This is a genomic window from Pseudomonas sp. R15(2017), assembly GCF_002112685.1.
In the GTDB taxonomy this organism is placed as follows: Bacteria; Pseudomonadota; Gammaproteobacteria; order Pseudomonadales; family Pseudomonadaceae; genus Aquipseudomonas; species Aquipseudomonas glycinae.
In genome coordinates, this window is record NZ_NEII01000005.1 from 173,015 (window position 1) to 227,015 (window position 54,001).

The following is a 54,001-nucleotide window of genomic DNA, read 5'->3' on the forward strand; positions in this document are numbered from 1 at the left end:
GTGTTGTGTGAACCGTGCAGCAGCTGTCAGGGCCGGGGCAAACTGAAAACTCCGGAAACCATTTGCTACGAGATTTTCCGCGAGATCCTGCGCGAAGCCCGGGCCTATCAGGCCGAGGGTTATCGGGTGCTGGCGAACCAGAAAGTGGTGGATCGCCTGCTCGATGAAGAGTCCGGTAACGTGGCCGAACTTGAAGGTTTCATCGGGCGCACCATACGCTTCCAGGTCGAAACCATGTATTCCCAGGAACAATATGACGTGGTGCTGCTCTGAACCCCTGCATCACCTTTTTCCTGAAACGGCTGGCCTCAGCTTTTTGCAGTATTTTTGCCATGGGAGCCAACTGACATGGAACGTCTGACACGCATTTTGGCTGCGCTGACCCGCTGGGGTCTGAGCCTGTGCGCGTTGGTTCTGGTATTGATGGCGTTGTACGTCAGTCTCGGCCGGGAACTCACGCCACTGGTGGCCGAATACCGCGCCGATATCGAAGACAAGGCCAGTGCTGCCTTGGGCATGCCGTTGCAGATCGGCGAGCTGGAAGGCAACTGGAGCGGATTTGCCCCGATCCTGCTGGCCCACGACGTGATGGTCGGCAGCGGCGCCAACGCCTTGCGCCTGGATCGGGTGCGCGCGGTGCCGGATCTTTGGGCCAGTTTGCTGGCCCGGGAAGTGCGCATCGCCCATCTTGAACTCAACGGTCTGAAGATCAGCCTCAAGGAAGGCGAAGACGGAAAGTGGGCGCTGGAAGGCTTGCCGGTGCAGCAGGATCAGCCCATGGATCCCGAACAACTGTTCAACCGCATGCAAATGATTCAGCAACTGTCGGTGCTCGACAGTCAGGTGACGTTGCAGCCGCTGGAGCAGGCGCCGCTGACCCTCACTTATGTCGGCCTCAATCTAAAGACCGGTTCCAGCCGCCAACGCCTCGATGCGCGCCTGACCCTGCCCGACGGTCAGCCTGTGGCGCTGAGCCTGCGCACACGCCTTCGTCCGAATCAGTGGCAGAACAGCGAAGTGGACGGTTATGCCAGCCTGCCGCAGAGCGACTGGTCGAAATGGCTGCCCGAGCGCCTGACTCAACAGTGGAATTTCTCCGCGATCAAGGCCGGTGGCGAGTTGTGGGTCAACTGGCGCGAGGGGGCGCTGCAAAGTGCCGCGATCCGTCTCAATGCGCCGCAACTGACCGGCGCCTACGCTGAACGCAAGCCGATCCAGATCAACAATCTGGCGCTCAATGGCTATTTCCAGCGCGGTTCCGAGGGAGCCATTGTCACGCTGGATTCGCTGGCGATGAATGTCGGCGAAACCCGTTGGGAATCCCATGTCCAGATCAAACAGACTGTCGCCAACGACAACACCGAAGAACTCTGGCATCTGCAGGCTGACCGGCTCGACCTGACGCCGATCACACCTTTGCTCAATGCCCTCGGCCCATTGCCCCAAGGCTTCGCCACAGTGGTCGAGCGCCTGAAAGTGACCGGCAGTCTGCGTAACGTGTTGCTGGATTTCCGGCCGAATGCCACCGACGACAGCAAATTCAGCTTCGCCGCCAATCTCGATCAAGTCGGCTTCGACGCCTACCACGGCGCGCCGGCGGCACGGAATGTCAGCGGCAGCCTTACTGGCAATCTCGGCGGCGGCGAGCTGCGCATGGACAGCAAGGACTTCGTCCTGCACCTCGATCCGATTTTCGCCAAGCCGTGGCAATACATTCAGGCCAACGCCCGGTTGACCTGGAAGCTCGATAAAGAAGGGTTCACCCTGATCGCGCCGTACCTGAAGGTGCTCGGCGAGGAAGGCAAGATCGCCGGCGACTTCCTGATCCGCCTGCACTTCGATCACAGCCAGGAAGACTACATGGATCTGCGGGTCGGTCTGGTGGATGGCGACGGTCGCTACACCGCCAAGTACCTGCCGCAAGTCCTGAGCCCGGCCCTCGACGAATGGCTGCGTACGGCGATTCTCAAGGGCGCGGTGGATCAGGGCTTCTTCCAGTATCAGGGTTCGCTGAACAAGAACGCCGGAGAAGCGGATCGCAGCATCAGCCTGTTCTTCAAGGTGCACGACGCCGAGCTGGCGTTCCAGCCGGGCTGGCCGCACGTGAGTAAGGTCAACGGTGATGTGTTCATCGAAGACAGCGGCGTGCGGATTCTGGCCAGCAAGGGTCAGTTGCTCGACACCCAGGTCAGCGATGTCTTCGTCAATATTCCCCATGTGCCGAGCGGCGAGCACAGTCATATGTTCCTCGACGGCAGCTTTGCCGGTGGGTTGGGCGATGGCTTGAAGATTCTTCAGGAAGCGCCGATCGGCACCGCTGACACTTTTGCCGGCTGGGAAGGCGAGGGTGACCTGCAAGGCAAGCTCAAACTCGATGTGCCGTTGGCCAAGGGCGATCAGCCGAAAATCCTCGTCGACTTCAAAACCGCCAATGCGCGATTGAAGCTGGCGGAGCCGAAGCTCGAACTGAGCCAGCTCAAGGGTGATTTCCGCTTCGACAGCGACAAGGGCCTGAGCGGTCAGAACATCAGCGCCAGGGCCTTCGATAAACCGGTCTCGGCGCAGATCTTCGCCGACGGTGCTCCCGGCCAGCTCAAGACCCGGGTCGCGGCGTCAGGGCAGGTCGAGGTCAAGAAACTCACTGACTGGCTGGGCGTGACTCAACCGTTGCCGGTGTCCGGGACGATTCCTTACCAGCTACAAGTGAATCTGGCCGGCGCCGACAGCCAATTGATGGTCAGTTCCAGCATGAAGGGTGTGGCGGTGGATCTGCCGGCGCCGTTCGGCATGGCCGCCGACGTGGGGCGTGACACGGTATTCCGCATGACCCTGCAAGGACAGGAGCGGCGTTTCTGGGTCAATTACGATCAACTGGCCAATTTCACCTTTGCCGCGCCACCGGGAAATTTTGCCGATGGTCGGGGCGAGTTGTTCCTCGGCGCCGGCGAAGCGGTGTTGCCGGGCAGCAAAGGTCTGCGAGTGCGCGGCGTATTGTCCGAGCTTGACGTCAAGCCCTGGCAGGACCTGCTGGACAAATACGCTGGCCAGGATCCGGGTGGCAACGCCAAGCAGTTGCTCAGCAGCGCGGATTTCAAGGTCGGCAAACTCACGGCCTTCGGCACCACGCTGGATCAGGCAGCCGTGCAAGTGAATCGCAAGCCCGGTGCCTGGGCACTGGCCCTCGACAGCCAGCAGGCCAAAGGCACGGCGGGCATTCCTGACGCCAAGGGCGCGCCGATTGCGGTGAACCTGCAATACGTGCGGTTGCCGGCGCCGGACCCGACGGTCCAGGCCGACGAAAACGCGCCGGATCCACTGGCTTCGGTCGATCCGACCAAGATCCCAGCGCTGGATATCACCATCAATCAATTGTTCCAGGGCCAGGATCTGGTCGGTGGCTGGTCGCTCAAGATTCGGCCGACCGCCAAGGGCATCGCCCTGAACAATCTCGATCTGGGCCTCAAGGGCATTCTTTTGCAGGGCAGCGGCGGCTGGGAAGGCGCGCCCGGTGCTACGAGCAGTTGGTACAAGGGTCGGATCGGCGGCAAGAATCTCGCCGATGTGCTCAAGGGCTGGGGCTTTGCACCGAGCGTGACCAGCGAAGAATTCCACATGGATGTCGACGGCCGCTGGCCGGGCTCGCCGGCGTGGCTGGCGACCAAGCGCTTCTCCGGCACCCTCGATGCGTCCCTCAACAAAGGCCAGTTTGTTGAAGTGGAGGGCGGCGCCCAGGCATTGCGGGTATTCGGTCTGCTCAACTTCAACTCGATTGGCCGGCGTTTGCGCCTAGACTTCTCCGACCTGTTCGGCAAAGGCTTGAGCTATGACCGGGTCAAGGGATTGCTGGTGGCGACCAATGGCGTGTATGTGACGAAAGAGCCGATCAAGTTGACCGGGCCTTCGAGCAACCTGGAACTGGACGGCACGCTGGATCTGGTGGGCGATCAGGTTGATGCCAAATTGCTGGTGACCTTGCCGGTGACCAACAATCTGCCGATTGCCGCGCTGATTGTCGGCGCACCGGCGGTCGGCGGTGCTTTGTTCCTGATCGATAAGCTGATCGGCGATCGCGTGGCCCGGTTCGCCAGCGTCAAATACACCGTCAAAGGCCCGTGGAAAGAGCCGAAAATCACCTTCGACAAGCCTTTTTGAACAGCCAGCCCCTGAACCGATGGAGTAGCATGGCCGCATACCTCTTGCGGAGTGCGCCATGTCTTTAGCGGTGATTCAAATGGTCAGCCAGAGCGATGTGCTGGCCAACTTGCGCGATGCCCGACGTTTGCTCGAACAGGCGGCCAATGCCGGTGCGAAGCTGGCCGTGCTGCCGGAAAACTTCGCGGCCATGGGCCGTCGCGACATCGCCGATATCGGTCGCGCCGAAGCGCTTGGCGAAGGCCCGATCCTGCCGTGGTTGAAACAGACCGCCCGAGACCTCAAGTTATGGATTGTGGCCGGCACCTTGCCGTTGCCGCCGGTGGGGCAGCCCGAGGCCAAGTCCCATGCCTGCTCGCTGTTGGTGAATGATCAGGGCGAAATCGTCGCGCGCTATGACAAGTTGCACCTGTTCGATGTCGACGTGGCGGACAATCGCGGCCGTTACCGCGAATCCGATGACTATGCTTATGGCAGTGGCGTGGTGGTCGCGGACACCCCGGTCGGGCGACTGGGCCTGACGGTGTGCTACGACCTGCGTTTCCCGGAGCTGTACAGCGAATTGCGCGCAGCCGGGGCTGAACTGATTACCGCACCGTCGGCCTTCACCGCGGTGACCGGTGCGGCGCACTGGGACGTGTTGATCCGTGCTCGGGCCATTGAAACCCAGTGCTATGTGCTGGCGGCAGCCCAGGGCGGGATACATCCAGGGCCACGAGAGACCTTTGGCCACGGGGCGATTGTCGATCCGTGGGGCCGCGTGCTGGCGCAGCAGGAGCAAGGCGAAGCGGTGTTGCTGGCCGAACGCGACAGTAATGAACAGGCGTCCATCCGGGCGCGAATGCCGGTGACGGGTCATCGGCGGTTTTTTTCGCAGGGCGCACAGCGACCTGCTTCAGAACACGAATTTAAGGCGTAAAACCTATGAGCGAGTTGTTGTCCTCAGTCAGTGATCACCTGTTGGCGCCCGGCGGCGTGACGATCGAGAGTCTGCAAGGCGTGCTCGGTGATCTGGCGGGTCCAGGCATCGATGCGGCCGACCTGTATTTCCAGGGGCAGATTTCCGAGTCCTGGTCGCTGGAAGACGGCATCGTCAAGGAAGGCAGTTTCAACCTAGACCAGGGCGTCGGCGTGCGTGCGCAGTCCGGCGAAAAAACCGGTTTCGCCTACAGCAACGCGATCACCCTCGAAGCCCTCGGCGCGGCGGCCCGCGCGGCCCGTTCGATTTCCCGCGCCGGGCAGAACGGCACAGTGCAGGCTTTCAGCAGCCAGGACGTCGCCCAGTTGTATGCGCCGGACAACCCGCTGGAAGTCCTGAGCCGCGCTGAAAAAGTCGAACTGCTCAAACGCATCGACGTGGCGACCCGCGCCCTCGACCCGCGTATCCAGCAGGTCAGCGTAAGCATGGCCGGGGTCTGGGAGCGAATTCTGGTGGCCTCGACTGACGGTGGCCTGGCTGCCGACGTGCGTCCGCTGGTGCGCTTCAACGTCAGCGTGATCGTCGAACAGAATGGCCGTCGCGAGCGTGGCGGTCACGGCGGCGGCGGGCGTACCGACTACCGTTATTTCCTCGCCGAAGACCGCGCCATGGGCTATGCCCGTGAAGCGTTGCGTCAGGCGCTGGTGAATCTGGAAGCGATTCCGGCACCGGCCGGCACCTTGCCGGTGGTTCTGGGTTCGGGCTGGTCCGGCGTGCTGCTGCACGAAGCGGTCGGTCACGGTCTGGAAGGCGATTTCAACCGCAAGGGCAGCTCGGCCTACAGCGGTCGCATGGGCGAAATGGTTGCCTCGAAACTTTGCACCATCGTCGATGACGGCACGTTGGCCGGTCGTCGCGGCTCCCTGAGCGTCGACGACGAAGGCACCCCGACCGAGTGCACCACGCTGATCGAAAACGGCGTGCTCAAGGGTTATATGCAGGACAAGCTCAATGCGCGGCTGATGGGCGTGGCCCGCACCGGCAACGGTCGCCGTGAATCCTACGCGCACCTGCCGATGCCTCGAATGACCAACACCTACATGCTCGGCGGCCAAAGCGATCCGGCGGAAATCATCGCCTCGGTGAAGAAGGGCATCTACTGCGCCAATCTTGGCGGCGGTCAGGTCGATATCACCAGCGGCAAGTTCGTGTTCTCCACCAGCGAGGCGTATCTGATCGAGGACGGCAAGATCACCGCGCCGGTCAAAGGCGCAACGTTGATCGGCAACGGTCCGGAAGCGATGAGCCGGGTGTCGATGGTCGGTAACGACCTGGCGCTGGACAGCGGCGTGGGGACTTGCGGCAAGGACGGGCAGTCGGTGCCGGTGGGTGTCGGTCAGCCGACCCTGAAAATCGATGCGATCACCGTGGGTGGCACAGGCGCATAAGAAGGAATGGAGCTTCGGGTGGCGCGCGGTGCGGCCACCCGGTGGCGAATATCAGCGCAGACCGCGTTGAGTCTCGTCCAGCTCACGGATGTACTTGAAGATCTTGCGGCTCGAGGCAGGAGGTTTGTTTTGCGCAACCTCGTGCTGGGCCTGACGGATCAGGGAACGCAGTTGCTGGCGGTCGGCGTCCGGGTAATCGACGACGAATTTCTCCAGCACGGCATCGTCACCGGCGATCAGGCGGTCACGCCAGCGTTCGAGGTTGTGGAAGCGCTCGTTGTACTGACGGGTAGAGGCATCGAGTTGATCGAGCAAAGTGAGAATCGCGTCAGTGTCCTGATCGCGCATCAGTTTGCCGATGAACTGCAAGTGCCGTTTACGCGCGATGTTCGCGGTGTGCTTGGGCGCATCGGCCAGGGCCCGGCGCAAGGCGTCGGTCAGTGGCAGTTTTGCCTGCAAGTCGGGCTTGAGCGTTGTAAGGCGCTCGCCAAGGTCAACCAGAGCATGCAGCTCGCGTTTGACCTGGGATTTGCTTTTTTCTCCCGTATCGAGGGAGTCGTCGTAAGAATCAACCATGGTGGCAGTCCGCAAAGAAACGCTGCCATGATAACCAGTCGGGGGCCGCTTGTCCGGCCCGGTCGCTCGAAGGCCCCAGCCGAAAGCAGAATTTGAGTGGAGATGAGCATGAGTGCAGTTGAAAGCGTCGGCCCACAGGCATTGCCGGCACTGCAGGAACAGGTCGAGCAGATCATCGCCGAAGCCAGGCGTCAGGGAGCCAGTGCCTGCGAAGTAGCGGTGTCGCTGGAGCAGGGCCTGTCGACGTCGGTGCGTCAGCGTGAAGTCGAAACGGTCGAATTCAACCGCGATCAGGGCTTCGGCATCACATTGTATGTCGGTCAGCGCAAAGGCTCGGCCAGCACCTCCGCCACCGGGCCGGATGCGATTCGCGAGACCGTTGCTGCGGCGCTGGCGATTGCCAAGCACACCTCCGAAGACGAAGCCTCGGGGCTGGCTGATGCTGCGCTGATGGCCCGGGATATCCAGGATTTCGATCTGTTCCATCAATGGGACATCACCCCGGAGCAGGCCATTGAAAAGGCATTGCTCTGCGAAGCCGCCGCGTTCGACGCCGATGCGCGCATCAAGAATGCTGATGGCACCACGTTGAGCACTCATCAGGGCTGTCGCGTTTACGGCAACAGCCACGGTTTCATCGGCGGTTACGCCTCGACCCGGCACAGCCTGAGCTGCGTGATGATCGCCGAGGCCGATGGCCAGATGCAGCGCGACTACTGGTATGACGTGAACCGCCAGGGCAGCTTGCTGGCGGATCCGGTGAGTATCGGCCAGCGTGCTGCGCAGCGGGCGGCGAGTCGCCTGGGAGCGCGTCCGGTGCCGACCTGCGAAGTGCCGGTTTTGTTTTCGGCAGAACTGGCGGGTGGGTTGTTCGGCAGCTTTCTGTCGGCGATTTCCGGCGGCAGTCTGTACCGCAAATCGTCATTCCTTGAAGGCACCTTGGGGCAGAAGCTGTTCCCGGAATGGCTGACGATCGACGAACGCCCGCACCTGATGCGTGCCATGGGCAGTGCTTCCTACGATGGTGACGGCCTGGCGACCTATGCCAAACCGTTCGTCGAGAAGGGCGAGTTGGTGTCGTACATTCTTGGCACTTATTCCGGTCGCAAACTCGGCATGCCGAGTACCGCCAACGCGGGCGGCGTGCACAACCTGTTCGTCACCCATGGCGATGAAGACCAGGCTGCCTTGCTGCGACGCATGGGGCGTGGGTTGTTGGTCACCGAGTTGATGGGCCACGGCCTGAACATGGTGACCGGTGATTACTCGCGCGGTGCGGCGGGTTTCTGGGTCGAGAACGGTGAAATCCAGTTCGCGGTGCAGGAAGTGACCATCGCCGGCAACATGCGTGACATGTTCAAGCAGATCGTCGCGGTCGGTAACGATCTGGAGCTGCGCAGCAACATTCGCACTGGTTCGGTGTTGATCGAGAAGATGACTGTCGCGGGCAGCTAAGCCCCAGGCAGGTACAAAAAAGGCGCGCCACCCGATTGGGAGGCGCGCCTTTTTTTGTGTCTGCAAATTTTTCGATCTGATGAGGGCAGCAAAAAAGCTGCTCTTGTTTTGGTTCTCATTATCATCTAATAATAAATCTCATTATCGGATGAGCCCAGGATCATGAGTTCTGCCTTGCACGAGCAGCCGTCTCTCGAAAGCTGGCGCTGGATGAGTCGCCAGATCCGTTGCGCGATGGATCCCGATGAACCTCGCCTGATTGAACATTACCTGGCCGAAGGCCGGTATCTGGCCCGCTGCACGGCGACCTCGCCCTGGATGGTTGCTGAAACCTCTTTCCGCCTGCTGCTCGACACGGCCACCGACATCGTGCTGCCGTGGCATTGGCGCAGCCTGTGTCTCGATCAAGCCTGGCGGCCCTTGCGTGAAATGGAGCGCCTCTCGCTTTGCAAGTGCCGGCTCAAACGCTGGCAAAGCTACACCTGGCAATTGGCGATCTGCGAGCTGCTTCCCTCGATTCCCCTCATAGAACTGGTGCAAGGATTTTCAGATGACCAAGACACGTATTGAGCGCGACAGCATGGGCGAACTGCAGGTGCCGGTGGACGCTCTCTACGGCGCGCAGACCCAGCGCGCCGTGGATAACTTCCCGATCAGCGGCAAGCCGATGCCGACCCAGTTCATTCGCGCTTTGATTCTGGCGAAAGCCGCTGCCGCCCGGGCCAACGTTGAACTCAACCAGATCAGTGCCGCGCAAGGCAAAGCCATCAGCGATGCCGCCCAAGGGTTGCTGGAGGGCGACTTCATGCGGCATTTCCCGGTGGACATTTTCCAGACCGGTTCCGGCACCAGCTCCAACATGAACGCCAACGAGGTGATCGCCACGCTGGCCAGTCGTCTGCTCGAGGAGCCAGTAAACGCCAATGATCATGTGAACTGCGGGCAAAGCAGCAACGACATTATTCCAACCACTATCCACGTCAGCGCCGCGCTGGCCCTGCACGAACAACTGCTGCCGGCGCTGCTGCACCTGGTGCAAGTGATCGAACGCAAGGCCGAGCAAGTCCATCACCACGTCAAGACTGGCCGCACCCACTTGATGGATGCCATGCCGGTGCGCATGAGCCAGGCGTTGAACGGTTGGGCGCAGCAGCTCAAGGCTAATATCGGTCACCTGCAGGACTTGTTGCCAAGCCTGCAATCCCTGGCACAGGGTGGCACAGCGGTCGGTACCGGGATCAATGCGCATCCGGAATTTGCTGCGCGGTTCAGCCGCCAGCTCAGCCAGTTGACCAATGTCCAGTTCACCCCTGGCAAGAATCTGTTCGCCCTGATCGGCTCGCAGGACACTGCCGTGGCCGTGTCGGGCCAGCTCAAGGCCACCGCCGTATCGCTGATGAAAATCGCCAACGACCTGCGCTGGATGAACTCCGGCCCGCTCGCCGGCCTCGGTGAAATCGAATTGGAAGGCCTGCAACCGGGATCGTCGATCATGCCGGGCAAGGTCAATCCGGTGATCCCGGAAGCCACTGCCATGGTGGCCGCGCAAGTGATAGGCAACGACACTGTAATCACCATCGCCGGGCAGTCGGGCAATTTCGAACTGAACGTGATGCTGCCGATCATCGCCCAGAACCTGTTGAGCAGCATCGAGTTGCTGGCCAACTCCAGCCGTCTGCTGGCTGACAAGGCCATCGCCAGCTTCAGGGTCAACGAGTCGCGCCTCAAGGAAGCGCTGTCGCGCAACCCGATTCTGGTGACTGCGCTTAACCCGATCATCGGTTACCAGAAAGCTGCCGAAATCGCCAAGCAGGCCTACAAACAGGGCCGTCCGGTGATCGACGTCGCGCTGGAGCACACCGACCTGTCGCGCAGCCAGCTGGAAGCGTTGCTCAATCCCGAGAAACTTACCGCTGGCGGCGTGTAAGCACCGCAACCGCTTTGGAGGTTCACCATGGAGCACTGGAAACGCACGATCGAACGGGCCAATCGCTGCTTCATGCTGGGCGAGCTGATCGACGCCTGCGAGGCCTACCTGCAAGCCTTGGCGTTGGCCCAGGTGTTGTTCGAGCGCTGGGCCGATGCCGACGAAGCGGTGGCGGCCTGCGTCATCTCCCACCACAACCTGGCGGATTTGCACCTGCGGCTGAATCAGCCGGAGGAGAGCGCCGAATACCTGTGCGCGATCCATCAACGGCTGTTGCAGACCATGCAGGACGAGCGCCTGCGCCCGGCGCTGCGTGAAGCGGCGCTGCGCCAGAGCAGCAAGACCTACGTCGAGCTGCTCAATTTCATCAGCGAACACGGCGAATACCCGCGCACCCAGCGTTTGCTGCATCCGGATACCGGCAATGCGCGGCGCGCGCCTGCCCCACATCACCATGGAGTCCACTGAAATGGCTTTTACCCTGCCAGCTTTGCCTTACGCCTACGACGCACTGGAACCGCACATCGATGCGCAAACCATGGAGATTCACTACACCAAGCATCATCAGACTTACATCAACAATCTGAACGCCGCGGTCGAGGGCACCGAGTTTGCGGAGTGGCCGGTGGAAAAACTGGTCGCCAGTGTCCAGCAACTGCCGGAAAAACTTCGTGCGGCGGTGATCAATCAGGGCGGCGGTCACGCCAACCATTCGCTGTTCTGGGAAGTGATGGTGCCCAACGGCGGTGGCAAACCGGACGGTGCGCTGGCCAAGGCGATCGATGAGCAACTGGGCGGGCTCGACAGCTTCAAGGAAGCCTTCACCAAGGCCGCGCTGACCCGCTTCGGCAGTGGTTGGGCGTGGCTCAGCGTCACCCCGGACAAGCAACTGGTGGTGGAAAGCAGCGGAAACCAGGACAGTCCGCTGATGAACGGCAACACGCCGATTCTCGGCCTCGACGTGTGGGAGCACGCTTACTACCTGCGATATCAGAACCGTCGGCCGGAATACATCAGCGCGTTCTACAACGTGATCAACTGGCCGCAAGTCGCTGCGCGCTATCAGGCCGCGCTGGTTTAAGTCTTCTATAAAAACAATTCAAGGCTGACTATGGGCACTGAGACACTGGCGATCGGAAGTGGGCGTATGTTTCGTTACGCAATCGGTTCGCTGTTGCTGTTGGCGGGCATGACCCTGCTGGTCGCTCACGGACTGGAATGGCTGAATCTGGAACCTAGGCTGTCGCGGGCATTGCAGGGCGGCGCGATTTGCGCCCTCGGCACCGCACTTGGAGCGGTTCCGGTGCTGGTGATCCGCAACATGCCCCAGGCGCTGGGCGATACGCTGCTGGGTTTTGGCGCCGGTGTGATGCTGGCCGCGACCGCGTTTTCGCTGATCGTGCCGGGAATCGCCGCCGCCGAAGGTCTGGGGTTGAGCCCTTGGGGCGCCAGCGGCCTGATCTGTTTCGGCATCATGCTCGGGGCGTTTGGCCTTTATCTGGTTGATCGCCGGGTGTCGGGCGCATCGCCGGAAATGCTCATCGGCACTGTCGAGCATCCGGTGATTCCGCCGCGGATCTGGTTGTTCGTGTTCGCCATCATTGCCCATAACATCCCGGAAGGCATGGCGGTCGGTGTCTCGGCGGGTGGTGGAGTGCCGGACGCAGACAGTCTGGCCATGGGCATTGCCTTGCAGGATGTGCCGGAAGGGCTGGTGATTGCACTGGTACTGGCCGGTGCCGGGATGTCGCGGGTCAAGGCATTCTTGATTGGCGCAGCGTCAGGTCTGGTCGAGCCGGTGTTCGCGCTGCTCTGTGCCTGGCTGGTCAGTCTTGCCGAGTTATTGCTGCCCTTGGGCTTGGCGTTGGCGGCGGGTGCCATGCTGCTGGTGGTGACTCACGAGGTCATTCCGGAGTCGCGACGCAATGGTCATGAGAAGCTGGCAAGCCTGGGCTTGTTGACCGGATTCTGTCTGATGATGGTGATGGACACGGCATTGGGCTGAAACGCAGGAGGGAGCTGGCTCCCTCGCTTCAAGCTTTTTCAGCCACCTTCATCGAAGTAGTTGTTGATCAACGCAACCAGCGCATCCATGGCTTCCTGTTCCTGGTGGCCTTCGGTACTCAAGTGGATTTTGGTGCCCTTGCCCGCAGCGAGCATCATCATCGCCATGATGCTTTTACCGTCAACCGTGGTTTCCGGGGTACGGCCGACTCTGATCGTGCAATCGGGAAACTGGCCCGCCACGCCGACGAATTTTGCCGATGCGCGGGCGTGCAGGCCCAGTTTATTGATGATTTCTATTTCCCGAGCAGGCATCGCGGTGTGAATCCTTTAGCTGAGGTCGCGGTGGCGGACCTGGACGTTCTTCAGGGTCTTCTGCAGCGCCTGGCCCAGACGTTCGGTCAGGTAAACGGAACGGTGATGCCCGCCGGTGCAGCCGATGGCAATGGTGACGTAAGCGCGGTTGCTCGCGGCGAAGCGCGGCAGCCATTTGTGCAGGTACGTGTAAATATCCTGGTACATCTCCTCGACCTCGGGCTGCGCGGCCAGATACTCGGCGACCGGCTGATCGAGACCGGATTGCGCACGCAGTTCCGGCTTCCAGTACGGGTTCGGCAGGCAGCGTACATCGAACACCAGATCCGCATCCACCGGCATGCCGCGTTTGAAACCGAACGACTCCACCAGAAACGCCGTGCCCGGCTCCGGCTGGTTCAACAGGCGCAATTTGATGGTGTCGCGTAGCTGGTACAGGTTGAGATGGGTGGTGTTGATCTTCAGATCGGCGAGATCGGCAATCGGGCCGAGCAGGGCGCTTTCATCCTGAATGGCTTCTGCCAGCGAACGATTGGCGTTGCTCAGCGGGTGGCGGCGGCGAGTTTCGGAGAAACGCTTGAGCAGGGTTTCTTCGTCGGCATCCAGATACAGGACATCGCATTGAATATGCTTGGCGCGTACGTCCTCGAGCAATTCCGGAAATCGGCTCAGATGGCTCGGCAGATTGCGTGCGTCGATCGATACCGCCACCAGTGGCTGCGCCAGTTCGGTGTGAATCAGGGCACGTTCGGCCAGCTCCGGCAGCAGGCCGGCCGGCAGGTTATCAATGCAGTAGTAACCGTTGTCCTCAAGGACATCCAGGGCAGTACTTTTACCCGAGCCGGAACGGCCGCTGACAATGATCAAGCGCATGATTACGGCCTGTTCTGCTCTTCCAGTACAACCTGGTACAGGGCTTCGTTGCTTGGCGCGCTGCGCAGTCTGTCGCGCACGTCCTTGCGGTCGAGCATGCTGGCGATCTGGCGTAAAAGCTCCAGGTGCGCATCGGTGGCAGCTTGCGGCACCAGAAGGACGAACAGCAGATCCACAGGCGCGCCGTCGATTGCGTCGAAATCGATAGGGGCATCAAGGTGCATCAGCGCACTGATCGGCGCTTCGCAGCCCTTGAGGCGGCAGTGAGGAATGGCGATGCCGTTGCCAAAACCAGTTGAACCCAGTTTTTCACGGGCAATCAATGCCTCGAAGACATCTTGCATCTCCAGATCCGGGACTTCCCGGGCGATCAGGTTGGCAATTTGTTCGAGGGCTTTCTTTTTACTGCCGCCCGGCACGTTCACCAGGGAACGGCCGGGGGTCAGGATACTTTCAAGTCGGATCATGGGGGTGGGGGTTATCGACCGGTAGCGCCCTGGAGCAGGCTCTGGGTCTTTTCCTTATGCTTTTTGAGTTGTTTATCAAGCTTGTCGGTCAACGCGTCGATCGCAGCGTACATATCGGTATGTTCCGCGTTTGCGACGACCTCATTGCCGGGAATATGCAGCGTGGCTTCGATTTTCTGCTTCAGCTTTTCGACGCACATCGTGACCTGTACGTTGGTGATCTTGTCGAAATGCCCTTCGAGCTTCTTGAGCTTGAGCTCGATGTACTCGCGCAGAGGCTGGGTAACTTCCAGTTGGTGTCCACTGATGTTGACTTGCATACAGCTTCTCCTTCGTTGCCAGTGCATAAAGCGGCAGGCCGAAAAGCCTGCCACTGGAACGCTGTAACGTGGCTTACATCAACCGCTTGCGTTCGCTCGAAGGCGCGATCCCGAGGGATTCGCGGTACTTGGCGACGGTGCGGCGAGCCACCTGAATGCCTTGTGCCTCCAGTAAACCAGCGATCTTGCTGTCACTCAACGGCTTTTTCTGATTTTCCGCGGCAACCAGTTTCTTGATGATCGCGCGGATCGCCGTGGACGAGCATTCACCGCCTTCTGAGGTGCTCACATGGCTGGAGAAAAAGTATTTCAGCTCATATATGCCTCGCGGGGTATGCATGAACTTTTGCGTGGTCACGCGGGAAATCGTCGACTCGTGCATGCCCACCGCTTCAGCGATGTCATGCAGGACCAGCGGCTTCATCGCTTCGTCGCCGTACTCCAGAAAGCCGCGCTGATGTTCGACGATCTGGGTGGCCACTTTCATCAGGGTTTCGTTGCGGCTCTGCAGGCTCTTGATGAACCAGCGGGCTTCCTGCAACTGATTGCGCATGAAGGTGTTGTCGGCACTGGTATCGGCGCGCCGCACGAAACCGGCGTACTGGGCATTGACCCGAAGGCGCGGCACCGACTCCTGGTTCAGTTCGACCAGCCAGCGCTCGTTGTCCTTGCGCACGATGACGTCAGGTACCACGTATTCGGCTTCGGTGGACTCGATCTGCGAACCGGGGCGCGGGTTGAGGCTCTGCACCAGTTCGATGACCTGGCGCAGTTCGTCTTCCTTGAGTTTCATGCGGCGCATCAGCTGGCTGTAGTCGCGGCTGCCGAGCAGGTCGATGTAATCGGTGACCAGACGCTTGGCCTCTGCCAGCCAAGGGGTCTTGGCCGACAGCTGGCGCAATTGCAGCAGCAGGCATTCGCCCAGGTTGCGTGCACCGATGCCGGCCGGTTCGAATTGCTGGATGCGGTGCAGGACGGCTTCGATCTCGTCCAGCTCGATGTCGAGCTCAGGATCAAAGGCGTCGAGGATTTCTTCGAGGGTTTCGTCCAGGTAGCCCTGATTGTTGATGCAATCGATCAGGGTCACAGCGATCAGGCGATCGGTGTCGGACATCGGTGCCAGGTTCAACTGCCACAACAGATGGCTTTGCAGGCTCTCGCCGGCGGAGGTGCGGGTGGTGAAGTCCCACTCGTCATCGTCGCTGCTCGGCAGGCTGCTGGCGCTGGTCTGGTAGACGTCTTCCCAGGCGGTGTCTACCGGCAGTTCGTTGGGGATTCGCTCGTTCCATTCGCCGTCTTCGAGGTTGTCGACTGTCGGCGCGGCCTCCTGATAGGTAGGTTCCTGGATCTCGGTGTTGGGCTTCTGTTCGGCGTTGTCGGCCATGGGATCGGAGTTGTCGAAGTCGTCGCCGTCTTCCTGGCGTTCGAGCATCGGATTGGATTCCAGCGCCTCCTGGATTTCCTGTTGCAGATCCAGGGTCGACAATTGGAGCAGACGGATGGCCTGTTGCAGCTGCGGTGTCATCGTCAGCTGCTGGCCCATTCTCAAGACTAGCGATGGTTTCATGGCAGGGGCTTAACACCTTATTCGCCGGCGCTATGCGCCATCCACTACAGGGCGCCGAAGCGCCAAACTTAAGCAAATTATATGCCTGAAACTGTCGTGTTTGCCTAGAGCGCTGTAACAATAAAAGCGTAGAAAAAATGCGCTTCAACGTTACAGCATCCGGACGGCAGGTCGAATGCTGTCACGCTTACAGGCGGAACTCGTGACCCAGATACACTTCCTTGACCAGATCATTGGCGAGGATGGTCGCGGAGTCGCCTTCGGCGATCAACTGGCCGTCATTGACGATGTAGGCGGTTTCGCAGATATCCAGCGTCTCACGGACGTTGTGGTCGGTGATCAATACACCGATACCCTTGGCCTTGAGGTGGTGGATGATCTGCTTGATGTCGCCGACCGAGATCGGGTCGACACCGGCGAACGGTTCGTCGAGCAGGATGAACTTCGGTGCCGTAGCCAGTGCGCGGGCGATCTCCACGCGGCGGCGTTCGCCACCGGACAGGCTCATGCCGAGGTTGTCGCGAATGTGGCTGATGTGGAATTCCTGCAGCAGGCTTTCCAGCTCCTTGCGACGACCGGCCTTGTCGAGCTCCTGACGGGTTTCCAGGATGGCCATGATGTTGTCGGCTACCGACAGTTTGCGGAAGATCGACGCTTCTTGCGGCAGATAGCCGATACCGGCCTTGGCGCGACCGTGCATCGGCTGGTGGCTGACGTCGAGGTCGTCGATCAGTACGCGACCCTGATCGGCCTGAACCAGGCCGACGATCATGTAGAAGCACGTGGTCTTGCCGGCGCCGTTCGGGCCGAGCAGGCCGACGATCTGACCGCTGTCGATCGAAAGGCTGACGTCGCGCACGACCTGGCGGCTTTTATAGGCCTTGGCCAGGTGCTGAGCTTTCAGAGTTGCCATTACTGGGTTTTCTCGTCGGTTTTCTTCTTCGGCTGGATCACCATGTCGATGCGCGGACGCGCTTCGGTGACCTTGCTGCCAGTGGCTCGACCGGCGCTGGCCAGTTTTTTCACCGTGTCATAGACGATTTTCTCGCCCTGAGTGGTGTTGTTGTCCTTGTCGACGACTTTTGCCTTGTCGATCAGTACGACGCGGTTTTGCTGTGCGTGGTACTGAATGGTCACGCCCCAGCCCTGGACGGGCTTGGTGTCACCGGCAGTCTGCAACTGTTCGAAGTAGGCGAGGTTGCCCACCGAAGTCACGACATCGATGTCACCGTTAGGCGCACGGGTCATGGTCACGGTGTTGCCTTTGACGATCATCGAACCCTGGGTGATGATCACGTCGCCTTTATAAGTGGCAACGCCGTTCTTGTCGTCCAGCTGGGCATCGTCGGCCTGAATGCGGATTGGCTGCTCTTGATCGTTCGGCAGAGCCCAGGCGCTCACGCTTCCCAGTGCTGCGCCCAGACCGAGCAAAATAGGGAGGGTTTTAACGAGCCTCATACTGTCCTCTTACGTTCGATAGCAGGTGTATCCTGCTTTCCTTCAAATACGCTTTCATTCCTACGCCAGTCGATACACCGCCAGCGCCGTCGATTCTAACGGGTTGCTGGGTCTGCGCATATTGCTGCTGAGGGAACACCGTCATGCGTGTGCTGGTAATCAGCGTGTCGCGGTTCTTTTCGTCGGTGCGCTTGACCCGAACGGAGTCGATCAGCTCGACCTCGGTGCCACCGGAGTTCACTTCGCCGCGTTCACTGGTCACGTGCCATGGAAAATCGGTGCCACGGAACATGTTCAGATCGGGTTTGGTGACCAGTGTAATGTCGGTCGCCTTGACGTGCTCGGCCTTGTCGGACGTCATTTCGTACTGCACTTTGCCGTCTTCGAGGTACTGGATCGTGTGCGTGTTGGTTGCATACCAGTCGATCGGGCTTTCCTCTGCCGAAACCGGCGGTTTGTCGAGGAAACGTTCCGGGCTGATGTTCCAGTAGCCGACAGCGCCGAATATCGCTGCGATACAACCGAACAACAAGATGTTGCGAAACTTTTTGCTAAACATGGTTGGACTCACAGGTACGCATTGTTGGCGGCGTCGAGGCTGCCTTGGGCGCGCAGGATCAGTTCGCAGAATTCGCGGGCGGCACCTTCGCCGCCACGGGCCTGGGTGACGCCATGTGCGTGTTCGCGAACAAAAGGGGCGGCGTTGGCCACGGCCATGCCCAGCCCTACGCGGCGGATCACGGGCAGGTCGGGCAAATCGTCGCCGAGGTAAGCCACTTGTTCATAGCTTAGGCCCAGTTGCTCCAGAAGACCGTCGAGAACCACCAGTTTGTCTTCGCGACCCTGAAACAGGTGCGGGATGCCCAGGTTCCTTGCCCGACGCTCGACCACCGGAGTCTTGCGACCGCTGATGATGGCGGTCTGTACGCCGGCGTTCATCAGCATTTTGATGCCCTGGCCATCGAGCGTGTTGAAAGTCTTGAACTCGCTGCCATCTTCAAGGAAGTACAGTCGCCCGTCGGTGAGAACACCGTCGACGTCGAAAACCGCCAGTTTGATGGCTTTGCCGCGTTGCAGCAGATCGGTGCTCATTTACATCACTCCTGCGCGCAGCAGATCGGAGAGGTTGAAGGCGCCGATCGGGCGATCCTCTTCATCCACGACAACCAGCGCGTTGATTCGGTGGTCTTCCATGATTTTCAGGGCTTCGGCGGCGAGCATCTCGGCACGGGCGGTCTTGCCGTGAACGGTCATCACCTGGTCGATGGTGGCGCTGTGGATATCAATGCTGCGATCCAGAGTGCGGCGCAGGTCGCCGTCCGTGAAGATCCCGGCCAATTTGCCGTCTGCTTCAAGAATCACAGTCATGCCCAGACCCTTGCGGGTCATTTCCATCAGCGCGTCCTTGAGCAGCGTGCCTCGTTGAACCTGAGGCAGGTCCTGCCCGGCGTGCATGACATTTTCCACTTTCAGCAGCAGGCGTCGGCCCAGTGCGCCGCCGGGGTGGGAAAAGGCAAAGTCTTCAGCGGTGAAGCCGCGCGCTTCCAGCAGTGCCACGGCCAGGGCGTCGCCCATGACCAGTGCCGCGGTGGTCGAAGAGGTTGGCGCGAGGTTGAGCGGACAAGCCTCATGTTCTACGTGAACGTTGAGATTGACCTGGGCGGCCTTGGCCAGTGGCGATTGCGGGTTGCCGGTGACGCTGATCAACTGGATGCCCAGGCGCTTGATCAGTGGCAGCAGGGTGACGATTTCGTTGGTGGAACCGGAGTTCGACAGGGCCAGAATCACATCGTCACGAGTGATCATGCCCATGTCGCCATGGCTGGCTTCGGCCGGGTGCACGAAAAACGCCGGGGTGCCGGTGCTGGCCAGGGTGGCGGCAATCTTGTTGCCGATGTGCCCGGACTTGCCCATGCCGACCACGACAACACGGCCTTTGCTGGCCAGAATCATCTCGCAAGCGCGTACGAAATCGGCGTCGATATGGGGCAGCAAGCCTTGTATGGCTTCCACTTCGAGGCGGATGGTGCGTTGTGCCGATTGAATCAGGTCGCTGGTTTGGCTCATGTCAGAAATCGTATAGCCCGATGAAAAGGCGGCGATTATAGCGGTTATGTTGAAAAGCCTCACGCAAGTTCGTCGCGCTTTGTCATTCCTCGTTACCAAAACTCTGCAAATAAGGCTTCGAGCCCTTCAACTCGCAGAATCCGGGCCGGTGCAGGCCTTGGGCGCTTGCCCTTTGCAGTGATATAGTTCGCCGCCAGTTCGGCCTGCCCGGGATGTAGGGGCTTTCTCAAGAAAGCCAGGCGTCCGAGTGAGAGGCTGCATCGCAAGGAGTTTAGATGAGTGCCGATAACGCCTACGCGGTCGAGCTGAAGGGAGTCTCCTTCAAGCGCGGTGCGCGGAGCATTTTCAATAACGTCGATATCCGCATCCCGCGCGGCAAGGTCACCGGCATCATGGGGCCTTCCGGGTGTGGCAAGACCACGCTGTTGCGCCTGATGGGCGCCCAGTTGCGGCCATCCAAAGGCGAGGTCTGGGTCAACGGCCAGAACCTGCCGAAGCTGTCGCGCAGCGATCTGTTCGATGCGCGCAAGCACATGGGCGTGCTGTTTCAGAGCGGTGCGCTGTTCACCGATCTCGATGTATTCGAGAACGTCGCCTTTCCGCTGCGCGTTCATACCGAACTGCCGGACGAGATGATCCGCGACATCGTGCTGCTCAAGTTGCAGGCGGTAGGACTGCGCGGTGCGATCGAGCTGATGCCTGACGAGCTGTCCGGCGGGATGAAGCGTCGTGTTGCCCTGGCCCGGGCGATTGCCCTGGATCCGCAGATCCTCATGTACGACGAACCGTTCGTCGGCCAGGATCCGATCGCCATGGGCGTGCTGGTTCGCCTGATCCGTCTGCTCAACGATGCCCTGGGAATCACCAGCATCGTGGTGTCCCACGACCTCGCCGAAACCGCGAGCATCGCCGACTACATCTATGTGGTCGGCGATGGCCAGGTATTGGGGCAGGGCACGCCGGACGAACTGATGAGCTCGGACGATCCGCGTATCCGTCAGTTCATGACCGGTGAACCCGACGGCCCGGTGCCGTATCACTTTCCAGCGCCGGATTACCGCGCAGATCTTCTGGGGAAGCGCCGCTGATGCGCAGAATTACATTAATGGAGCGTGTGCGTCGTTTCGGCCTCGCCGGAATCGACAGCGTTGCAGTGTTCGGGCGTTCGACCCTGTTCCTGTTTCATGCCTTGCTCGGGCGTGGCGGCATCGGCGGCGGTTTCGGCCTGCTGGTCAAACAGCTGCATTCGGTCGGCGTGATGTCGCTGGTGATCATTGTGGTGTCCGGGATCTTCATCGGCATGGTGCTGGCGCTGCAGGGCTTCAACATCCTGTCGAGTTACGGCTCGGAGCAGGCCGTCGGCCAGATGGTCGCGCTGACCCTGTTGCGCGAGCTGGGGCCGGTGGTGACCGCGCTGTTGTTCGCCGGTCGCGCCGGTTCGGCGCTGACGGCGGAAATCGGCAACATGAAATCCACCGAGCAGCTGTCCAGCCTGGAAATGATCGGGGTCGACCCGCTCAAATACATCATCGCTCCGCGTCTGTGGGCCGGCTTCATTTCCCTGCCGGTGCTGGCGATGATCTTCAGCGTGGTCGGCATCTGGGGCGGTTCATGGGTCGCTGTCGACTGGTTGGGCGTCTACGAAGGTTCCTACTGGTCAAACATGCAGAACAGCGTGAGCTTCGGTGACGATGTGCTCAACGGCATCATCAAAAGTGCAGTATTCGCTTTTGTCGTCACCTGGATCGCCGTATTTCAAGGCTATGACTGCGAACCCACTTCCGAGGGGATCAGCCGTGCCACTACCAAGACCGTGGTTTACGCCTCGCTGGCAGTCCTCGGCCTGGACTTTATTCTGACCGCTTTGATGTTTGGAGATTTCTGATGCAAAACCGCACCCTGGAAATCGGTGTCGGCCTGTTCCTGCTGGCAGGGATCCTGGCCTTGTTGCTGCTGGCCCTGCGGGTCAGTGGCCTGTCTCCGACTTCGACCACCGATACCTACAAGCTTTACGCCTATTTCGACAATATCGCCGGCCTGACGGTCAGAGCCAAAGTGACCATGGCGGGTGTGACCATCGGCAAGGTCACCGCGATCGATCTGGATCGCGACAGCTTTACCGGTCGGGTGACCCTGCAAGTGGATAAAAGCGTCGACAATCTGCCGACCGACTCCACAGCATCTATCCTGACAGCGGGTCTGCTGGGCGAGAAATACATTGGTATCAGCGTGGGCGGCGAAGACACCCGCCTGAAGGATGGTGGAACCATCCACGACACGCAGTCGTCTCTGGTACTGGAAGACCTGATCGGTAAATTCCTGCTCAATACCGTTAGCAAAGACGCCAAATGAGGAGCTTTTGAATGATCTCTACCTTGCGACGTGGCCTGTTGGTGTTGCTTGCGACGCTGCCGCTGGTGGCTAACGCCGTGGCGGCACAGTCGGCGCACGATCTGGTTCAGGACACTACAAACCGGATGCTCGCCGATCTGTCGGCCAATAAAGAGAAGTACAAGCAGGATCCGCAGGATTTCTACACGGCGCTGAACACCATCGTCGGTCCTGTGGTAGATGCCGAAGGCATTTCCAAGAGCATCATGACGGTCAAGTATTCGCGCAAGGCAACTCCGGCGCAGATGAAGACCTTCGAGGAAAACTTCAAGCGCGGCCTGTTCCAGTTCTACGGCAACGCCTTGCTCGAGTACAACAACCAGGGCATCACCGTCGATGCGCCCAAGGATGAATCGGGCGACCGCACCAGCGTCGGCATGACCGTCAAAGGCAACAACGGCGCGATCTATCCTGTGCAGTACACCCTGGAAAAGATCAACGGCGAGTGGAAGCTGCGCAACGTGATCATCAACGGCATCAACATCGGCAAGCTGTTCCGTGACCAGTTCGCCGACGCGATGCAGCGCAATGGCAACGACCTGGACAAGACCATCAACGGCTGGGCCGGGGAGGTCGCCAAGGCCAAGCAGTCGGCCGAGCAGAACGAGAAACCTGCCCAATGACCGAGTCGGCCATTCGTCTGGACGAAGCCAGTCAGCTGCAGCTCAGCGGTGTGCTGGATTACCGCACCGGCCCTGACCTGCGGGAGCAGGGCCGGGCGCTGATCAAATCGTGCAATGCCCCGGCATTGGTGATTGATTGCTCGGCGGTGGAGAAGTCCAGCAGTGTCGGTCTGTCGCTGCTGCTGTGCTTCATTCGCGACGCAAAGGCCGCCGGCAAGGCGGTCAGCATTCGCGGGATGCCCGAAGACATGCGCGAAATTGCTCAGGTCAGCGAACTGACCGAGCTGTTGGCGCAACCCTGAACCCGCATCAATAGAGAAGCCCCCCGTCAGAGTCCTGCGCAGCGGGGTTCGCAGGCGCGGGGCTTTTTTGTATGATGTCCGACCCGTGCGCACAGGGCGCCGATTGAGGTTGAGCATGCAGGCCGTAGAAGTGAAGAGCTTCCTTGAAGGAAAGCTGCCAGGAACGCAGGTGGAAGTTGAAGGCGAAGGCTGCAACTTCCAGCTGAACGTGATTAGTGATGAACTGGCGGCGTTGAGCCCGGTCAAGCGTCAGCAAAGCATCTATGCCCATTTGAACCCTTGGATTGCCGATGGCAGCATCCACGCGGTCACTATGAAATTTTTCAGCAGCGCGGCCTGGGCCGAGCGCACCTGAGCCCTAGGGCGTCGAGATTCTTATGGATAAATTGATTATTACCGGTGGCGCTCGTCTTGATGGCGAGATCCGCATCTCCGGGGCGAAGAACTCCGCCCTGCCGATCCTGGCCGCCACCCTGCTGTGCGATGGCCCGGTGACTGTTGGCAACCTGCCGCACCTGCATGACATCACCACCATGATCGAGCTGTTCGGTCGCATGGGCATCGAGCCTGTGATCGACGAGAAGCTCAGCGTCGAAATCGACCCGCGCACCATCAAGACCTTGATCGCCCCGTACGAACTGGTGAAAACCATGCGTGCCTCGATCCTGGTGCTGGGCCCGATGGTTTCGCGTTTCGGTGAAGCCGAAGTCGCTCTGCCTGGTGGTTGCGCCATCGGTTCGCGTCCGGTCGACCTGCACATCCGTGGCCTGGAAGCCATGGGCGCGGTCATCGACGTCGAAGGTGGCTACATCAAGGCCAAGGCCCCTGAAGGTGGTCTGCGCGGTGCGCACTTCTTCTTCGATACCGTCAGCGTGACCGGTACCGAGAACATCATGATGGCTGCCGCTCTGGCCAAGGGCCGCAGCGTGTTGCAGAACGCCGCCCGCGAGCCTGAAGTGGTCGACCTGGCGAACTTCCTCAACGCCATGGGCGCCAAGGTCTCCGGTGCTGGCACCGACACCATCACCATCGACGGCGTCGAGCGTCTGGGTTCGACTTTCTACAAAGTCATGCCTGACCGTATCGAGACCGGCACCTATCTGGTAGCCGCTGCGGTCACCGGTGGCCGTGTGAAGGTCAAGGACACCGATCCGACCATTCTCGAAGCGGTTCTGGAAAAGCTGCGTGAAGCGGGCGCCGAAATCACCAGCGGCGAAGACTGGATCGAGTTGAACATGCACGGCAAGCGCCCGAAAGCAGTCAACGTACGCACCGCGCCGTACCCGGCATTCCCGACCGACATGCAGGCGCAATTCATCTCGCTCAACGCCATTGCCGAAGGCACCGGTGCCGTGATCGAGACGATCTTCGAAAACCGTTTCATGCACGTGTACGAACTGCACCGCATGGGCGCCAAGATCCAGGTCGAAGGTAACACTGCCATCGTGACCGGTACTGAAATCCTCAAGGGCGCGCCAGTGATGGCAACCGACCTGCGGGCCTCGGCCAGTCTGGTGATCTCGGCCCTGATGGCCGAAGGCGATACCCTGATCGACCGCATCTACCACATCGACCGTGGTTACGAGTGCATCGAGGAAAAACTGCAGATGCTGGGCGCCAGGATCCGTCGCGTTCCGGGCTAGTCGCTGCATCTGGACACAGGGAAGTGTCCGTTGAATTCGTTTTGATCGGGGGGGTGACGCCCTCGATGTATGTCCGGCGCCAATTGCGACCGGACATGAGTACCTTGATAAGGACTGACGTTTCCCATGTTGACCATCGCACTGTCCAAGGGCCGCATCCTTGACGACACCCTGCCGCTTCTCGCCGAAGCGGGCATCGTGCCGACCGAGAATCCGGACAAGAGCCGCAAGCTGATCATCCCCACGACCCAGGAAGACGTTCGCCTGTTGATCGTGCGGGCCACCGACGTGCCGACCTATGTCGAGCATGGCGCGGCCGACCTCGGCGTTGCCGGTAAAGACGTGCTGATGGAATACACCGGCCAGGGCCTGTACGAGCCGCTGGATCTGCAGATTGCCCAGTGCAAGCTGATGACCGCCGGCAAGGTCGGCGCGGTCGAGCCCAAGGGCCGCCTGCGCGTCGCCACCAAATTCGTCAATGTCGCCAAGCGTTACTACGCCGAGCAGGGCCGTCAGGTCGACATCATCAAGCTCTATGGCTCGATGGAGCTGGCGCCACTGATCGGCCTGGCCGACAAGATCATCGACGTGGTCGACACCGGTAACACCCTGCGCGCCAACGGCCTGGAACCCCAGGAACTGATCGCCACGATCAGCTCGCGTCTGGTGGTCAATAAAGCTTCGATGAAAATGCAACACGCCCGAATCCAGGCGTTGATCGACACCCTGCGCAAGGCAGTGGAGTCTCGACACCGCGGCTGATGTACCTGCGCGACGTTAAGTCGCGCCCGTCTATCCGCCTCATAGCCAGAATCTCAGGTGCCCAAGCGGAAACGACTGCTAAGTTAGGGCGCCTGAGTTTTTGCCATTCCTATGAGGCTCTCGCTATGACCGCACCGACTGCAATTCGCCGACTCAACGCTGCTGACCCGGATTTCGCGCATCATCTGGATCATCTGCTGAGCTGGGAAAGTGTGTCTGACGACTCGGTCAATCAGCGGGTGCTGGACATCATCAAGGCTGTGCGCGAGCGCGGTGACGCGGCGCTGGTCGAGTTCACCCAGAAATTTGACGGCCTCGAAGTCGCTTCGATGGCGGACCTGATCCTGCCGCGCGAGCGTCTGGAGCTGGCCCTGACCCGCATCACTGTCCCACAACGCGAAGCGCTGGAAAAAGCCGCCGCCCGCGTGCGCAGCTATCACGAAAAACAGAAGCAGGACTCCTGGAGCTACACCGAAGCCGACGGCACCGTGCTGGGTCAGAAGGTCACGCCACTGGATCGCGCCGGTCTGTATGTTCCAGGCGGCAAGGCGTCTTACCCGTCTTCTGTATTGATGAACGCGATTCCGGCCAAGGTCGCTGGCGTGACCGAAGTGGTCATGGTAGTGCCGACTCCGCGTGGCGAGGTCAACGAACTGGTGCTGGCGGCGGCGTGCATCGCCGGCGTCGACCGGGTGTTCACCATCGGTGGTGCACAAGCCGTTGCCGCATTGGCCTATGGCACCGAGAGCGTGCCGCAGGTAGACAAGGTCGTTGGTCCGGGCAACATCTATGTCGCCACTGCCAAGCGTCACGTGTTCGGTCAGGTCGGCATCGACATGATTGCCGGCCCGTCTGAAATCCTCGTGGTGTGCGATGGTCAAACCGATCCGGACTGGATCGCCATGGACCTGTTCTCCCAGGCCGAGCACGACGAAGATGCCCAGGCGATTCTGGTCAGCCCGGACGCCGAGTTCCTCGACAAGGTCGCCGCGAGCATCGACAAATTGCTGCCGACCATGGATCGCGCAACCATCATCGAAACCTCGATCAACGGCCGTGGCGCCCTTATTCACGTGCGCGACATGGCCCAGGCCATCGAAGTCGCCAACCGCATCGCCCCGGAACACCTTGAACTGTCTGTCGCCGACCCGCAGGCCTGGCTGCCGCAGATCCGCCACGCCGGTGCGATCTTCATGGGCCGCCACACCTCCGAGGCGCTGGGCGACTACTGTGCAGGCCCGAACCACGTACTGCCGACCTCCGGCACCGCGCGTTTCTCCTCGCCGCTGGGCGTGTATGACTTCCAGAAACGTTCGTCGATCATCTTCTGCTCCGAGGCCGGTGCTTCCGAGCTGGGCAAGACTGCATCGATCCTGGCCCGTGGCGAATCGCTGAGCGCCCACGCGCGCAGCGCCGAATACCGCATCAAAGACGAAGTGAAGGGGAACTGAACATGAGTAAATTCTGGAGCCCGTTCGTCAAGGATCTGGTGCCTTACGTGCCGGGCGAGCAGCCGAAGCTGACCCGTCTGGTCAAACTCAACACCAACGAAAACCCCTACGGTCCGTCGCCAAAAGCCCTGGCGGCGATGCAGACCGAACTCAACGACAACCTGCGTCTGTACCCGGATCCGAACAGCGACCTGCTGAAAAACGCCGTCGCCAAGTACTACGGCGTACAGAGCAATCAAGTGTTCCTCGGCAACGGCTCGGACGAAGTGCTGGCGCACATCTTCCACGGTCTGCTGCAACACAATCAGCCGATCCTGTTCCCGGACATCAGCTACAGCTTCTATCCGGTCTACTGCGGCCTTTACGGCATCACGTTCGATGCAGTGCCGCTGGATGCCCAGTTCCGGATCAACCCGGCTAACTACGCCAAGCCGAACGGCGGGATCATTTTTCCCAACCCGAACGCACCGACCGGTTGCCTGCTGGCGCTGGAAGCGGTCGAGCAGATCCTCAAGGCCAGCCCGGATTCGGTGGTGGTGGTCGACGAGGCCTATATCGACTTCGGCGGAGAAACTGCGATCAGCCTGGTGGACCGTTATCCGAACCTGCTGGTGACCCAGACCCTGTCCAAGTCCCGTTCGCTGGCGGGCCTGCGGGTCGGTCTGGCGGTCGGCCATCCGGATTTGATCGAGGCGCTGGAGCGGATCAAGAACAGCTTCAATTCCTACCCGATCGATCGCATGGCGAATGTCGGTGCGGCGGCGGCGTTCGAGGATCGCGAATACTTCGACAAGACCTGCGCACTGGTCATCGAGAGTCGCGAATGGGTGGTTGCGCAGTTGCAGGCCAAGGGCTTTGAAGTGCTGCCGTCAGCGGCGAACTTCATCTTCGCCCGGCATCCGCAACACGATGCGGCGGGGCTGGCAGCCAAACTGCGTGAACAGGGCGTGATCGTGCGCCACTTCAAGCAGGAGCGGATTGCCCAGTTCCTGCGGATCTCGATCGGCACGCCGGAACAGAATCAGGCGTTGATCGACGGTCTGGGCGAACTCTGAAACGACGCTGATCCCTGTGGGTTTCGTCCCACAGGGATCAGCGTTGGTTCATTCGTGATGCGGTTCGCCCAGGAACGTCAACGAACTGAACAACCCCCGACTGCTCACCTCTGCATTGTCCTTCACCGGCACCTCCACCTGCGCCGCAATCACATTCAATCCCTCGTTACGCACCAGCACCTGAGCGCGGCCGTCCTTGTCGGTTTCAGTGCTCAAGGTATTCGGCGCGCTGCGGTAGTCACCGATCAACTTCACGCCCGCTGCCGGTTTGCCATCCAGCAACACCCGCACCGGCAATGATTTCCCTGGGCCGACGGTCAGAGGATCGACCTCCGGCAAAATCAGCAATTTGATCTGATTGAGTTTGGGCAGCTTCGCTCCCGGCTGATAAATCGCCAGGCTGTACTTGAGGGTCTCGGTCGACTCGATGGCGCCCGGTACCTTGCTGCGTCCCTCATTGATCCATTTCTTGTCGGCGGTTTGCGACCACATGCCGTTGTTCAGGGCCACGGCCATTACCGCCGGCGGCTTCAGCGGTTGCAGTCGCGCATGATCGGTCAGGCGTTGCACGTTGACCGGGATCATCTTGCCGCTGACGTCATATGCCCATGCACCGCTGATTTTCTGCGCTTTGAAAGCGTTGTCTTCTGCGCCGTGGCCGTAGATCACTTCGATATTGCCGCGTCGTTGTTCGGTCCACAGACCATGCGCTGATGCTTGGCCAGCGAACAGCGCAGCGATGATCAATAAGAGTTTGCCGTAATGCATGGTGACGTCCTTTTACAGGTTGAATGTCAGGCTGACCGTGAAATTGCGCGGCTCGCCGGGGTTGACCCAGTAGCTGCTGTACGAGCGCTCGTAGTACTTTTCGTCGAACAGGTTGTTCAGGTTCAGGCCGAGAGTGACGGTGTCGCTGGCCTTGTAATGGGCCAGCAGGTCGACGGTGTGATAGGCCGGCAGCTCGAAATCGCTGCCGGACTCACCTGAGCGGTCACCGACGTAAGTGAACGCCGCGCCGATATCCGAGCCGCGCAAGCGACCGTCCTGAAACTCGTAGACACCCAGCACGCTGCCGCTGCGTTTGGCGACCCCGAGGATGCGGCTACCGGCGGGGATCGCGGCATCCCCCTTGGTCACTTCGGCGTCGATCCAGGCGAAAGCGCCGATCACCCTGACGGCGTCGGTGACTTGCCCGGTGACCTGCAGATCGAAACCCCGGCTGCGGGCCTTGCCCATGGCGCGGCTGGTATCGGTGCCCGGGTCGAGGGCGAGGACGTTTTCCTTGTCGATATGGAAGAAGGCGAGGGTGCTGCTTAAACGTTCGTCGAACAGCTCGTTCTTGATCCCGATTTCGTAACCCACGCCTTCTTCCGGATCGAAGGATTTGCCAGCCGCATCGAGGCCGTTGTTCGGTTTGAATGAGGTCGAGGCGTTGGCGAACAGGCCGGTGTCCGGTGTCAGTTGATAGAGCAGGCCGGCACGTTGGGTGAGCGCGTCGTGGGTCTGGCGGCTGGTGGTGTTGCGGCTGTGGTCATCGATGGTTTGCTCGAAGTGCTCGAATCGCGCCCCGATCATCCCGCGCAGTTTTTCGCTGAAGACGATTTGATCCTGCAGGTTCAGCGCATGGCTTTCGACGTGTTCGAAGAAGTCTGTACCGGAGCGTGCGCCGTTGGGTTTGGGCTGGCCGTACACCGGGTTATAGATATCGATGGCGTAAGGCCCGCCGGCGATGGTGGTGACGCGCTCGTTCTTGCGGAAGTTCTCGTACTCGCTGCCGATCAGCAGTTCGTGCTGCCAGGTGCCGAGGTCGAACAGACCGCGCAGTTCCAGTTGGGTGATGCTGTCGTGCCAGTTGGTATCGCGTTCGCGATAGCGGCGGTTGACGGTGTGGCCATCGGCATTCAAGGGACGGTTTTCGGAGGCGAAACCCCAGAGTTTGCCCTCCTTGTAATGGCTGGCCAGGCGCAGTTTCCAGGCATCGTTGAGGTGGTGCTCAAGCGTGGCTTGCAGTCTGTTGTTGTGGTTGTCGATGTTGCCGTCGTTCGGCTCACCCAGGAATGTCGAGCGCGAGACGCCGCTCCATTTATTGTTAGGTGCAACGATGCCGCGGTCGAAGGTCGAGCCATGACGCACGAATTCGCTCTCCACCAGCAGGCTGGTGTCCGGGTTCAACTGCCAACTGAGAGAGGGGGCAACGAATACACGTTTACTGTCGACGTGGTCGCGAAAGCTGTTGTTGTCCTCGACCGCGAGATTGATTCGCGACAGCACATCGCCCTGATCATCCAGCGGCGTGTTGACGTCCAGCGCGGTGCGATAGCGATCCCGACTGCCGGCGCTGGTTTGCAGGGTGGTGAAGGCCGCTGGCTGCGGTTTTTTGGTGACGATGTTTACCGTGCCGCCCGGATCACCTCGGCCATACAGGCTGGCGGCCGGTCCTTTTAGCACTTCGATGCGCTCGATGTTGGCGGCGTCCGGTGTGCTCGGATAACCACGGTTGGCGCTGAAGCCGTCCTGGTAAAACTCAGAGGTGGTGAAGCCGCGCACGCTGTATTCGTAAAGCGTCAGGCCGCCGAAGTTGTTTTGCTTCGACACGCCACCGGCGAAATCCAGCGCGCGTTCTACGCTGGTGCTGCCCAAATCCTTGAGCACGCTGGCGGGCACCACGCTGATGGCCTGCGGAATATCGCGGATCGCGGTGTCGGTTTTGGTGGCGCTGGACGAGCGGGTAGCGCGATAGCCTTTGACCGGGCCGGCAGGGGATTCGTAATCGGAGATGACGCTGATGGCGTCGAGTTCAAGCGTTTGCGGTTCATCGGCAAACGCGGGATCGCCCAGCAGGCCAAGGGTCAGGCCGAGGAGGGAGGCCTTTTTTCGAGACGACATGTTATGTTGTTCCAATGTTCTAATTGAAACAATATAACATGCCTGTTGAGAATGTCTGTTATTCGCGTCAGTGACGCGAACAAAGTCTTACTCTTCTTTTTCCTTCACCGGCGCCGGCGGTGGGCGCAGACCGATTTCAGCCGTGAGCTTGATCTCCTTGCCGTTGCGCATCACCTGAATCGTGACCTTGTCGGTCGGCTTGATCCGCGCCACCTGGTTCATCGACTTGCGGCCATCACCGGCCGGTTCGCCGTCGATGCTCAGGATCACGTCACCCAGTTGCAGGCCGGCCTTCTGGGCCGGGCCATCGCGGAAAATCCCCGCCACTACAATTCCCGGACGCCCGGACAGGCCAAACGACTCGGCCAGCTCCTGGGTCAGCGGTTGCACTTCAATGCCCAGCCAGCCGCGAATCACCTGGCCGTGTTCGATGATCGACTTCATCACTTCCATCGCCAGTTTCACCGGGATCGCAAAACCGATCCCTTGTGAACCCCCGGACTTGGAGAAAATCGCAGTGTTGATGCCAGTCAGGTTGCCGTTGGCGTCGACCAGCGCACCACCGGAGTTGCCCGGGTTGATCGCCGCGTCGGTCTGGATGAAATCTTCGTAGTTGTTCAGGCCCAGCTGGTTACGGCCGGTGGCGCTGATGATGCCCATGGTCACGGTCTGGCCGACCCCGAACGGGTTGCCGATCGCCAGTGCGACGTCGCCAATGCGGATATTGTCGGAGCGTCCGACGGTGATCGCCGGCAGGTTCTTCAGGTCGATCTTCAGGACGGCGAGGTCGGTTTCCGGATCGCTGCCGATCACTCGGGCCAGGGTTTCGCGACCGTCCTTGAGCGCCACGACGATCTGGTCAGCGCCGCTGGTGACGTGGTTGTTGGTCAGGATGTAGCCTTCCGGGCTCATGATCACGCCGGAGCCGAGGCTTGATTCCATGCGCTTCTGCTTCGGCGAATTGTCACCGAAGAAGCGGCGGAACTGCGGATCCTCGAACAGCGGATGGCTCGGCTTGTTGATGACTTTGGTGGTGTAGAGGTTGACCACCGACGGCGCAGCGATGGTCACCGCGTCCGCGTAGGACACTGGCCCCTGCTGCACGCTGGTGGTCTGCGGGGCCTGTTGCAGGTTGACGTCGAGGCTCGGAAGCCCGACCCACTGCGGGTAACGCTGAATAATCAACAGAGCGATAAGCACACCGGCCAACAGCGGCCAGCCGAAAAAACGCAGCGCCTTGAGCATTAAGCACGTCCTGGAAAAGTTGCAGGCGGGGGCAGACCGCCCATAATGTCGCGCATTATACGAGGCCGCGCGCGCCTCTGAACGGGATATTTAGGAGTCTTTCATGGCCGTCGCCCTGAGCACCCTGGTCGAAGAAGCCGACCGTTACCTCGGCAGTGCGAAAATTGCCGATTATTGCCCCAACGGCCTGCAGGTCGAGGGCCGTCCGCAGGTGATGCGCATCGTCAGCGGCGTCACCGCCAGCCAGGCGTTGCTCGATGCCGCCGTCGAGGCCGAAGCCGATCTGGTGCTGGTGCATCACGGCTATTTCTGGAAGGGCGAAAACCCGTGCATCACCGGCATGAAGCAGCGCCGTCTGAAGACGCTGCTCAAGCACGATATCAGTCTGCTCGGTTATCACCTGCCGCTGGATCTGCACCCGGACGTCGGCAATAACGTGCAGTTGGCCCGTCAGTTGGACATCACTGTCGAAGGGCCGCTGGATCCGGACAATCTGAAGATCGTCGGTCTGGTCGGTTCGCTGAGCGAGCCAATGACCCCGCGTGACTTCGCCCGCAAAGTGCAGGAAGTCATGGGCCGCGAGCCGCTGCTGGTCGAAGGCAGCGCGATGATCCGTCGAGTCGGCTGGTGTACCGGCGGCGGCCAGGGTTACATCGACAATGCGATCGCGGCCGGCGTCGATCTGTTCCTCAGCGGTGAAGCTTCCGAGCAGACATTCCACAGCGCCCGGGAAAACGACATCAGCTTCATCGCCGCCGGCCATCACGCCACCGAACGCTATGGCGTGCAGGCGCTGGGTGACTATCTGGCGAAACGCTTTGCTCTGGAACACATCTTTATCGACTGCCCGAATCCGATCTGAGCGCCCGAACGGGCAGGCATATTCATATACCCTTTCGATCTAGTCGGCGTCCTGATTAGAAGAGGTCGCTGTGCTAGGATTCCCCGCTCGAACACGGCCCGCTGGCCGTTCATAAGAAAGCTTTCGTGAGTAGCCATGGTCGACAAACTGACGCATCTGAAACAGCTGGAGGCGGAAAGCATCCACATCATCCGCGAGGTGGCCGCCGAGTTCGACAACCCGGTAATGCTGTACTCCATCGGTAAAGACTCCGCCGTGATGCTGCATCTGGCACGCAAGGCGTTCTTCCCGGGCAAACTGCCGTTTCCGGTGATGCACGTCGACACCCGCTGGAAATTCCAGGAAATGTACAAGTTCCGCGACAAGATGGTCGAAGAGCTTGGCCTGGACCTCATCACTCACATCAACCCCGACGGCGTGGCGCAGAACATCAACCCGTTCACCCACGGCAGCGCCAAGCACACCGACATCATGAAGACCGAGGGCCTGAAGCAGGCACTCGACAAGCATGGTTTCGACGCAGCCTTCGGCGGTGCCCGTCGCGATGAAGAGAAGTCCCGCGCCAAGGAGCGCGTCTACTCGTTCCGCGACAGCAAACACCGCTGGGACCCGAAGAACCAGCGCCCGGAGCTGTGGAACGTCTACAACGGCAAGGTCAACAAGGGCGAATCCATTCGTGTGTTCCCGCTGTCGAACTGGACCGAGCTGGACATCTGGCAGTACATCTACCTCGAAGGCATCCCGATCGTACCGCTGTACTTCGCGGCAGAGCGCGAAGTGATCGAGAAGAACGGCACGCTGATCATGATCGACGACGAGCGCATCCTCGAGCACCTGTCCGACGAGGACAAGGCGCGCATCGTCAAAAAGAAAGTGCGTTTCCGTACCCTTGGCTGCTACCCGTTGACGGGCGCGGTGGAGTCCGAGGCCGAAAGCCTGACGGACATCATTCAGGAAATGCTCCTGACGCGAACTTCCGAGCGCCAGGGCCGGGTCATCGACCACGATGGCGCAGGCTCGATGGAAGACAAGAAACGTCAAGGCTATTTCTAAGGGGCTGTCATGTCGCACGCATCTGATTTGATCAGCGAGGACATCCTCGCCTACCTGGGCCAGCACGAACGTAAAGAGCTGCTGCGCTTTTTGACCTGCGGTAACGTCGATGACGGCAAGAGCACCCTGATCGGGCGCCTGCTGCACGACTCGAAGATGATCTACGAAGATCACCTGGAAGCCATCACCCGCGATTCGAAGAAAGTCGGCACCACCGGTGACGACATCGACCTGGCATTGCTGGTCGACGGCCTGCAGGCCGAGCGCGAGCAGGGCATCACCATCGATGTCGCCTACCGCTATTTCTCTACCGCCAAGCGCAAATTCATCATCGCCGACACCCCCGGCCATGAGCAGTACACCCGCAACATGGCCACCGGTGCGTCCACCTGTGACCTGGCGATCATCCTGGTCGACGCCCGTTACGGCGTGCAGACCCAGACCCGTCGCCACAGCTTCATTGCCTCGTTGCTGGGCATCAAGCACATCGTCGTCGCCATTAACAAGATGGACCTCAAGGGTTTCGATCAGGGCGTGTTCGAGTCGATCAAGGCCGACTACCTGAAGTTCGCCGAAGGCTTGAAGATGAAGCCGACGAGCATGCACTTCGTGCCGATGTCCGCTCTCAAGGGCGACAACGTGGTGAACAAGTCCGAGCGCTCGCCGTGGTACACCGGCCAGTCGCTGATGGAAATCCTCGAGACCGTGGAAGTGGCGGGTGACCGCAACTTCACCGATCTGCGTTTCCCGGTGCAGTACGTCAACCGTCCGAACCTGAACTTCCGCGGTTTCGCCGGCACTTTGGCCAGCGGCATCGTCAAGAAGGGCGACGAAGTCGTGGTCCTGCCGTCGGGCAAGAGCAGCCGCGTGAAATCCATCGTCACCTTCGAGGGCGAACTGGAACACGCAGGTCCTGGCCAAGCGGTAACGCTGACCATGGAAGACGAGATCGACATCTCCCGTGGCGACCTGCTGGTCCACGCCGACAATGTTCCGCCGGTCACCGACAGCTTCGAAGCGATGCTGGTGTGGATGGCTGAAGAGCCGATGCTGCCGGGCAAGAAATACGACATCAAGCGTGCTACCAGTTACGTGCCGGGTTCCATCGCCAGCATCGTCAACAAGGTTGACGTCAACACCCTCGAAGAAGGCCCGGCGAGCGCGTTGCAGCTCAATGAAATCGGCAAGGTGAAGATCGCGCTCGACGCGCCGATCGCCCTCGACGGTTACGACAGCAATCGCACCACCGGCGCGTTCATCGTCATCGACCGTTTGACCAACGGCACCGTCGGCGCCGGCATGATCGTCGCTCAGCCGGTGACCCACGGTACGGCCACGCACCACGGCAAACTGGCCCACGTAGCGACCGAAGAACGCGCCCAGCGTTTCGGCCAGCAACCGGCCACCGTGCTGTTCAGCGGCCTGTCCGGCGCTGGCAAGAGCACGCTGGCCTATGCCGTCGAGCGCAAACTGTTCGATATGGGCCGTGCGGTGTTCGTGCTGGATGGTCAGAACCTGCGTCACGACCTCAACAAAGGCCTGCCGCAGGATCGCGCCGGTCGCACTGAGAACTGGCGTCGTGCTGCACACGTGGCGCGTCAGTTCAACGAAGCCGGTCTGCTGACACTTGCGGCTTTCGTGGCGCCGAGTGCCGAAGGTCGTGAACAGGCCAGGGATCTGATCGGCAAGGAGCGTCTACTGACAGTCTATGTCCAGGCCTCGCCGACTGTCTGCGCCGAGCGTGATCCGCAAGGTTTGTACGCTGCCGGTGGCGATAACATTCCGGGTGAGTCGTTCCCGTATGACGTACCGCTGGATGCTGATCTGGTGATCGATACCCAATCGTTGTCGCTGGATGAAAGCGTCAAGCAAGTGCTGGATCTGCTGCGCAAGCGTGGCGCGATTTAAGCGTCAGATGAAAGAAGAAAACCCGCAGACAAGTGATTGTCTGCGGGTTTTTTGTTGCCTTTGATATTGCTATCGCTGGCAAGCCAGCTCCCACAGGGTTCCTGCCTTACACAATATTTGTGTGCGCTGAAAATCCACTGTGGGAGCGGGCTTGCCCGCGATGAGGGCATTACAGACACCTGATTACTTCGTTGGATACTCGCTGTGCATCTGCGCAAGCAGCGCATCCTTGTCTTGCCACAGCTGATTGATCCAGCCCTGGAATTGCAGGCGGTACTCGCCGTCCTGGTCGTAGTTCCTGCCGATGAACTGCGGCGGGATCTTCAGCTCTTCAAAGTGCACCACTACGTCTCGGACGTTGCCGCACAGCAGGTCCCAGAAGCCAGGGCGTCCGCCTGGGTAGTGAATGGTCACGTTGACGATCGATTCCAGCTGTTCGCCCATCGCATCCAGTACGAATGCGATGCCGCCGGCCTTGGGCTTGAGCAGGTGTTTGAACGGAGATTGCTGCTGCGCGTGTTTGCCTTCGGTAAAGCGTGTGCCCTCGACGAAGTTGAAGATGCCCACCGGGTTGTCGCGGAATTTCGCGCAGGTCTTGCGGGTGGTTTCGAGGTCTTTGCCTTTCTTTTCCGGGTGTTTCTCCAGATAGGCTTTCGAATAGCGCTTCATGAACGGGAAGCCGAGTGTCCACCACGCGAGGCCGATCACCGGGACCCAGATCAGTTCCTGCTTGAGAAAGAACTTCAGCGGCTGAATGCGTCGGTTGAGCACGTATTGCAGCACCAGAATATCGACCCAGCTCTGGTGGTTGCTGGTGATCAGGTACGAGTGTTGATAGTCCAGGCCTTGCAGACCGCTGAGGTGCCAGCGGGTGCGGCGGACCAGGTTCATCCAGCCTTTGTTGTTGCTGATCCAGGCTTCGTGGGTGTGGCTCATCAGCCAGCGCGAGGCGCGGCGTGCGAGGTCGAACGGCAGCACTTTGATCAGTGCCACGAGAAACAGGAACGAGCACAGCAGGATCGTGTTCAGCGCCAGCAGCAGCGCAGCGATCACGCCGCGCAGGGTGGCAGGGAGAAAAGCCAGCATCGGGTCAGATATCCAGAGGTCGGTTGGCAGCCTGAATCGCGGTCAGGGCGATGGTGTAGACGATGTCGTCGACCTGCGCGCCGCGCGGCAGATCGTTCACCGGTTTGCGCAGGCCTTGCAGCATCGGGCCGAGGCTGACGCAATCGGCACTGCGCTGCACGGCTTTGTGGGTGGTGTTGCCGGTGTTCAGGTCGGGGAACACGAACACCGTGGCGCGACCGGCCACCTGGCTGTTCGGTGCCAGTTGCCGGGCCACGGATTCGTTGGCGGCGGCGTCGTACTGCAACGGGCCGTCGATCAGCAAAGAGTGCTGTTGTTCGTGGGCGAGCAGGGTGGCTTCGCGGACCTTTTCGACTTCCTCGCCGGTGGCCGATTCGCCGCTGGAGTAGCTGATCATCGCCACGCGCGGGGTGATGCCGAACGCGGCGGCCGAGTCGGCGCTTTGCAGGGCGATTTCGGCCAGTTCGCTGGCGCTCGGGTGCGGATTCATCACGCAGTCGCCGTAGACCAGCACCTCCTCGGGGAACAGCATGAAGAACACCGACGACACCAGCGTGCAGCCCGGCGCGGTCTTGATCAGTTGAAGCGCCGGGCGAATGGTGTTGGCGGTGGTGTTGATGATGCCGGAGACCAGTCCGTCGACCTCATCCAGCGCCAGCATCATGGTGCCGATCACCACGGTGTCTTCCAGTTGTTGCTCGGCCATTGGCGCATTGAGGCTTTTGCTCTTGCGCAGGGCGACCATCGGTTCGACGTAGCGCTCGCGGATCAGATCCGGATCGAGGATTTCCAGCCCCGGCGGCAGCGTGATGCCCTGGGCACGGGCGACGGCTTCGACGTCCACCGGTTTGGCCAGCAGCACGCAACGGGCAATCCCGCGTTCCTGACAGATCGCCGCCGCTTGCACGGTGAGCGGTTCGCTGCCTTCGGGCAGGACGATGCGTTTGTTGGCGGCCTGGGCGCGTTGAATCAATTGATAGCGGAACACCGCCGGCGACAGGCGCATTTCCCGTGGCGTACCGCAGCGCTGGTGCAGCCAGTTGGCATCCAGATGGCTGGCGACGAAATCGGTGATGATCTCCGCACGTTCGCGGTCATCGACGGGGATTTCCTTGTTCAGGCCGTTGAGCAGGTTGGCCGTGTCGTAGGAGCCGGTGCTCACCGACAGCACCGGCAAGCCAGCCTGCAACGCGCCACGGCACAAGTCCATGATGCGTGGGTCGGGCAGGGTGTCGCTGGTCAGCAGCAGGCCGGCCAGCGGCACACCGTTGATGGCTGCGAGGCTGACCGCGAGGATGATGTCGTCGCGATCGCCGGGGGTCACCACCAGCACGCCGGGCTTGAGCAGATCGACGGTGTTGCGCATGGTGCGCGCGCAAATGATGGTCTTGGTCATGCGCCGGGTTTCGTAGTCGCCGGCGTTGAGCACCTGGGCGCCCATCAGATCGGCCACATCGCGGGTGCGCGGGGCGTTGAGTTCGGGCTGGAACGGAATGCAGCCGAGCAGACGGAAATCACCGGTGCGCAGCAAGGGCGAATGCTCTTTCAGTCGCGCGGCGAAGGCGTCCATGCTTTCGTCGGTCTTGACCTTGTTGAGGATCACGCCGAGGACTTTCGGGTCTTTCGGCCCGCCGAACAACTGCGCCTGCAACTCGACTCGGCCTGACAGCTCGGTCAGCACTTCGTTTTCCGGGGCCGAGACCAGAATCACCTCGGCATCCAGGCTCTTGGCCAGGTGCAGGTTGACCCGCGCGGCGTAGCTGGCGCTGCGGGTCGGTACCATGCCTTCGACGACCAGCACGTCTTTGCCGATGGCGGCCTGCTGGTAGAGGGTGATGATTTCTTCAAGCAATTCGTCGAGCTGACCGTCGCCGAGCATCCGCTCGACATGGGCCAGGCCCAGTGGCTGCGGCGGTTTCAGGCCGTGGGTGCGGGCCACCAGCTCGGTGGAGCGCTCAGGGCCGGTGTCGCCCGGATGCGGCTGGGCAATCGGTTTGAAGAAGCCGACTTTCAGCCCGGCCCGTTCCAGCGTACGCACCAGCCCGAGGCTGATGGAGGTCAGACCCACACCAAAGTCGGTGGGCGCGATAAAAAAAGTTTGCATGCGGATTCTCTAAGGGTGCATGGCAATGGCGATCGTCTCTGTGTGCCGATCTGCCGCAATTCAGTCGCCAAGGTTATCGCTAACCGAGCCTTGTGCGCACCAACCGCAAGCAAAGGGTTGGCCTATTTTTTCAATACGTTGCGCGGCGTCCAGGACCCAGGCCCGGGACTGCCACGGCGGCAGGTGGCGCAGGTGCTGGGTGTGGCCGCAGGACAGCTCGGCGACCCAGTGGCCGTCCTCGTCCTGATGGAATCCGGTGACGGTCACGGGCGCCAATCGATCCCGTCTGTCCGGGTTCTGTTCGCTTTCGGGCAAATCCTTGTTTAGACTTGTCCGTTCTTCATTCTTATGCAAAAGGTCTCGCCCCATGCTGATCGCCGCCAATAAGGCTGTCTCCATCGACTATACCCTGACCAACGACGCTGGTGAGGTCATCGACAGCTCCGCCGGCGGCGCTCCGCTGGTCTACCTGCATGGCGCAGGCAACATCATCCCGGGCCTGGAAAAAGCCCTGGAAGGTAAAGAAGTCGGCAACGATCTGGAAGTTTCCGTCGAGCCGGAAGATGCCTACGGCGAATACGCCGCTGAACTGGTCAGCACCCTGAGCCGCAGCATGTTCGAAGGCGTTGACGAGCTGGAAGTCGGCATGCAGTTCCACGCTTCGGCGCCGGACGGCCAGATGCAGATCGTCACCATTCGTGACCTGGACGGCGACGACGTCACTGTCGACGGCAACCATCCGCTGGCCGGTCAGCGCCTGAACTTCAAAGTGAAGGTCGTTGCCATCCGTGACGCCAGCCAGGAAGAAATCGCTCATGGTCACGTCCATGGCGAAGGTGGCCATCACCACTGATTTCTGCGCTAAGCTTTCGAGTACTGGAGAGGCGCCCGAGGGCGCCTTTTTAGTCCGCGGCTGTCCTTGGTGGCCTCGCCAAGTGGCTGTTTCGAGTAGAACACGGGAATCTGGAGTTCGTCATGAGTGCTTTTCACGACCTTAAGTTGACAGCCCTGGATGGTCAGGAGCTACCGCTGGCACCCTTCAAGGGCCAAGTCGTGCTGGTGGTCAACGTCGCCTCCAAATGCGGCTTGACCCCACAGTACGCGGCGCTGGAAAACCTTTATCAGCAATACAAAGGCAAAGGCTTCAGTGTGCTGGGCCTGCCGTGCAACCAGTTTGCCGGCCAGGAACCGGGCAGTGAGCAGGAGATCCAGGAATTCTGCAGCCTCAACTATGGCGTGAGTTTTCCGTTATCGAAAAAGCTCGAAGTCAATGGCCACGACCGTCATCAGCTGTACCGTCTGCTGGCGGGCGAGGGCGCGGAGTTTCCCGGTGACATCACCTGGAATTTCGAGAAATTCCTGCTTGGAAAGGACGGCCGGGTATTGGCCCGGTTCTCGCCACGCACGGCGCCGGATGATCCTTCGGTGATTACCGCGATTGAAAAAGCCCTTAGCTGAAGCACCAAAATCGCAGCCCTCGAGCTGCGATTTTTTTCGCCTGCCTTTTGACCCTTAATCATTCAGATCAATAGTGCTATCACACCGTTGGAACTCCGCATATTATCGCCGTCATATGAATCGCATGTCCGTCGATCAATTTTTCGTGGAGCCTCCCATGTCCGTGCAAGCCCTGTTCAAACCGTTCCAGCTCGGTGCCTTCGAACTGCCGACCCGCGTGGTCATGGCGCCGATGACCCGTTCGTTTTCCCCGGGCGGCGTACCCAATTCCAAAGTGATCGAATACTACCGTCGCCGCGCAGCGGCCGGTGTCGGCCTGATCATCACCGAAGGCACCACCGTCGGCCACCAGGCTTCCAACGGTTATCCGAACGTGCCGCACTTCTACGGTGAAGCGGCGTTGGCCGGCTGGAAAAAAGTCGTCGACGCGGTACACGCCGAAGGCGGCAAGATCGTTCCGCAGCTGTGGCACGTCGGCAATGTGCGCCGTCTGGGCACCGAGCCGGATGCGAGCGTGCCGGGTTACGGCCCGTCGGAAAAACTCAAGGACGGTCAGGTCGTGGTGCACGGCATGACCAAACAGGACATCCAGGATGTAATCGCCGCGTTCGCTCAAGCCGCCAAAGATGCCCAAAGCATCGGCATGGACGGCGTGGAAATCCACGGCGCCCACGGTTACCTGATCGACCAGTTCTTCTGGGAAGGCAGCAACCAGCGCACTGACGAATACGGTGGCAGCCTGGCCAACCGTTCACGTTTCGCCATCGAGCTGATCCAGGCCGTACGCGCGGCTGTTGGCGAAGGCTTCCCGATCATCTTCCGTTTCTCGCAGTGGAAACAGCAGGACTACACCGCGCGTCTGGTGCAAACCGCCGAAGCCCTGGGCGAGTTCCTCAAGCCGTTGTCCGACGCCGGCGTGGACATTTTCCACTGCTCGACGCGGCGTTTCTGGGAGCCGGAGTTCGACGGTTCCGACCTGAACCTGGCTGGCTGGACACGCAAACTGACCGGCAAACCGACCATCACCGTCGGTAGCGTCGGCCTCGATGGTGAGTTCCTGCAGTTCATGGTCAACACTGACAAAGTCGCGCAACCGGCCAGTCTGGAAAAACTGCTGGAGCGTCTGAACAACGACGAATTCGATCTGGTGGCGGTGGGGCGTGCGCTGCTGGTCGATCCGGACTGGGCGCAGAAAGTGCGCGAAGGCCGCGAGCAAGACATTCTGCCGTTCAGCCGTGAGGCGTTGATGACGCTGGTTTGATCGACGTGGGCGGCTTGTCGCGCAGGTCGCGGCAAGCCCCCAGCAAATGGTTTTCAAATTGTTCGACGATGGCTGCCCAGCCCTGACGGCTGGCGTGTTGGCGCGCGTTCAGGCGCACGCAGCGCAACCTTTCGTTTTCTTCCAGCAGCCACGCCGCTGCCTCGCAGAACGCCTCTTCATCCCCGGGCATCGCCAGCACGCCGTTGTAGCCATGGCGAATATGCTGGGCCGCCGCAGCCTGATCGTAAGCCACCACCCCGAGGCCCGAGGCCAGCGCTTCCAGCACGACGTTGCCGAAGGTTTCGGTCAGGCTCGGAAACAGAAACACATCCCCCGAGGCATAGTGCGCCGCCAGCGCTTCGCCCCGTTGCGAGCCGCAGAAAATTGCCTCGGGCAGTTCATTTTCCAGTGCCATTCGTTGCGGCCCGTCGCCGACCACGATCAGCTTCAACTTTAGCTGTGGATAAGTGCTGGCCAGTTTCTCGAAGCTGCGCTTGAGCAGGCCGAGGTTCTTCTCCGGCGCCAGGCGTCCTACGTGAATGACCGCAATGTCCTGCTCGCCGAGACCCCATTGCTCACGCAAGGCATTCAGGCGTTTGGCCGGGTGAAACAACTGACTGTCGACACCCCGCGACAGCAGCGCCAGGCGTTCGAAGTGCCGACGCTCCAGTTCCAGGCGCTGGCTGACGCTCGGCACCAGCGTTAGCGCCGAACGGTTGTGAAACCAGCGCAGGTAATGGGTGAGCAAACGGGTCAGCAATCCCAGCCCGTACTGGTGGGTGTATTGCTGGAAGTTGGTGTGAAAGCCGCTGACCACGGCAATCCCCAGACGCCGTGCCGCGCGCAATGCCGACAGCCCGAGCGGACCTTCGGTGGCGATATAGAGCACATCCGGGCGCTGGCGGGTCCAGCGCCGCAACAGTTTGTGCATCGACGACTGACCCCATTGCAACCCCGGATAACCCGGCAACGGCCAGCCCCGGCACAGCAGCAACGAGTCGTCTTCAGTGCGCTGCGGGTCGTCAGCCTGACGCGGTCGCACCAGTTCCACCCGATGCCCGCGTGCGCGCAAACCGTCGCACAAACGGCCAAGGGTATTGGCCACGCCGTTGATTTCTGGTGGGAAGGTTTCGCTGATGAGGGTGATATGTAGAGCTGTCGTCATGGCCTCAGTGTCGGCTGAGGCCATGTCGTGGTTGTGACGTTCGGATGATGGATTTGTGACGCGACTTCAGCGTTGCGTCACCAGATTCTCGGCCCCGCGCTCACGCACCCAGAACAGTGTCGCGCCAGCCACCGCGGCCGGCATCATCAGGATGTTCACCACCGGAATCAGCAACACCAGATAGACGATCCCGCCAAAGCTCATGCTCTGCCAGCGCTTCTGGCGCAACCAGGCGAGCATTTCGTTCCAGCCCAGCTTGTGGTTGTCCGCCGGGTAGTCGATGTACTGGATCGCCATCATCCACACCCCGAACAGCAGCCACAGCGGCGCGGCGACGATGTTCACCACCGGGATGAACGAGAGGATGAACAGGCCGATCGCCCGGGGCAGGAAGTAACCGAGCTTGCGCATTTCCCGGGCCAGGGTGCGCGGGATCATGGCGATCAGTTCGCTCCAACTGAAGGCCGGAAAGTCGTCGGTGCCGCGCACCACCACTTCAACCTTTTCCGCGAGGAAACCGTTGAACGGTGCGGCGATCACGTTGGCCAGCATGGTGAAGGTGAAGAACACCATCAATGCCACCAATACCACGAACAGTGGCCACAGGATGTAACTGAGAAAGCTCAGCCATTCGGGCAGCGACGGCATCAGCGTGTCGACCCACAGGCTGAACTGGTGGCCGGCCAGATAGATCAATCCGACGAACAGCACCAGGTTGATGGCCAGCGGCAGCAGCACGAACAGGCGCAAGCCCGGGCTCAAGACCAGTTTGAGGCCTTCGCGCAGGTATTGCGGGCCGGACAGAACAGGGGCGGGCATAAGGTGCTCCGAGCAAGGGAAAACGCGCCGACCTTACCGACTTTGCAGAACCTGTGAAAGCGCGGCGGCGGGATCGACATTCACTGTAACAAAGACGTCCATCTCGTCAGTGTGTCGGCATAGAGACCACCTATGAGCTGGATTGTTAAACCGTATTTCCTTAATCTTGCCCCCCTCGATACGCTGCACCCAACTTTTTACAGGACTGTCGAGCTCACGCCTTCCCCAAGGTTATCCACAGTCCTTTTTTATTCCCGCCGGCAGTCCGGCGTCCGGCCAGGTGACTTGGCCGGTCAACAGGAGCAGGTTCATGTCTGAAGTCCGTCATTCGCGAGTGATCATCCTCGGTTCCGGCCCTGCCGGTTACAGCGCTGCCGTCTACGCTGCCCGCGCCAACCTCAAGCCGCTGCTGATCACCGGCATGCAGGCCGGCGGTCAACTGACCACCACCACCGAAGTCGACAACTGGCCGGGCGACGTCCATGGTCTGACCGGCCCGGTGCTGATGGAGCGCATGCGCGAGCACGCCGAGCGTTTTGAAACCGAGATCGTCTTCGATCACATCAACGCCGTGGACTTTGCTTCCAAGCCATACAGCCTGACCGGCGACAGCGGCACCTACACCTGCGACGCGCTGATCATCGCCACCGGCGCCAGCGCCCGTTATCTGGGCCTGCCGTCGGAAGAAGCGTTCATGGGCAAAGGCGTTTCGGCCTGCGCGACCTGCGACGGTTTCTTCTATCGCAACAAGCCGGTGGCCGTGGTCGGTGGCGGCAACACTGCTGTGGAAGAAGCGCTTTACCTGGCGAACATCGCCAGCAAGGTCACCCTGATCCACCGTCGCGAAACCTTCCGCGCCGAGAAGATCCTGATCGACAAGCTCAACGCCCGCGTGGCCGAAGGCAAGATCGAGCTGAAGCTGAACGCGACCCTGGACGAAGTGCTGGGTGACAACATGGGCGTGACCGGTGCGCGTCTGAAGAACAACGATGGCAGCTTCGACGAAATCAAGGTCGACGGCGTGTTCATCGCGATTGGCCACACTCCGAACACCTCGCTGTTCGAAGGTCAGCTGGAATTGAAAGACGGCTACTTGGTCGTTCAGGGCGGCCGTGAAGGTAACGCCACTGCGACCAGCGTCGAAGGCATCTTCGCTGCCGGTGACGTGGCCGACCACGTTTACCGTCAGGCCATCACCTCGGCCGGCGCCGGCTGCATGGCGGCACTGGACACCGAGCGTTACCTGGACGGTTTGCAGAACGCTTCGTTCTAAGATCGCAGGCATGAAAAAACCGGCCAATTGGCCGGTTTTTTCATGCCCGTTATTCACAGCCACCACGACGGTGATCGTTCCCACGCTCTGCGTGGGAATGCCTCATCTGGACGCTCTGCGTCCTTGGGACGCGGAGCGTCCCCGGCTGCATTCCCACGCGGAGCGTGGGAACGATCTGACGCGAAGAATTAGCGGCGGGTCAGGGGTTGGGTGGTGAACTTCACGCCCGCCAGACCGTGCTGGATCAGCGCACGGATATTGCCGTGATCGCTGCCTTCAGGTGTTGCCACGACCGAACGGTAGTGCTCGCCGAACGCCAGCAGCGCTTCTTCATCGCTCAAGCCTTCCAGCAACGCCAGACCCAGAGTCTTGCACGAACCTTCGTTCTGCCCGGCGGCGTTTTCCACGCCGCCGTTGTTGAACGCCTGCGGCTGGTAGTCGTAACCGGCGGCGATGAAGGCCAGCGTGTCGGCAAAAACGTGTTCGCCGCTCTTGAGGCTGGCGCGCAGGGTGTTCAGATCACTCATGGGGTTTTCCTTTGGCGAACGCCGCTTGCTGTTCGGCGCTGGCTTCTTGCTGATATTGGGCTTTCCACTCGGCGTACGGCATGCCGTAAACCACTTCACGGGCATCGTCGAGGCTGACCTCGATCCGGCGCTCGTCGGCCTCGGCCTTGTACCACTTGGACAGGCAGTTGCGGCAGAACCCGGCAAGGTTCATCAGGTCGATGTTCTGCACGTCCTTGCGGCTGTCCAGGTGGGCAACCAGTCGGCGGAAGGCGGCGGCTTCGAGTTCGAGGCGTTGTTGCTCGGTCATGATGGGCTCTGTGCAGTCAAATCGTGGCGCGGATGATAAAAGTCTGACGCCCGGAGCGCCAGACACGTTCAGCGGCTGGCGGCGAGCGTGATCGACACCGACTCGGCAAATCGCAAGGCATGCGGCTTGTCGACTTCGACTTCGGCGTACAGCACCGATTCGTTGGCCATTACCAGATCCAGCAGCTCCTGGGTCAGGCGTTCGAGCAGGGCAAAACGGTTGCCCTCCACGTGGGCGATGATCGCCTTGGTGATGGTGCGGTAGTTCAGCGCGTGGTCGATGTCGTTGTCACGCACCGCTTCCTGTGCGGCGTACAGGATGGTCAGGTTGATCAGCACATCCTGCTTGTTGAGGATTTCGTCCTCGTTGATCCCGATAAAGGTGCGCAGGCGCAGATCCTTGACCCGGATGCGCGCCATTCCCGGTTGAAGTTGTGGCATTTACTTGCTCCGTCCAATCAATTGCAGGAACTCCTGACGGGTGTTGCTCGACTCGCGGAAGGCGCCGAGCATGACCGAGGTGTTCATGGTCGAATTCTGTTTCTCGACACCGCGCATCATCATGCACATGTGCCGGGCTTCGATGACCACCGCGACACCGGCAGCATCGGTGACTTGCCGGACCGCCTCGGCGATCTGGCGGGTGAGGTTTTCCTGGATCTGCAGGCGGCGGGCGAACATATCCACCAGCCGCGCGATCTTCGACAGCCCCAGCACCTTGCCCGTCGGAATATAAGCCACATGGGCCTTGCCGATGAAGGGCAGCAGGTGATGTTCGCACAACGAATAGAGCTCGATGTCGGCGACGATGATCATCTCGTCGCTGTCGGAGGCAAACAGCGCGCCATTGACGATCTCGTCGACGCTCTGTTCGTAGCCGTGACACAGATACTGCATGGCCTTGGCCGCCCGCACCGGCGTGTCGAGCAGCCCTTCGCGGTCAGGGTTTTCACCGAGACCGATCAGGATCTCGCGGTAATTCTCGGGCAGGGAACGGGTCATGGAGCATCCTCGCAGGGGCGTATTACTTGACGTGCCGCCCGCCGTTGACGGTCAGGGTCGTGCCGGTGACATACGGGTTGTCGAGCAGATAACGCACGCTCTGATAAATCACTTCGCTGCCGGGTTCGATGCCCAGCGCGGACTTGGCCAGCGCCTTGGCACGGTACGCCGCGTCGTCGTCGGGATTGAACAATAGCAGGGCCGGCGCAATGCCGTTGACCTTGATTGACGGCGCGTAGCGCGCAGCGAAGGACAACGTGAGACTGTCGAGCCCGGCCTTGCTGGCGCAATAGCCGATGTGTTTGCTGCTGCCCTTGCGGGTGACGTCATCGCTGATGTGGATGATGTCGGCAGGGCTCGAACGTTGCAGCAGTTCCGCGCAATGCAGGTTGATCAGGTACGGCGCCAGCATGTGGATGTTGAACATCCGGCTGAAGGCTTCGGCTTCGCCGTCACCGGTTTCCGCCAGCCACTCCGAGGCGTTGTGCACGATCGCGCGCAGGCTGTCGGTGTGTGACTTCAGCTCGGTGATGAAGGCGAGGATCGAAGCTTCGCTGGAAAAGTCCGCGTGCAACCCTAGGGCGCCCAGATCCCGCAAGGTCTTCACACCCGGCCGTTCACTGCGGTAAGTGAAGATGACCCGATGGCCGTCTTCCAGCAGACGCTGCGCACAATGCAGGCCGACCCGCTGGCCGGCGCCGGTGATGAGGATGGGAGCTGTGGGAGAAGTCATGTACGGCTCGCGTCGAAGTCAGAGCAAAAACTATAACAGCGACGCGAGCGGCAGCTTCAGCGATTTTGCGTGGAGGGTGCGGCAGGCAGCGGGCGTGCAGGCGCCGGGTTGAGCCAGCCGGCCAGCAGGCGGGTCGACAGCGGAATGAAGAAATAGACCATCAACGGGGTCAGGCACAGCGTGCTGATGAAGACTCTCGGCAACAGGCTCATTTCAGCGAGCAGCGGGCCCAGCACGAAATTGAACAGCAGCGACACCGGGAAGAACGCGAGCCAGATCGCCACGGCCTGTTTCCAGCGCGGCGGGCGATGCCCGGCGGCTCCGAACCAGCCTTCGATCCCGCTGACCCGATGTTCGGTCGGGTGGGCGAACAGATCGCTGCCGCGGGCCAACCATGCAGTGCGCGATGCCGAATGTTCCCAGGCGTGCAGGGTCTGTTCGTCGACGAAGCGGAAAATGATCTGGAATTCATCGTCGCCGGGAGGCGGAGCCAGTACGCCGGAGCCGAGATAACCGGGGAAGTCGGTGGCCAGTTGTTCGCCTTCTCGCAACCAGGCGATCAGATCCTGATAACGGCCATTGGCGACACGACGCGCGACCATCAGCGTGACGGGGGAAGTAGACATTGTGTATCTCCGTATTGCATGTGCGTCGCTCCGGGTAAGAACTTCGCCTGACGCAGCGCCGGGGTAGAGGGCTGCGTTTTTGACAAGCAAGGATTATTCCTTATTTCCGTGACGAACCCGAGACTTTCGTTCCATTTGATCGCTTGAACCTTCATGGGGCATCAGGAGTAGAATGGATCCAACTTTGCCAACAAGGACGTGTCCGCACCAATGCCTGTGATCACAGACGTTCGCCCTGCTTCGCAGGAATCTGTTGCGCTGGAGCGCGAGGATCTTTTCCCTATACGTGAAGTGGCGCGCCTGACCGGGGTGAACCCGGTGACGTTGCGCGCATGGGAGCGGCGATACGGATTGATCCAGCCAACGCGCACCGAGAGTGGGCATCGCCTGTATTCGATGACCGATATCGAGCGTGTTCGCAGCATCGTCGACTGGATCGACCGGGGTGTTGCCGTGAGCAAGGTGGGCAAGATCCTGGCCAAGACCGAGCCGATGAAGGTGCTGGCTCATCTGATTCCCGATGACCTGGTGCATGCGGACTATATCCAGTGGCAGGAGCAGGTTCAGCAGGCGGTCAGCTCTTTCGACGATCAGTTGCTTGATCGGGTCTACGGTCAGATTTTCTCTTCCTATGCTTTGCCCGTGGTGTTTCAGGACATCCTGATGCCGCTGTGGCTGCAAATGCTGCAGCGTCAGGATGCATTCGGGCAAACCAGTGAGTGGTTGTTCTTCGATGGTTTTCTGAGAGCCAAGGTGCTGCAGCGCATTGTCGTGCTGCGTGGCTCGCAGCCGCGCAAGGTGATTGTCAGCGCGCTGGCCGGTCAATGTCGCGAGCTCGAATTGCTGGTGGCGGCGCTGTTCCTCAGTGGCAATGACGCGGGCGTTCGTGTGCTCACGACCGGTCAGCCGTTCGATGAGCTGACGCTGGTGTGCGAAAAGATCAAACCTCAAGCCCTGGTGCTGTTTTCCAATCACGCACCGACTGCCGAACTTCCACGGCGGCTGAACCGGTTGGCGCTGAGTCTGGATTGTCAGTTGCTGCTGGCGGGCGATGCGGCCGATCTGGCCCAGGACAGCCTGGCGGGATCATCGGTCGGCTGTCTGGGCAATGAAGGTTCGACCATGCGCCAGCGCATGAATCAGTTTCTGGCGGGGACGCTGGATACCTGAGTATCAGGTGTGCAGGGCAGGGTGGGTCAGACGATGCTGTTGCAGAATGAACTGGCGCAGACGCTCGGTTTCGTCGGCATCGCTCTGGCTCAGCTCGTAAGCGTAAAAGCCGCTTTCGGTTTCCCGCTCGAACGTCCCGCGCAGGGCGATCCGCTCGTAGCCCGAGGGGCTGAACCACAAGGCAAAATGCTTCGGCGGTTTGGTCTTGTTGCGCACTTCCAAGAGCACACCCTTGTGCGAAACCTCGTGCACCCACAGCGTACCTGGCTGGCCCTTGGCATTTTCCAGTGCCACTGGCTCTTCCAGGGTCAGGCGCCATGGACGCACCATCGGCCCGTCTTCATAGATGCTCGGTACACCCAGGCGCAGGTGCAGGGCGTGAAATTCGTCTTCCACCAGATGCAGCGGGAACGTCATCTGCTGATTTTCGAAGTTGGCCTGGATGGTGACTTGCTCATGGGCCGCCAGACGCGTGAGCAGGTCACGGATCTGCGAACCACCATTGACCAGCAGGCTCGACGTCGCATCCCGCACATTGAGTTGCGGGTTGTGTTGCATGGTCTGGATGAAATCCAGCTCATCCTGAGTGAGGAGGGCGTCGCGCTGCATGGTTAACTCGAAATGAATAATTACAAAGTCATTGGTGATTGTAGTTACTGACACTTAGTTCGCAGTTTTGTTTGCGCCGTTCGTCGCTTTCAAGGCTGCAAGTTCTGCTTCCAGTGCCGCCACCTGGGCTTCCAGTTGCGCAACCCGCTGCTGAGCCTTGACCTGAACGGTGACGTCCTTTTGCACGCCGACGAAGTAGGTCTGCCCGTCGTCCACATTTTTAACCGTTGAAAGAGACAGCTCGTTCCAGAACGGCGTGCCGTCCTTGCGGTAGTTACGCAGAATTTCCCGGCACGAGCCGTTGTTGCGCAGAGCATTGCGGATCAGGGCCAGGTTCTCCTGATCGCGATCGCCCGACTGCAGGAAACGGCAATCCTGATAAAGGATTTCTTCGCTGGTGTAGCCGGTCAGGCGTTCGAAGGCCGGGTTCACGTAAATCAGGATGTTGTCGTCCTTACCCTCCCGTTCGGCCACCACGATTCCATCGTTCGACGCGTTGATCACCATTTGCATGAGACTGGCATTGATCATCTGTGAATCCTTTCAAGGTTATCGACCGCAGGCATTCTAGAAGATCGCCCGGCGCTGTCTACTGGCCATCAGCGCTTATCGAGAGCCAATCGCAACATGACGTCGCCGGCTGTTACTATCGGCGCTCTTTTTTTCAGTTTCAGGATCAGATTGATGAAAGTCGCCATCCTCTCCGGCTCGGTGTACGGCACGGCCGAAGAAGTCGCTCGCCACGCTCAGAGCCTGTTGAACGCCGCCGGTTTTGAAACCTTCTACAACTCGCGCGCCAGCCTTGCCGATCTCCAGGCTTTTGGCCCTGAAGCCCTGCTGGGCGTGACCTCGACCACCGGCATGGGTGAGCTTCCGGATAACCTGCAACCATTGTATTCAGCCATTCGCGATCAGTTACCGGCGGCCTGGCGGGGCTTGCCCGGTGCGGTAATCGCCTTGGGTGACGCCAGCTACGGCGACACTTTCTGCGGCGGCGGCGAACAACTGCGCGAGTTGTTCGGCGAACTGGGCGTACGCGAGGTGCAGGACATGCTGCGCATCGACGCCAGCGAAAGCGTTACCCCGGAAACCGACGCCGAGCCTTGGCTGCAACAGTTGATCGCCACGCTCAAGGGCTGATCCCGCGTTCACGCAGCAGCGCCAGCCAGGCCTGCGCTGCCTTTGACAGATAGGCGCCCCGGCGCCAGATGAACGCGATGTCCCAGCGCAGGTAATCCGGCGCGTTCAAGGTCAGGCGCACCACGCCTGGCCGCACCAGACCGCGCGCCACCACGCTGGGCAGCAACACCACGCCTTGCCCGGCGGCGACCAGCGCCGCGAGAAAATCCGCCTGACCACTGCGCCCGCCTTCTTTCGGCGTGAAGCCCATTTGCTGGCACGCCTGAAGCAAACGATCGTTGAGCACGAAACTGCGCTGATACAAAAGGAACGGCGTATCGGCCAGTTCCTCCAGACCGATTTCGCCTTTTGTCGCCAGCGGGTGATCCACCGGAAGCAGCGCATCCAGCGGTTCATCACAGAACGGCTGGAAGTCGAACTGCGGATCTTTCGGCAGCAGGCTGCCACCCAACTCCAACTCCCCGCTGAGCACGGCCTGTTCGATATTACGGCTGCCGCCTTCAAGCAATTGCACATTGATGTTCGGGTAACGCCGACGGTACTCGGCGAACAACCCGGCAAACAATGCATCGCTGCCCAGCAATGGCAACCCGAGACGTAACTCGCCCCGTGCCAGTTGGCTGAGGTCATCCAGTTCGCTGAGCAATTCATTGCGCAAGCGCAGCATGCCTTCGGCCCGATGCAACACCACACTGCCGGCGGCGGTCAGGCGTATCTGCGAGCCGAGCCGTTCGAGAAGCGGGGTGCCGAGACTCTGTTCGAGCTGGGCGATCTGCTTGCTCACGGCGGACTGACTGATGTGCAGGGTCTTCGCGGCTTGGGTGAAGCCGCCTTGATGAATGACTTCGACAAAGCTTTTGAGCTGTTTGAATTCCATGGCCCGATTCCAGATTGGAATGGCTTTGAGTCTAACAATTCGCTTCGGAGATGGCAGGCGGCTTCGTAAAATAGGCACCCGAAAGGAGCCCACCGATGAAAGCCTCGACCGTTAAATACCTCTCTCGCCTGCTGGCCGAACTGGCCGTGCTGCTCGCTTTTTACCTGCTCGGCTGCCAGATCGCAGCGTGGCTGGCCTGGCCGATTCCCGGCGGCGTGATCGGCATGGCGCTATTGCTGCTGGGTTTTGCGTTCGGCTGGATCAAACCGGCGGCGCTGCAAATGGGCGCCGGCCTGTTGATGGCCGAGATGCTGCTGTTCTTCATTCCGGCACTGATGAGCCTGCTGGATTACGGCACATTGCTGCGTGATGACGGTTGGCGGATCTTGTTGGTGATCGCGGCCAGCACATTGATGGTGATGCTGGTGACCGCGTTCACCGTGGAACTGGCCGTGCGCCTGAGGCGGTCTCATGAAGCTTGAACTGATGCCGATGTTCTGGCTGGCGTTCACGTTGCTGGCCTACCTGTTCAGTCGCTGGCTGTATCGCCGGACCGGGCGTTACGTGCTGTCGCCACTGATTTTGGTCCCCGCGTTGCTGCTGGCGCTTGCCGTGCCGCTGCACACCGCTTACGCCGAATATTCGAGCAACACCCATTGGCTGATGCTGGTACTGGGCCCGGTCACCGTGGCGTTTGCGGTGCCGATCTGGCAACAGCGGCGTTTGCTGGTGCGGCATTGGTCAGCGTTGCTGCTGGGCATGCTGGCCGGCAGTGCGGCGTCCATCGCCACCTCGTTCGGCCTCGCGAAAGCGCTGGCGCTGGACAGTTCGGTGACGCTGTCACTGGTGCCGCGTTCGATCACTACGCCGTTCGCCATGCCGCTGGCGCAGGACCTGGGTGGCGTGCCTGAGCTGACAGCGGTGTTCGTGATGTTCACCGGTGTGTTCGGCGCGATGCTCGGTGGTGTGCTGCTCAAGTGGCTGCCGTTGCGCAGCGCCCTGGCGCGCGGTGCATTGTTCGGCGTCGGTGCGCACGGTGCCGGGGTCAGCCGGGCCCATGAAGTGGGCGGCGAAGAAGGTTCGGTGGCGGGGTTGGTGATGGTGCTGACGGGACTGCTCAATCTGTTCGCCGCGCCTTTGTTGGCGTCGTTGCTTTGACGTGGATCCAAGCGGTTTGCGTCGCTGACTCGCTCAGTCATCAAGCTGGCTGCCAATGCAACTACGCGATCATCCGGGGCTGACTAGACTGCTGACATACGCAAAAACAATAAGAACGCAGAGGTGCATACAGTGAGCGTAGCCCCCGTCCCTTCATCCGTGAATGTCAAAGATCAGGTCAGTGCCGCGGAATGGCAGACCCGGGTCGATCTGGCCGCCTGTTATCGTCTGGTCGCGCTGCATGGCTGGGACGATCTGATCTTCACCCACATTTCCGCCAAGGTGCCCGGCACCGAAGATTTCCTGATCAACCCGTTCGGCCTGATGTTCCATGAGATCACCGCGTCCAGTCTGGTGAAGGTCGACCAGGCCGGCAACAAACTCATGGACAGCCCCTACGAGATCAATCCCGCCGGCTACACGATCCACAGCGCCGTGCACGAAGTGCGGCACGACGTGGCCTGCGTGCTGCACACCCACACCGCTTCGGGTGTCGCGGTGTCGGCGCAGAAGCAGGGCGTGTTGCCGATCAGTCAGCAATCGCTGTTCGTACTGTCGAGCCTGGCCTTTCACGCCTATGAAGGGGTGGCCCTCAACCATGAAGAGAAAGCGCGGTTGCAGGCGGACCTGGGTGACAACAATTTCCTGATGCTGCACAACCACGGTTTGCTGACCTGTGGCGGCACCATCGCCGACACGTTTCTGATGATGTTCACCTTCCAGCGTGCCTGCGACATTCAGGTCATGGCGCAGACCGGCGGGGCCGAACTGATCGCCATCGAACCGCAGATTCTGGCAGGGGCCAAGGCAATGATTGCCGGCGTCACCAAAAGTGCTCAAGGCATGGGAGGCGCGCTGGCCTGGCCGGCGCTGCTGCGCAAACTCGATAAACAAGACCCGGGGTACAGACTCTAATGCCTCTCGCCGAGATCCCTCTGAGTGTCTGGCGCAAGCGCAGCCAGACGTTTGTCTTCCG

Annotated in this window: 61 protein-coding genes (2 of these 61 cut by a window edge); 33 read left to right on the forward strand and 28 right to left on the reverse strand. The window is 60.6% G+C overall.

Going from position 1 to position 54,001, the window contains the following annotated elements; translation table 11 throughout:
* The 4 genes from rng to tldD form a co-directional block, all read left to right on the forward strand.
* Positions 1-273, forward strand: the 3' portion of a protein-coding gene (rng, locus tag CAF77_RS12500; RefSeq protein ID WP_064382542.1) for a ribonuclease G. It extends 1,185 nt beyond the left edge of the window; 273 of the gene's 1,458 nt are visible here — the last part of the coding sequence; its start codon lies off the left edge, out of view; the stop codon is at positions 271-273.
* Between the two features lie 75 nt (positions 274-348).
* Positions 349-4,152: a YhdP family protein gene (locus CAF77_RS12505; protein ID WP_064382541.1), complete on the forward strand. Its 3,804-nt coding sequence runs from the start codon at positions 349-351 to the stop codon at positions 4,150-4,152.
* A 58-nt stretch (positions 4,153-4,210) separates the two neighbouring features.
* Positions 4,211-5,071, forward strand: a complete 861-nt coding sequence (locus CAF77_RS12510) for a carbon-nitrogen hydrolase family protein (RefSeq protein WP_064382540.1) — start codon at positions 4,211-4,213, stop codon at positions 5,069-5,071.
* Between the two features lie 5 nt (positions 5,072-5,076).
* Positions 5,077-6,519 (forward strand): metalloprotease TldD, encoded by a 1,443-nt coding sequence (tldD, locus tag CAF77_RS12515; protein ID WP_064382539.1) that lies wholly within the window; start codon positions 5,077-5,079, stop codon positions 6,517-6,519.
* A 51-nt stretch (positions 6,520-6,570) separates the two neighbouring features.
* Here tldD and yjgA read toward each other — a convergent pair whose 3' ends face one another.
* Positions 6,571-7,095 (reverse strand): ribosome biogenesis factor YjgA, encoded by a 525-nt coding sequence (yjgA, locus tag CAF77_RS12520; RefSeq protein WP_007953598.1) that lies wholly within the window; start codon positions 7,093-7,095, stop codon positions 6,571-6,573.
* A gap of 108 nt (positions 7,096-7,203) precedes the next feature.
* Between yjgA and pmbA the strand changes: the two genes are divergently transcribed.
* From pmbA to CAF77_RS12550, 6 genes are all read left to right on the forward strand, one after another.
* Positions 7,204-8,550, forward strand: a complete 1,347-nt coding sequence (pmbA, locus tag CAF77_RS12525) for a metalloprotease PmbA (RefSeq protein WP_064382538.1) — start codon at positions 7,204-7,206, stop codon at positions 8,548-8,550.
* A 162-nt stretch (positions 8,551-8,712) separates the two neighbouring features.
* Positions 8,713-9,120, forward strand: a complete 408-nt coding sequence (locus tag CAF77_RS12530) for a FagA protein (RefSeq protein WP_085654620.1) — start codon at positions 8,713-8,715, stop codon at positions 9,118-9,120.
* Positions 9,101-10,477, forward strand: coding sequence for a lyase family protein (locus tag CAF77_RS12535; RefSeq protein WP_064382536.1), 1,377 nt, complete (start codon positions 9,101-9,103; stop codon positions 10,475-10,477). Before CAF77_RS12530 ends, CAF77_RS12535 begins: the two co-directional genes overlap by 20 nt.
* Positions 10,478-10,504: 27 nt before the next feature.
* Positions 10,505-10,945, forward strand: a complete 441-nt coding sequence (locus CAF77_RS12540; RefSeq protein WP_064382535.1) for a hypothetical protein — start codon at positions 10,505-10,507, stop codon at positions 10,943-10,945.
* Position 10,946: 1 nt separating this feature from the next.
* Positions 10,947-11,558, forward strand: coding sequence for a superoxide dismutase (locus CAF77_RS12545; RefSeq protein ID WP_064382534.1), 612 nt, complete (start codon positions 10,947-10,949; stop codon positions 11,556-11,558).
* Positions 11,559-11,588: 30 nt separating this feature from the next.
* A complete protein-coding gene (locus CAF77_RS12550) occupies positions 11,589-12,482 on the forward strand; it encodes a ZIP family metal transporter (protein WP_064382533.1) in 894 nt (297 codons plus the stop codon).
* A gap of 38 nt (positions 12,483-12,520) precedes the next feature.
* Here CAF77_RS12550 and CAF77_RS12555 read toward each other — a convergent pair whose 3' ends face one another.
* The 10 genes from CAF77_RS12555 to CAF77_RS12600 form a co-directional block, all read right to left on the reverse strand.
* The gene (locus CAF77_RS12555) at positions 12,521-12,796 is read right to left on the reverse strand and encodes an HPr family phosphocarrier protein (protein WP_064382532.1); all 276 of its coding nucleotides are present in this window, start codon (positions 12,794-12,796) and stop codon (positions 12,521-12,523) included.
* A 15-nt stretch (positions 12,797-12,811) separates the two neighbouring features.
* Positions 12,812-13,669, reverse strand: a complete 858-nt coding sequence (gene rapZ / locus CAF77_RS12560) for an RNase adapter RapZ (protein WP_064382531.1) — start codon at positions 13,667-13,669, stop codon at positions 12,812-12,814.
* Positions 13,670-13,671: 2 nt separating this feature from the next.
* A complete protein-coding gene (ptsN, locus tag CAF77_RS12565) occupies positions 13,672-14,136 on the reverse strand; it encodes a PTS IIA-like nitrogen regulatory protein PtsN (protein ID WP_064382530.1) in 465 nt (154 codons plus the stop codon).
* A gap of 11 nt (positions 14,137-14,147) precedes the next feature.
* On the reverse strand, positions 14,148-14,456 hold the full coding sequence (gene hpf, locus CAF77_RS12570) for a ribosome hibernation-promoting factor, HPF/YfiA family (RefSeq protein WP_011332471.1): 309 nt from the start codon (positions 14,454-14,456) through the stop codon (positions 14,148-14,150).
* Between the two features lie 73 nt (positions 14,457-14,529).
* Positions 14,530-16,023 (reverse strand): RNA polymerase factor sigma-54, encoded by a 1,494-nt coding sequence (locus CAF77_RS12575; RefSeq protein WP_085654622.1) that lies wholly within the window; start codon positions 16,021-16,023, stop codon positions 14,530-14,532.
* A gap of 187 nt (positions 16,024-16,210) precedes the next feature.
* Positions 16,211-16,936 (reverse strand): LPS export ABC transporter ATP-binding protein, encoded by a 726-nt coding sequence (gene lptB, locus CAF77_RS12580; RefSeq protein ID WP_007953572.1) that lies wholly within the window; start codon positions 16,934-16,936, stop codon positions 16,211-16,213.
* Positions 16,936-17,481: a lipopolysaccharide transport periplasmic protein LptA gene (gene lptA, locus CAF77_RS12585; protein ID WP_064382528.1), complete on the reverse strand. Its 546-nt coding sequence runs from the start codon at positions 17,479-17,481 to the stop codon at positions 16,936-16,938. Before lptA ends, lptB begins: the two co-directional genes overlap by 1 nt.
* Entirely contained in the window at positions 17,468-18,040 is a 573-nt protein-coding gene (gene lptC, locus CAF77_RS12590; protein WP_007953568.1) for an LPS export ABC transporter periplasmic protein LptC, read from the reverse strand. The genes lptA and lptC overlap by 14 nt, the downstream gene beginning before the upstream one ends.
* Positions 18,041-18,048: 8 nt before the next feature.
* On the reverse strand, positions 18,049-18,573 hold the full coding sequence (locus tag CAF77_RS12595; RefSeq protein ID WP_085654624.1) for an HAD family hydrolase: 525 nt from the start codon (positions 18,571-18,573) through the stop codon (positions 18,049-18,051).
* Positions 18,574-19,548 (reverse strand): KpsF/GutQ family sugar-phosphate isomerase, encoded by a 975-nt coding sequence (locus CAF77_RS12600; RefSeq protein WP_085654626.1) that lies wholly within the window; start codon positions 19,546-19,548, stop codon positions 18,574-18,576. It lies immediately after the preceding gene.
* 275 nt (positions 19,549-19,823) lie between these two features.
* Between CAF77_RS12600 and CAF77_RS12605 the strand changes: the two genes are divergently transcribed.
* From CAF77_RS12605 to hisC, 10 genes are all read left to right on the forward strand, one after another.
* Positions 19,824-20,636, forward strand: a complete 813-nt coding sequence (locus CAF77_RS12605) for an ATP-binding cassette domain-containing protein (RefSeq protein WP_011332478.1) — start codon at positions 19,824-19,826, stop codon at positions 20,634-20,636.
* Positions 20,636-21,433 carry a lipid asymmetry maintenance ABC transporter permease subunit MlaE gene (gene mlaE / locus CAF77_RS12610; protein WP_007953561.1) on the forward strand — a complete coding sequence of 266 codons (798 nt, stop codon included), beginning with the start codon at positions 20,636-20,638 and terminating at the stop codon, positions 21,431-21,433. The genes CAF77_RS12605 and mlaE overlap by 1 nt, the downstream gene beginning before the upstream one ends.
* Positions 21,433-21,900 (forward strand): outer membrane lipid asymmetry maintenance protein MlaD, encoded by a 468-nt coding sequence (gene mlaD / locus CAF77_RS12615; protein WP_007953559.1) that lies wholly within the window; start codon positions 21,433-21,435, stop codon positions 21,898-21,900. The genes mlaE and mlaD overlap by 1 nt, the downstream gene beginning before the upstream one ends.
* 11 nt (positions 21,901-21,911) lie before the next feature.
* A complete protein-coding gene (locus CAF77_RS12620) occupies positions 21,912-22,562 on the forward strand; it encodes a phospholipid-binding protein MlaC (RefSeq protein WP_064382525.1) in 651 nt (216 codons plus the stop codon).
* Complete coding sequence (locus CAF77_RS12625) at positions 22,559-22,864, forward strand: lipid asymmetry maintenance protein MlaB (protein WP_064382524.1); 306 nt, start codon at positions 22,559-22,561, stop codon at positions 22,862-22,864. The genes CAF77_RS12620 and CAF77_RS12625 overlap by 4 nt, the downstream gene beginning before the upstream one ends.
* 115 nt (positions 22,865-22,979) lie before the next feature.
* Entirely contained in the window at positions 22,980-23,219 is a 240-nt protein-coding gene (locus CAF77_RS12630) for a BolA family protein (protein ID WP_007953556.1), read from the forward strand.
* 22 nt (positions 23,220-23,241) lie between these two features.
* Positions 23,242-24,507 (forward strand): UDP-N-acetylglucosamine 1-carboxyvinyltransferase, encoded by a 1,266-nt coding sequence (murA, locus tag CAF77_RS12635; protein WP_085654628.1) that lies wholly within the window; start codon positions 23,242-23,244, stop codon positions 24,505-24,507.
* Between the two features lie 126 nt (positions 24,508-24,633).
* Positions 24,634-25,269 carry an ATP phosphoribosyltransferase gene (gene hisG / locus CAF77_RS12640; RefSeq protein ID WP_007953554.1) on the forward strand — a complete coding sequence of 212 codons (636 nt, stop codon included), beginning with the start codon at positions 24,634-24,636 and terminating at the stop codon, positions 25,267-25,269.
* Between the two features lie 125 nt (positions 25,270-25,394).
* Positions 25,395-26,720, forward strand: coding sequence for a histidinol dehydrogenase (gene hisD, locus CAF77_RS12645; RefSeq protein WP_007953552.1), 1,326 nt, complete (start codon positions 25,395-25,397; stop codon positions 26,718-26,720).
* A 2-nt stretch (positions 26,721-26,722) separates the two neighbouring features.
* Positions 26,723-27,775, forward strand: coding sequence for a histidinol-phosphate transaminase (hisC, locus tag CAF77_RS12650; protein ID WP_085654630.1), 1,053 nt, complete (start codon positions 26,723-26,725; stop codon positions 27,773-27,775).
* Between the two features lie 48 nt (positions 27,776-27,823).
* Here the strand turns inward: hisC and CAF77_RS12655 are convergent, their stop codons facing one another.
* From CAF77_RS12655 to algW, 3 genes are all read right to left on the reverse strand, one after another.
* Positions 27,824-28,543, reverse strand: coding sequence for a DUF4198 domain-containing protein (locus CAF77_RS12655; RefSeq protein ID WP_085654632.1), 720 nt, complete (start codon positions 28,541-28,543; stop codon positions 27,824-27,826).
* Positions 28,544-28,555: 12 nt separating this feature from the next.
* The gene (locus tag CAF77_RS12660; protein WP_064382520.1) at positions 28,556-30,661 is read right to left on the reverse strand and encodes a TonB-dependent siderophore receptor; all 2,106 of its coding nucleotides are present in this window, start codon (positions 30,659-30,661) and stop codon (positions 28,556-28,558) included.
* A gap of 87 nt (positions 30,662-30,748) precedes the next feature.
* The gene (algW, locus tag CAF77_RS12665; protein ID WP_064382519.1) at positions 30,749-31,906 is read right to left on the reverse strand and encodes a Do family serine endopeptidase AlgW; all 1,158 of its coding nucleotides are present in this window, start codon (positions 31,904-31,906) and stop codon (positions 30,749-30,751) included.
* Positions 31,907-32,009: 103 nt separating this feature from the next.
* Here algW and CAF77_RS12670 point away from each other — a divergent pair, with 103 nt between their 5' ends.
* The 3 genes from CAF77_RS12670 to cysN all read left to right on the forward strand — a co-directional run bounded on the left by CAF77_RS12670 (position 32,010) and on the right by cysN (position 35,729).
* Positions 32,010-32,768 carry a Nif3-like dinuclear metal center hexameric protein gene (locus CAF77_RS12670; RefSeq protein ID WP_011332485.1) on the forward strand — a complete coding sequence of 253 codons (759 nt, stop codon included), beginning with the start codon at positions 32,010-32,012 and terminating at the stop codon, positions 32,766-32,768.
* A gap of 135 nt (positions 32,769-32,903) precedes the next feature.
* On the forward strand, positions 32,904-33,821 hold the full coding sequence (gene cysD, locus CAF77_RS12675; RefSeq protein WP_007912374.1) for a sulfate adenylyltransferase subunit CysD: 918 nt from the start codon (positions 32,904-32,906) through the stop codon (positions 33,819-33,821).
* Between the two features lie 9 nt (positions 33,822-33,830).
* Positions 33,831-35,729 (forward strand): sulfate adenylyltransferase subunit CysN, encoded by a 1,899-nt coding sequence (cysN, locus tag CAF77_RS12680; RefSeq protein WP_064382518.1) that lies wholly within the window; start codon positions 33,831-33,833, stop codon positions 35,727-35,729.
* A 183-nt stretch (positions 35,730-35,912) separates the two neighbouring features.
* On the opposite strand, the gene CAF77_RS12685 is transcribed toward cysN, so the two are convergent.
* From CAF77_RS12685 to CAF77_RS12695, 3 genes are read right to left on the reverse strand one after another with little or no spacing between them, the layout of a single operon-like run.
* Positions 35,913-36,815, reverse strand: coding sequence for an acyltransferase (locus tag CAF77_RS12685; protein ID WP_064382517.1), 903 nt, complete (start codon positions 36,813-36,815; stop codon positions 35,913-35,915).
* Positions 36,816-36,819: 4 nt separating this feature from the next.
* Positions 36,820-38,919, reverse strand: coding sequence for a phosphate acetyltransferase (gene pta, locus CAF77_RS12690; protein ID WP_064382516.1), 2,100 nt, complete (start codon positions 38,917-38,919; stop codon positions 36,820-36,822).
* 60 nt (positions 38,920-38,979) lie between these two features.
* Positions 38,980-39,318, reverse strand: coding sequence for a DUF3565 domain-containing protein (locus tag CAF77_RS12695; protein ID WP_170928952.1), 339 nt, complete (start codon positions 39,316-39,318; stop codon positions 38,980-38,982).
* Here CAF77_RS12695 and CAF77_RS12700 point away from each other — a divergent pair.
* The 3 genes from CAF77_RS12700 (at position 39,287) to CAF77_RS12710 (ending at position 41,638) form a co-directional block, all read left to right on the forward strand.
* Positions 39,287-39,772, forward strand: a complete 486-nt coding sequence (locus CAF77_RS12700) for a peptidylprolyl isomerase (RefSeq protein ID WP_011332490.1) — start codon at positions 39,287-39,289, stop codon at positions 39,770-39,772. The genes CAF77_RS12695 and CAF77_RS12700 overlap by 32 nt on opposite strands.
* Positions 39,773-39,894: 122 nt before the next feature.
* On the forward strand, positions 39,895-40,377 hold the full coding sequence (locus CAF77_RS12705) for a glutathione peroxidase (protein ID WP_007959082.1): 483 nt from the start codon (positions 39,895-39,897) through the stop codon (positions 40,375-40,377).
* A 157-nt stretch (positions 40,378-40,534) separates the two neighbouring features.
* On the forward strand, positions 40,535-41,638 hold the full coding sequence (locus tag CAF77_RS12710; RefSeq protein WP_064382514.1) for an NADH:flavin oxidoreductase: 1,104 nt from the start codon (positions 40,535-40,537) through the stop codon (positions 41,636-41,638).
* On the opposite strand, the gene CAF77_RS12715 is transcribed toward CAF77_RS12710, so the two are convergent.
* Positions 41,607-42,827 (reverse strand): glycosyltransferase family 1 protein, encoded by a 1,221-nt coding sequence (locus CAF77_RS12715; RefSeq protein WP_064382513.1) that lies wholly within the window; start codon positions 42,825-42,827, stop codon positions 41,607-41,609. The two genes, CAF77_RS12710 and CAF77_RS12715, sit on opposite strands and share 32 nt — an antisense overlap.
* A gap of 42 nt (positions 42,828-42,869) precedes the next feature.
* Positions 42,870-43,622, reverse strand: coding sequence for a sulfate transporter CysZ (gene cysZ / locus CAF77_RS12720; RefSeq protein ID WP_064382512.1), 753 nt, complete (start codon positions 43,620-43,622; stop codon positions 42,870-42,872).
* A gap of 310 nt (positions 43,623-43,932) precedes the next feature.
* On the opposite strand from cysZ, the gene trxB reads away from it, so the two are divergent.
* Complete coding sequence (trxB, locus tag CAF77_RS12725) at positions 43,933-44,895, forward strand: thioredoxin-disulfide reductase (protein WP_039769336.1); 963 nt, start codon at positions 43,933-43,935, stop codon at positions 44,893-44,895.
* 188 nt (positions 44,896-45,083) lie between these two features.
* On the opposite strand, the gene CAF77_RS12735 is transcribed toward trxB, so the two are convergent.
* From CAF77_RS12735 to CAF77_RS12760, 6 genes are all read right to left on the reverse strand, one after another.
* A complete protein-coding gene (locus CAF77_RS12735) occupies positions 45,084-45,422 on the reverse strand; it encodes a HopJ type III effector protein (RefSeq protein WP_064382511.1) in 339 nt (112 codons plus the stop codon).
* A complete protein-coding gene (locus CAF77_RS12740; RefSeq protein ID WP_064382510.1) occupies positions 45,415-45,711 on the reverse strand; it encodes a DUF1244 domain-containing protein in 297 nt (98 codons plus the stop codon). Before CAF77_RS12740 ends, CAF77_RS12735 begins: the two co-directional genes overlap by 8 nt.
* Positions 45,712-45,779: 68 nt before the next feature.
* Positions 45,780-46,151 carry a dihydroneopterin triphosphate 2'-epimerase gene (folX, locus tag CAF77_RS12745; RefSeq protein WP_007957207.1) on the reverse strand — a complete coding sequence of 124 codons (372 nt, stop codon included), beginning with the start codon at positions 46,149-46,151 and terminating at the stop codon, positions 45,780-45,782.
* A complete protein-coding gene (gene folE, locus CAF77_RS12750) occupies positions 46,152-46,712 on the reverse strand; it encodes a GTP cyclohydrolase I FolE (RefSeq protein WP_064382509.1) in 561 nt (186 codons plus the stop codon).
* A gap of 22 nt (positions 46,713-46,734) precedes the next feature.
* Positions 46,735-47,445, reverse strand: a complete 711-nt coding sequence (folM, locus tag CAF77_RS12755; protein ID WP_064382508.1) for a dihydromonapterin reductase — start codon at positions 47,443-47,445, stop codon at positions 46,735-46,737.
* A gap of 56 nt (positions 47,446-47,501) precedes the next feature.
* Positions 47,502-48,071: an antibiotic biosynthesis monooxygenase gene (locus tag CAF77_RS12760; RefSeq protein ID WP_011332499.1), complete on the reverse strand. Its 570-nt coding sequence runs from the start codon at positions 48,069-48,071 to the stop codon at positions 47,502-47,504.
* A 210-nt stretch (positions 48,072-48,281) separates the two neighbouring features.
* On the opposite strand from CAF77_RS12760, the gene CAF77_RS12765 reads away from it, so the two are divergent.
* Complete coding sequence (locus CAF77_RS12765; RefSeq protein ID WP_064382507.1) at positions 48,282-49,241, forward strand: MerR family transcriptional regulator; 960 nt, start codon at positions 48,282-48,284, stop codon at positions 49,239-49,241.
* 3 nt (positions 49,242-49,244) lie between these two features.
* Here the strand turns inward: CAF77_RS12765 and CAF77_RS12770 are convergent, their stop codons facing one another.
* Together CAF77_RS12770 and CAF77_RS12775 are read right to left on the reverse strand one after the other, a co-directional pair.
* Positions 49,245-49,850, reverse strand: coding sequence for a hypothetical protein (locus CAF77_RS12770; protein ID WP_039769347.1), 606 nt, complete (start codon positions 49,848-49,850; stop codon positions 49,245-49,247).
* Between the two features lie 54 nt (positions 49,851-49,904).
* Positions 49,905-50,381 carry a PAS domain-containing protein gene (locus CAF77_RS12775; RefSeq protein WP_064382506.1) on the reverse strand — a complete coding sequence of 159 codons (477 nt, stop codon included), beginning with the start codon at positions 50,379-50,381 and terminating at the stop codon, positions 49,905-49,907.
* A gap of 153 nt (positions 50,382-50,534) precedes the next feature.
* Between CAF77_RS12775 and CAF77_RS12780 the strand changes: the two genes are divergently transcribed.
* A complete protein-coding gene (locus tag CAF77_RS12780) occupies positions 50,535-50,990 on the forward strand; it encodes a flavodoxin (RefSeq protein WP_064382505.1) in 456 nt (151 codons plus the stop codon).
* On the opposite strand, the gene CAF77_RS12785 is transcribed toward CAF77_RS12780, so the two are convergent.
* A complete protein-coding gene (locus CAF77_RS12785) occupies positions 50,980-51,867 on the reverse strand; it encodes a LysR family transcriptional regulator (RefSeq protein ID WP_085654634.1) in 888 nt (295 codons plus the stop codon). The genes CAF77_RS12780 and CAF77_RS12785 overlap by 11 nt on opposite strands.
* Before the next feature lie 95 nt (positions 51,868-51,962).
* On the opposite strand from CAF77_RS12785, the gene CAF77_RS12790 reads away from it, so the two are divergent.
* From CAF77_RS12790 to CAF77_RS12805, 4 genes are all read left to right on the forward strand, one after another.
* Entirely contained in the window at positions 51,963-52,349 is a 387-nt protein-coding gene (locus CAF77_RS12790; RefSeq protein ID WP_085654636.1) for a CidA/LrgA family protein, read from the forward strand.
* Positions 52,339-53,025: an LrgB family protein gene (locus tag CAF77_RS12795; RefSeq protein WP_007957226.1), complete on the forward strand. Its 687-nt coding sequence runs from the start codon at positions 52,339-52,341 to the stop codon at positions 53,023-53,025. Before CAF77_RS12790 ends, CAF77_RS12795 begins: the two co-directional genes overlap by 11 nt.
* A gap of 132 nt (positions 53,026-53,157) precedes the next feature.
* Positions 53,158-53,940, forward strand: coding sequence for a class II aldolase/adducin family protein (locus CAF77_RS12800; RefSeq protein ID WP_039769359.1), 783 nt, complete (start codon positions 53,158-53,160; stop codon positions 53,938-53,940).
* Positions 53,940-54,001, forward strand: the beginning of a protein-coding gene (locus CAF77_RS12805) for an alpha/beta fold hydrolase (protein ID WP_085654638.1). Its footprint extends 841 nt past the window's final position; 62 of the gene's 903 nt are visible here — the first part of the coding sequence; its start codon is at positions 53,940-53,942; the stop codon falls past the right edge of the window. Before CAF77_RS12800 ends, CAF77_RS12805 begins: the two co-directional genes overlap by 1 nt.

Excerpts from the sequence above, each read along its gene's own strand:
- CAF77_RS12505 (WP_064382541.1), top strand. The coding sequence starts at position 349 with ATGGAACGTCTGACACGCATTTTGGCTGCGCTGACCCGCTGGGGTCTG.
- CAF77_RS12510 (WP_064382540.1), top strand. The coding sequence starts at position 4,211 with ATGTCTTTAGCGGTGATTCAAATGGTCAGCCAGAGCGATGTGCTGGCC.
- tldD (WP_064382539.1), top strand. The coding sequence starts at position 5,077 with ATGAGCGAGTTGTTGTCCTCAGTCAGTGATCACCTGTTGGCGCCCGGC.
- yjgA (WP_007953598.1), bottom strand. The coding sequence starts at position 7,095 with ATGGTTGATTCTTACGACGACTCCCTCGATACGGGAGAAAAAAGCAAA.
- pmbA (WP_064382538.1), top strand. The coding sequence starts at position 7,204 with ATGAGTGCAGTTGAAAGCGTCGGCCCACAGGCATTGCCGGCACTGCAG.
- CAF77_RS12530 (WP_085654620.1), top strand. The coding sequence starts at position 8,713 with ATGAGTTCTGCCTTGCACGAGCAGCCGTCTCTCGAAAGCTGGCGCTGG.
- CAF77_RS12535 (WP_064382536.1), top strand. The coding sequence starts at position 9,101 with ATGACCAAGACACGTATTGAGCGCGACAGCATGGGCGAACTGCAGGTG.
- CAF77_RS12540 (WP_064382535.1), top strand. The coding sequence starts at position 10,505 with ATGGAGCACTGGAAACGCACGATCGAACGGGCCAATCGCTGCTTCATG.
- CAF77_RS12545 (WP_064382534.1), top strand. The coding sequence starts at position 10,947 with ATGGCTTTTACCCTGCCAGCTTTGCCTTACGCCTACGACGCACTGGAA.
- CAF77_RS12550 (WP_064382533.1), top strand. The coding sequence starts at position 11,589 with ATGGGCACTGAGACACTGGCGATCGGAAGTGGGCGTATGTTTCGTTAC.
- CAF77_RS12555 (WP_064382532.1), bottom strand. The coding sequence starts at position 12,796 with ATGCCTGCTCGGGAAATAGAAATCATCAATAAACTGGGCCTGCACGCC.
- rapZ (WP_064382531.1), bottom strand. The coding sequence starts at position 13,669 with ATGCGCTTGATCATTGTCAGCGGCCGTTCCGGCTCGGGTAAAAGTACT.
- ptsN (WP_064382530.1), bottom strand. The coding sequence starts at position 14,136 with ATGATCCGACTTGAAAGTATCCTGACCCCCGGCCGTTCCCTGGTGAAC.
- hpf (WP_011332471.1), bottom strand. The coding sequence starts at position 14,456 with ATGCAAGTCAACATCAGTGGACACCAACTGGAAGTTACCCAGCCTCTG.
- CAF77_RS12575 (WP_085654622.1), bottom strand. The coding sequence starts at position 16,023 with ATGAAACCATCGCTAGTCTTGAGAATGGGCCAGCAGCTGACGATGACA.
- lptB (WP_007953572.1), bottom strand. The coding sequence starts at position 16,936 with ATGGCAACTCTGAAAGCTCAGCACCTGGCCAAGGCCTATAAAAGCCGC.
- lptA (WP_064382528.1), bottom strand. The coding sequence starts at position 17,481 with ATGAGGCTCGTTAAAACCCTCCCTATTTTGCTCGGTCTGGGCGCAGCA.
- lptC (WP_007953568.1), bottom strand. The coding sequence starts at position 18,040 with ATGTTTAGCAAAAAGTTTCGCAACATCTTGTTGTTCGGTTGTATCGCA.
- CAF77_RS12595 (WP_085654624.1), bottom strand. The coding sequence starts at position 18,573 with ATGAGCACCGATCTGCTGCAACGCGGCAAAGCCATCAAACTGGCGGTT.
- CAF77_RS12600 (WP_085654626.1), bottom strand. The coding sequence starts at position 19,548 with ATGAGCCAAACCAGCGACCTGATTCAATCGGCACAACGCACCATCCGC.
- CAF77_RS12605 (WP_011332478.1), top strand. The coding sequence starts at position 19,824 with ATGAGTGCCGATAACGCCTACGCGGTCGAGCTGAAGGGAGTCTCCTTC.
- mlaE (WP_007953561.1), top strand. The coding sequence starts at position 20,636 with ATGCGCAGAATTACATTAATGGAGCGTGTGCGTCGTTTCGGCCTCGCC.
- mlaD (WP_007953559.1), top strand. The coding sequence starts at position 21,433 with ATGCAAAACCGCACCCTGGAAATCGGTGTCGGCCTGTTCCTGCTGGCA.
- CAF77_RS12620 (WP_064382525.1), top strand. The coding sequence starts at position 21,912 with ATGATCTCTACCTTGCGACGTGGCCTGTTGGTGTTGCTTGCGACGCTG.
- CAF77_RS12625 (WP_064382524.1), top strand. The coding sequence starts at position 22,559 with ATGACCGAGTCGGCCATTCGTCTGGACGAAGCCAGTCAGCTGCAGCTC.
- CAF77_RS12630 (WP_007953556.1), top strand. The coding sequence starts at position 22,980 with ATGCAGGCCGTAGAAGTGAAGAGCTTCCTTGAAGGAAAGCTGCCAGGA.
- murA (WP_085654628.1), top strand. The coding sequence starts at position 23,242 with ATGGATAAATTGATTATTACCGGTGGCGCTCGTCTTGATGGCGAGATC.
- hisG (WP_007953554.1), top strand. The coding sequence starts at position 24,634 with ATGTTGACCATCGCACTGTCCAAGGGCCGCATCCTTGACGACACCCTG.
- hisD (WP_007953552.1), top strand. The coding sequence starts at position 25,395 with ATGACCGCACCGACTGCAATTCGCCGACTCAACGCTGCTGACCCGGAT.
- hisC (WP_085654630.1), top strand. The coding sequence starts at position 26,723 with ATGAGTAAATTCTGGAGCCCGTTCGTCAAGGATCTGGTGCCTTACGTG.
- CAF77_RS12655 (WP_085654632.1), bottom strand. The coding sequence starts at position 28,543 with ATGCATTACGGCAAACTCTTATTGATCATCGCTGCGCTGTTCGCTGGC.
- CAF77_RS12660 (WP_064382520.1), bottom strand. The coding sequence starts at position 30,661 with ATGTCGTCTCGAAAAAAGGCCTCCCTCCTCGGCCTGACCCTTGGCCTG.
- algW (WP_064382519.1), bottom strand. The coding sequence starts at position 31,906 with ATGCTCAAGGCGCTGCGTTTTTTCGGCTGGCCGCTGTTGGCCGGTGTG.
- CAF77_RS12670 (WP_011332485.1), top strand. The coding sequence starts at position 32,010 with ATGGCCGTCGCCCTGAGCACCCTGGTCGAAGAAGCCGACCGTTACCTC.
- cysD (WP_007912374.1), top strand. The coding sequence starts at position 32,904 with ATGGTCGACAAACTGACGCATCTGAAACAGCTGGAGGCGGAAAGCATC.
- cysN (WP_064382518.1), top strand. The coding sequence starts at position 33,831 with ATGTCGCACGCATCTGATTTGATCAGCGAGGACATCCTCGCCTACCTG.
- CAF77_RS12685 (WP_064382517.1), bottom strand. The coding sequence starts at position 36,815 with ATGCTGGCTTTTCTCCCTGCCACCCTGCGCGGCGTGATCGCTGCGCTG.
- pta (WP_064382516.1), bottom strand. The coding sequence starts at position 38,919 with ATGCAAACTTTTTTTATCGCGCCCACCGACTTTGGTGTGGGTCTGACC.
- CAF77_RS12700 (WP_011332490.1), top strand. The coding sequence starts at position 39,287 with ATGCTGATCGCCGCCAATAAGGCTGTCTCCATCGACTATACCCTGACC.
- CAF77_RS12695 (WP_170928952.1), bottom strand. The coding sequence starts at position 39,318 with ATGGAGACAGCCTTATTGGCGGCGATCAGCATGGGGCGAGACCTTTTG.
- CAF77_RS12705 (WP_007959082.1), top strand. The coding sequence starts at position 39,895 with ATGAGTGCTTTTCACGACCTTAAGTTGACAGCCCTGGATGGTCAGGAG.
- CAF77_RS12710 (WP_064382514.1), top strand. The coding sequence starts at position 40,535 with ATGTCCGTGCAAGCCCTGTTCAAACCGTTCCAGCTCGGTGCCTTCGAA.
- CAF77_RS12715 (WP_064382513.1), bottom strand. The coding sequence starts at position 42,827 with ATGGCCTCAGCCGACACTGAGGCCATGACGACAGCTCTACATATCACC.
- cysZ (WP_064382512.1), bottom strand. The coding sequence starts at position 43,622 with ATGCCCGCCCCTGTTCTGTCCGGCCCGCAATACCTGCGCGAAGGCCTC.
- trxB (WP_039769336.1), top strand. The coding sequence starts at position 43,933 with ATGTCTGAAGTCCGTCATTCGCGAGTGATCATCCTCGGTTCCGGCCCT.
- CAF77_RS12735 (WP_064382511.1), bottom strand. The coding sequence starts at position 45,422 with ATGAGTGATCTGAACACCCTGCGCGCCAGCCTCAAGAGCGGCGAACAC.
- CAF77_RS12740 (WP_064382510.1), bottom strand. The coding sequence starts at position 45,711 with ATGACCGAGCAACAACGCCTCGAACTCGAAGCCGCCGCCTTCCGCCGA.
- folX (WP_007957207.1), bottom strand. The coding sequence starts at position 46,151 with ATGCCACAACTTCAACCGGGAATGGCGCGCATCCGGGTCAAGGATCTG.
- folE (WP_064382509.1), bottom strand. The coding sequence starts at position 46,712 with ATGACCCGTTCCCTGCCCGAGAATTACCGCGAGATCCTGATCGGTCTC.
- folM (WP_064382508.1), bottom strand. The coding sequence starts at position 47,445 with ATGACTTCTCCCACAGCTCCCATCCTCATCACCGGCGCCGGCCAGCGG.
- CAF77_RS12760 (WP_011332499.1), bottom strand. The coding sequence starts at position 48,071 with ATGTCTACTTCCCCCGTCACGCTGATGGTCGCGCGTCGTGTCGCCAAT.
- CAF77_RS12765 (WP_064382507.1), top strand. The coding sequence starts at position 48,282 with ATGCCTGTGATCACAGACGTTCGCCCTGCTTCGCAGGAATCTGTTGCG.
- CAF77_RS12770 (WP_039769347.1), bottom strand. The coding sequence starts at position 49,850 with ATGCAGCGCGACGCCCTCCTCACTCAGGATGAGCTGGATTTCATCCAG.
- CAF77_RS12775 (WP_064382506.1), bottom strand. The coding sequence starts at position 50,381 with ATGATCAATGCCAGTCTCATGCAAATGGTGATCAACGCGTCGAACGAT.
- CAF77_RS12780 (WP_064382505.1), top strand. The coding sequence starts at position 50,535 with ATGAAAGTCGCCATCCTCTCCGGCTCGGTGTACGGCACGGCCGAAGAA.
- CAF77_RS12785 (WP_085654634.1), bottom strand. The coding sequence starts at position 51,867 with ATGGAATTCAAACAGCTCAAAAGCTTTGTCGAAGTCATTCATCAAGGC.
- CAF77_RS12790 (WP_085654636.1), top strand. The coding sequence starts at position 51,963 with ATGAAAGCCTCGACCGTTAAATACCTCTCTCGCCTGCTGGCCGAACTG.
- CAF77_RS12795 (WP_007957226.1), top strand. The coding sequence starts at position 52,339 with ATGAAGCTTGAACTGATGCCGATGTTCTGGCTGGCGTTCACGTTGCTG.